The sequence below is a fragment of the Coriobacteriia bacterium genome (assembly GCA_014859305.1).
Lineage (GTDB): Bacteria > Actinomycetota > Coriobacteriia > Anaerosomatales > Kmv31 > Kmv31.
Window position 1 is genome coordinate 1 of sequence record JACUUM010000020.1, and the last position, 40,459, is coordinate 40,459.

A 40,459-nucleotide genomic window follows, 5' to 3' on the forward strand; every position below is an offset into this window, starting at 1 on the left:
TACCGTCGTGCCTCGCACGCCGCCGCGCTGACCGCGGACGGCCTCTACCGACACGCCATCCAGCCGCAAGCCGGCCACCAGCGCGCGCAGCCGCTCCAGCGGCCACCCGGCGTCGAGCAGCGCGCCGAGGAGCTTGTCGCCGGAGGCGCCGGTCGCCGCGACGTCGAGGTGGGCGATCCTCACGGGGAGAGCTCCTCGCCGCGGGCGTCCCCAGCGGGCGCCAGGTTGATGCGTGCGGCGAGCGCGGCCGCGCCGAACCCGTTGTCGATGTTGACGACCCCCACGCCTGCGGCGCAGCTGTTCAGCATGGCCAGCAGCGCGGCGAGGCCGCCGAGGCTGGCTCCGTACCCCACCGAGGTCGGCACCGCTATCACCGGCACGGGCACGAGTCCCGCGACGACCGAGGGCAGCGCGCCCTCCATCCCGGCCACGGCGACCACGACCCTCGCGGAGCGCAGCAGCTCGGCGGCCGAGAGCAGGCGGTGCACGCCGGCGACGCCGACGTCGAACAGCCGGGTGACCCGGCAGCCCATCACCTCGCAGCACGCCGCGCACTCTTCGGCCACCGGCAGGTCCGCGGTCCCGCCGGTGGCCACGACCACGTGGCCCTCCTGCATGCGCCTGGCTCGCCGATCGACGACGACGAGACGCGCCGCGTCGTCGTAGCGGACGTCCGGCGCCGCCTCGGCGACCGCCTCGGCGTGCGCCGGCTCCGCGCGGGTCCCGAGGAAGACGTCGCCGGCGGCCAGCAGCTCCTCGGCGATGGCGCGGACCTGTTCGGGCGTCTTGCCCTCGCAGTACACGACCTCCGGGAAGCCGCAGCGCAGCTCGCGGTGGTGGTCGACCTTGGCATGACCTATGTCGCCGAAGGGGAGCCGCTCGAGGCGTGCGAGCGCCTCGGCCACGGTGACCTCGCCCGCGGCGAGCGCTTCCAGCATCCGCCGGATCGGTCCGTCCACACGTCCCTCCTCGCCCCCGTTGTGCCCGTTCCGGCTGTATACTCGTCACATCCTAGCGCAGGTGCTGCTGCTGCCCTCACAAGGGGCGCCTTCCCCGATCGGGGACGGGCGGGAAGGGAGGATCGGCTTGCCGGACGATCGGATCCCGGACGATTCCATCGGCAAGGGTGCGTACATGGGGGCCCGAATCGCGCTGACCGGGCTCTTCCTCTTCATGTTCGTCGCCGGGGTGGTCCGGCCGGACCCGGGTGCGCGGGCGGCGCTGTTCTGGGTCTCGGTGTGCGTGCTCGCCGTCGCCGGCGTCGCCACCTCGGCGGCGAGCAGGCGCGGCGAGTCTCTCTATCGCAGGGTGATATGGGCTGCGTTCCCGTTCGACGTAGCCGCGCTCTCGGTGCTCGTCTACGCGCTCCACGACAAGGGGGACCCCCTCTACCCGCTCCTTCTCGGGCTCGCGCTCTTCTACGCCGCGATGGCGCCGCCGAGGTGGGGGTGGGCCGCGGTGTCGGTCACCGTCGCACTGTTCCACGTGGGGGCGCATCTCCTGGCTCCCGAGCCGGACTCGCCGTCCACGTTCGCATTACTGTTGGTCGGCTCCGGCATGATGGTCTTCTTCGCGTTCGTGGTCTCGACGAGCCTGCGGCGTCAGCTCGCGCGCGAGCACGAGGTCCGCCGCGCGCACGAGGAGGTCGAACGCCTCAACGAGCACATGGAGCGGCGCCTGACGGAACTCCATGCGGTCTCCGAGATCTCCGAGATGATCCACTCCAGCCTGGATTTCGACAGCATCGGGCCCGTCGTCATCGACATCATCCAGAAGGTCATCGACATCCCCGCCGCGTCGCTGTTCGTCATCGACAAGGCGCGGGCCGAGACGCTGTTCTCGGCGAGCGGAGCCACGCAGTCCCCGATGTACTCGCCGACCTCGGGGGTGGCGCAGATCCTCGAGGGCGAGGACGTCCACTTCAGCTGCTTGTCCGTGCTGGACCGCGACAACGTGATGGTCGTGTTCTGCGCGGCCTCCGCCGCGCTGGAGGCCATACGCCCCGAGGACAAGCTCGTCCTGCAGACGATCGCCGGGGAGCTGGTCGTAGCGGTGGAGAACTCGCGCCTCTACAAGCTGACGAAGCGGATGTCCGTGACCGACGAGCTCACAGGCCTGTACAATTACCGCTACCTGCAGCAGCGCCTCGACGAGGAGGTCGAGCGCGCGAGACGCTACGAGAAGAGCCTGTCGCTGCTGATGCTGGACGTGGACGACTTCAAGCGCTACAACGACACCCACGGCCACATCGCGGGGGACCGTGCCCTCTCGGCGCTCGGGCGGGTCGTGCACTCGTGCGTCCGCGAGGTGGACGTCGTGGCACGCTACGGCGGCGAGGAGTTCTCCGTGCTGTTGCCCGAGACCGACGAGCCGGGTGCCTACGTGGCCGCGGAGAAGGTGCGCGAGGCCATCGGCAGGTACCGGTTCATCGAAGCGGACAGCGACCCGACTCACCTCACGGTCAGCATCGGGGTCGCGAGCATGCCGGGACACGCTTCGGACAAGGAGGGGCTGTTGCAGCAGGCCGACGAGGCCCTCTACCAGGCCAAGAGCTTCGGTAAGAACCGCGTGCGAACGCCGAGGAAGGGATCCTTCCAGGACGCCGGCGAGGTGGCGGGGGAGGCCGTGTGAGCCGCTTCGCGTTCCTCGGACCGGCGGGGACCTTCACCGAAGAGGCCCTGCTCAGCCTCGGGCTCCCCGGGGTGGAGCCGGTGCCGTGCGCCTCGATCGAGGACGTCTTCGCCGCGGTGGAGTCGGGCGATGCCGCGAGAGGCATCGTGCCCATCGAGAACTCCGTCGAAGGCAGCGTGAACGCCACGCTCGACGCGCTCGCGTTCGACTCCAGCGCGATCATCCAGCAGGAGCTCGTGCTCGACATCCGTCACGCGCTGATGGCGGCCCCCGGCGTGAGGTTGAGCGACGTGACGGCCGTGGTGAGCCACCCGCAGGCCACCGCGCAGTGTCGCCGTTGGCTGGCCGACAACCTCCCCGGCCGCCCGGTAGTGGCCGCCAACTCGACGGCCGAGGCCGTGCAGCGCGCCGTCTCCGAGCCCGGTCTCGCCGCGGTCGGGACCCGGCTGGCCGCCGAGCTCTACGGCGCGGTCGTGCTGGAGCCCTCCGTCGAGGACTACGCGGGCAACCAGACGCGCTTCGTGGTCATCGGGCGGGAGGTCATGCGGCGCACCGGCGATGACAAGACGTCGCTCGCGCTGTTCATCCGCGCCGACAAGCCCGGCGCGCTGCTGATGATCCTCTCCGAGTTCGCCTACGGCGAGATCAACCTGACGAAGATCCAGTCCCGTCCGACCAAGAAGGCCCTCGGCGAGTACATGTTCTTCGTGGACCTGCAGGGCCACCTGGAGGACGAGAACGTCATCCTGGCGCTCGAGTGCCTGCGCCTGAAGCTGCGCGAGGTCAAGGTGCTGGGAAGCTACCCGAGGGCGCCCAAGCGCGCCGAGTCGGTGTAGGCGGGCCGCTCGGGAGCGCTCTCGCCGCGCGCCGGGGACGTCCCGCCGCGCAGGGGCCGTCCGCCGGGCGAGGCCGCTAGGGCGACGCCGACTCGGCCGGAGGGCGCTCGTAGACGTGACCGGCATCGAGCACGTCGGGGTCGCGGTCCAGGTCGCGGACCGCCGCTTGCGGGTCGCGCTCGCCCACGGAGAGCACGAACGTGCCGTCGCCCGTAGGCACGGCCCCCTCGAGGGGCAGGCCGTTGCGGCGCAGGACCGCCGGGAGGGCGTCGGCGTCCTCCACCACCACGCCGACGTACCGAGTCGACGAGGGCAGACCGGGCTCATCGCCTATGACGAAGCCGGCGAGCCCTCCTCCGAGCGTGCCGGCCGGACCCGCATGGAACGGCCGCATCAGCAGCGCCACGACGGCCAGCGCGACGACGGCCAGCGCGACGACGGCGAAGACCTTGGTGAGCGCGCGCTCGCGGCGCTCGTTCCCGGCCGGTCGCAAGCTGTGACGTCCCATCCCCGCTCCCCGTCCTCCCTCGCGGCGCGCACGGAGCGGCGCCCTCGGACTCGGATTGTACCGCGGGACCTTGTATCAGAAGCCGTTATTGATATCATCACTCCTAGGAATCCTACGATCCGTTCCGGGTGAGCCGGAGAGAGCACAGCGATGCCCACGCGTAGAGTCGACCTCCACAACCACACCCCGTACGTCTACGCGGACTACCACAGGCCCGAGGCCTCGGCCGAGGAGGTCGTCGCAGCGGCGGCGGACGCCGGCATCGACGTCTTCGGCGCCACGGATCATTTCTCGGTGGCGTTCTGCCGCAGGCTCATCGAGGTCGCGGCGTGGCGGGCGGCGGGGGGCGGCGGGAGGGTGCTCGTGCTGCCCGGCGCCGAGCTCAAGGTGCGCCACGGCGACGACGAGGTGCACCTCATCGCGCTCTTCCCGCCGGACGGCTCGCTCGAGAAGCGCTTCGACACCCTGACGCTGATGCTGGACCTGCCGACGCCGGTCGCGCATGTGGAGCGGCTCGCCGACGTCGTGTGCGCTCGCGACCCCGTCGAGGTCGCCCGCGCGGTCGCCACGCTCGGGGGGGTGTGCCACGTGGGCCACGCCGACAGGCGTTTCGGCGAGTACTGCCTGGTCGACAGGCCGGTCCTCGGCAGGCTCGCCGCCGAGCCGTCCGTGAGCGCGGTCGAGATGCTCGACCCGCGCCTCGCCCACGGCCGGCTGAGCTCCGCGACCATCATCCGCTCCTCGGACGCACACTCCCCCGAGGAGATCGGTCGTCGCACCGCGGAGCTGCCGATGCCCGAGCTCAGCTTCGAGGGGCTGCGCCGCGCGCTCCGGTCGGAGCGCATGAGCCTGCCCGCCTGACTCGGCTCCTGCCGCGCGCCCCCGCCGGCGAGCACCGCCGAACCCCGTGGGGGTGGCAGGGCGCCGCGCGGGGTCACTCCACGGTGAACGGCTCGTACGTTCCCGGCCACGCCGGTCCCGCATCCGGATGGAGCCGCGCCCCGAGGTAGCGGGTCGTGCCCCGCAGGTTGAGCAGCATCGGCATCAGGTCGCGCCCCTCGAACTGCCCGAGGACGCCTTCCGCGCACGCTCCCTCTCCGAAGAGCGTCACGCCGTCGGGCCGCACGCACGGGCCGAGGAGCAGCAGCGGCACGGGGTCGCCGGAGTGGATGAGCCCCGTGCCGGCGGGGGTGCCGTGGTCGGCGGTGACGACGACGAGCGTGTCGCGGGGCAGGGCAGGCGCGCCGGGCATCGGCGCCCGGTCGCGGGCCGCGGGCAGCAGAGCGGCCAGAGCCTCGTCGAGCCGGGCGATCACATCGCGCTTGCCCCGCGGGTCCTTGCGGTGCCCCGCCTCGTCGGGCGCCTTGGTGTGCACGTGCACGAAGTCCGCGCCGTCCTCGAACGCCCGCGCCGCCTCCGCGATCCGGCCCGTGAGGTCCTCGGCGGGGTCGGGGAGGTAGGGCGGCTCCCGGTGCGCGAGCCCGAGCCCGGCGGCGAGGCCGCGGAACAGGGTGCCGGTGGAGACGCTGGCGCCCCGCATGCCGGTGAGAGACTCGAAGCGCGGCAGCGGGCGGCGGCGCCCGGTCCACTTCACGAGCACGAAGTCCGCGCGGCGCTCGGGGGGAGCGCCGCGGCTGAGGGGGTGCGCCGAGAGCGCGCGGTACGCGTGGCGCAGGTAGGCGGTGACGGCCTCGGCTGTGCGCAGCGCGGCGTCCGGGTCCGGGGCGCCGGTGAGCGGGCGCACGGCCGCGACCGGCCGTCCGGGGAAGAACGGGTCGCAGTCGGTGACGTGCTGGCTCGCCGCGCCACCGCTCGCCGCCCCCGAGCCGCGCACCGTGAGGATCCCCTGCCGGTCGCGGGTGAACGTCAGCCGGAGCGACAGCCCGCCGTGCTCGAAGGCGGCTATCTCCTCGGCCAGTTCCCGGCAGACCTCGTCGGAGACGGCCGCGAAGTGCCGCGCGAGCACGAGCGAGCCGTCCTCGCGCCGCTCGGTCGTGCAGAACAGCGCGCGGAAGGCGACCTCGTCGGTGGAGAGCTCCACCCCGTCGCCGGCGGCCTCGAAGACCGAGCGCCCGGGGTAGAGCGCCTCCGGGTAGCCGAAGAGCACGAAGTGCGCGAGGTCGCTGCCCGGCGCACGCCCGCGGCCGAGCGGGTGCATGAGGCCCGTGGCCGCGGACGATGCGAGGCCGTCGAGGTTCGGGGTGCGCGCGGCCTCCAGCGGCGTCAGCCCGTCGAGCTCGGGCCAGGGCCGGTCGGCGAGGCCGTCGAGGATGACGAGCAGGACGCGTGGGAGCCCTGGCGTCCTCGCGTCCCCCGCCACCTATGTCACCCCCTCGAGCACGTCGCGCACGATCGCCTCGTAGTCGGGCCGCCGCTCCGGCGCGCTCTCGTCGCGGCCGAGGTCGTCCCACCCGAGATCCCGCCACGCCCGCACGATCGCGCGGCCCGCCGGCCGCAGGAACTCCTCGGCGTAGCGGGCGTACGCGTCCTCGTCGAAGATGACGCACCCGTCGAGCGCGACGTAGTTGCCCGACAGCACGCATCCGAGCTGCCCGGCGGCGGGGTCCCACTCGTCGCCGACGATCCGCGCGATCTCATCGCCGCTCTCGACGGCCCGGATCGGCTCGACCAGCTCGACCCCGGCGTCTGAGAGCACGTCGATCGCGACGTCGATGGCGAGCGGCGTCTGCGAGAGCTTCAGCCGCCCGCCGTGCGTGTCGCGCTCGCCGGCCACGACCGGCACGCGCCCGAGCCGCCAGGAGAGCGGCACGCGGCACAGGTGCAGGTAGAGGTGGCACGCAAGGCACGGCGAATGCATGCCGAAGAGCCGGTGGATCTCGGAGGCGAACCGCGCGTTGAGCGCCGACCACATCGCGGTGTCGCCCAGCGAGACCGGGTCGAGGACCTCGGCTTGCGAGCGGACGCGGCGGCGGAGCAGCTCGACCGCGCGGAGGGGCGCGCGTTCGTCGCCGGCCTGGGTGCCGGTGTGCGCGACCGTCGGCAGCAGCGCCTCGAACCCGCGTTCGCGAGTCGCGACGATGCCGGCCGCGACGCTGTCGCGCCCCGCGATCTCCACGATGGCGAGGCGGCGGGAGGAGGAGGCCGGATGGGGCAGGGGACGGGCGATCCCGGTGAGGGTCTCGAGCGCTTCCATACGAGGAGTGTATCGAAGACGGCGCTCGACGCCCCCGCTTCATCGCTACGCGAGAGTGCCGCTTCCGCCCCCACCCGCCCCGCTGCCTCCGCGAGACGCTCGTCCGCGGTCACCGGGGGCGGCCGCCCGCCCGGGCTACTCGCTGCGCGCGTGGCAGTAGGAGCAGAACGTGTCGCTGTGGCACTCCCAGCAACGCTCCGGTCCCTTGTCGTTCACCACCACCGGATGGCGGTCGAGCCAGCCCTCCTCGTGGTTCACGTGGCACTTGCGGCAGAAGTTGGACTCGTGGCACGCGAAGCAGCGCCGGGTGTCGTCGCGGGCGTGCTCCGAGTGCGTCGCCAGCCACTGTGCCTTGGGCGTGTGGGACGGCGGGCGGTCGGAGTGGCACTGGTCGCAGAAGGACAGACCGAACTCGTGGCACTTGAAGCAGTTGTCGCGTCCGACCTCGAGCGCCTTCGGCCCGTGCTCGGCCAGCCAGTCCTCGCGCTCGTGCTCCGGCGACCAGGGCAGCACGCGCCCGCCGTGGCAGCCCTTGCACTCGCGCGGCGCGATGATGTGGCTCAGGTAGTGCCGTTGGTGGCGGAAGGCGGACCTGCCGGAGTGGCACGTCGTGCAGTCCACCTCGAAGTCCTCGGGCACCATCGGCGAGTTCTCCTCCAGGCCCGGGAACTCCGAGTGGCAGTCCTTGCAGAACCCCACGTCGACCATCCTGACCGAGAAGGTGCTCGTGCGCTGCTTGAGGCTGATCTCCCGATGACAGTCCGGGCACCCCAGCCCCGGGAGCAGGTCGCTGGTGAGGTGGATGCGGTGCAGCGGCAGCTTGGAGGAGGTCTTGTCCCCGTGGCAGGCCACGCACCGCTCGCGCGGCACGTCCGACGCCGCGGCGTGCAGCCCCTCCAGCGCCTCGCGGTCCGCGACGGGCTGCGTGGTGTTCGCGATGCGCCAGGCTGCGGTCTTCCATGTGGCGGCCGGGCTCTCCTCGGGCGTGCTCGTCAGCAGCGAGACCACGATGAGCGCGTTGAGCACGACGGACGCCGCGAGGAAGCGCTTGACCGAACGTGTCAGGGCGGGGGACACGGGGCGCTCCTACTCCACGTACCCGAGGATGCTCAAGCCGACGATGCCGATCGTCAGCACCACGCACGCCGTGATGGCGAACAGGCGCTCCGCAGGCTTGCGCGACGGGTTGCGGTCCAGCCACGGGATGGCGATGAGGAACAGGATCCCCACCGCCGGCACGAGAGTGCCGACCAGCGGCGGGACGAAGTGCAGGAACGCGTAGAGGAACAGGAAGTACCACTCGGGCTTGGACCCCTCGGGCGTGACCGCGGGGTCGGACTTGATGTCCAGATGGGCCGGCATGAAGATCGCCAGGAACGTGTAGAGGGCCAGCAGGATCATCACCGCGGTGGCTTCCGTGATGACGTGGTACGGGAAGAAGGGCACCGTGGGCTGTCCGTCCCACTCGGGATGCCCGTCCTCCGCCGGCGCCGCGGCGGCCAAGCCCACCGGGATGCCCGGCTCGACCTGTTCCAGTCCGGCTTCCCGCGAGAGCTCGGGTATCCTGGCCATTCTCATCGACGCCTCACAGCGGTCCCGAGATGCCCTGCTTGCGGATCATCCAGAAGTGCATGACCAGCAGCACGCCGAGCGCGGCGGGCAGCAGGAAGACGTGGCCGGAGTAGAAGCGCGTGAGCGTGGGGGCGCCGATGGCCTCGCCGCCCATCACCACGCCCGCCATGGCGTTCCCGACGAGCGGCACCTGCTTGATGAGCGAGATGGTGACGGTGGAGCCCCAGTACGCCTTCTGGTCCCACGGGAGCAGGTAGCCGGTGAGCCCGAAGCCCATGGTCACAACGAACAGGAAGACGCCGGCGACCCAGTTGAACTCGCGCGGGTTCTTGTACGACGCGGTGAGGAACACGCGCAGCATGTGGATGACGATGAAGACGACCATCAGGTGCGCGCCCCACACGTGGATGGACCGGATCAGCCAGCCGTAGTGCACGTAGTGTGAGATGTAGAAGACGCTCGCGTAGGCGCGCTCGGGGGTGGGCTGGTAGTACATCGTGAGGAAGACGCCCGATAGCACCTGCAGCACGAACACGAAGAACGTCAGTCCGCCGAAGCAGTACCAGACGCGCCTCGCGTGCGCCGGCACCGGCTTGTCGAGCAGGTTGCGGTGCAGCCGGTCGGTCAGGTCGAAGCGCTGGTCGAAAGGGCGCGCGATGCTCGCGAGTATCCTGCTCATCTCTCGTCACGCCCTGTCGAAGCCCGACACGACGACCTCATCGCCGACGACCTCCAGCCTCGCCGCGTACATGTCGCGAGGCGCCGGGCCACCCAGTACCGTCCCGTCCAGCGCGAAGGAGCTCGCGTGGCACGGGCAGTCGAACTCCCGGGTGGACTGGTTGAAGTGGAGCTTGCACGCTACGTGGGGGCACGCGGCATCCAGGCCGGACACCGTGCCGTCCTCGGCGAGCACCAGGAAGAGCACGTCGTCACCGTACTCGACCAGCAAGGGCTCTCCCTGGCGCAGGTCGCTCAGGCGCGCCACGGCGAGGGGCCCCATCTTGGTCTTGCCGTCGATGCTGCGCTCGGGCGGCGTCACCGCCTTGGCGATCGTGCCGCCCGAGAGCAGCGCCGTCGCTCCCAGGGACGCGCCTGCCAGCCATCCCAGGAAGCTGCGACGGTCCACGTCTTGGGCCATCCCGGCTACCGCGTCTGCTCCACGGCGGCGGGGAGGACCGGAGCCGGGTTCTCGGGCGTGTGCTCGGCGGCGCCGGCGGCGCCGACGGTGCCGGCAGTCCCGACGGTGCTCGCGAGCAGCGACAACGCCCTGGCCGGCCCGCCGCAGATGCTCTCCATCCGGGCCGCGAGATGGAAGAGCCCTCCCGCGATCAGCATGGGGACGATGAACACGAACGCCACCAGCACCCACAGGGCGGGCTCCCACCCGGCGACCAGGCCCCAGAGGACGCCGGCGCCGGAGAGGCCGTACAGCAGCAGCGCTGCCGCACGCTCGAACCACCAGCCCAACAACAGAACGAAGACCGTCAGCGCGAAGGGGACGGCGGCGGTGCCGACCGCCTGCGCGAAGGGGACGTCTTTGAACGCGTAGGGTCCCGAGAACGCCGCGGCCACCCAGAACACCCCGCCCCCGACCACGACCCCCCGCGCCGCGATCCGCTCGAAGTTCATGCGCTCGGGGTCGCATACCGCTCCGGTGCGAACGAAGACGCTCATAGCCCCGCTCCTTCCTTCCGGCCCGCCGAGGGTAGCCGTCGGCAGGGGCGGCCTATGCCGCTCTGAAGTCAAGGTAGCCAGGGATTCGTAAGGGACGGTCAGCCGCTCGTTAGCGTTGTGTTAGCCTGCCTCGTCCACGCGGGCCTAGCCCGCGACGTCGGCCACACTCCGGCGGCTCCGGCACCCGCCGGCACAGGGCAGGGTGAAGCGGAAGACGCTGCCCGAACCCGGCCGCGATTCGACTTCGATCCCGGTGCCGTGGGCCTCCGCGATCTCCTTCACGATCGCGAGCCCGAGGCCGGCGCCCTGGCCCCCTCCGCCGTACCCCTCCACCCGGTAGAAGCGCTCGAAGAGCAGCGGGAGGGATTCCTCGGGTATCCCGGGACCGCTGTCGGCGACCTCCACCACGAGGCCGGCCCCCTCCACGCGGGCCCCCAGCACCACCTCACGGCCCGCCGAGGCGTACTTCACAGCGTTGTCGACCAGGGCGATCAGGGCCTGCATTATGCGGTCGCGGTCCGCCAGCACGCACAGCCGGCCCGGTGCGAGGTCGGTGCGCATGGCCATCCCGGCCTCCTCCATCACCGGGCGCATCAGCGCCAGCACGTCCTCGGCGATCTCGGAGAAGGCGTGTGGGCGCATGTCGACGTGCAGGCGCCCGGCGTCGGACTGCGCGAGCGTGAAGAGGCTCGCGACCAGGCGGCTCAGCCGCTCGACCTCCAGGCGCATCGTGGACAGGAAGTCCTCGCGGACGCGCTCGTCCTCCCTCGCCGGGCCCTGCAGCAGCTCGAGGAAGCCCTTCATCGCCGAGATGGGGGTTCGCATCTCGTGGCTGGCGTGCGCGATGAAGCGCCGCTGGGCCTCGTCGGCGAGGGTCTGCTCGGTGACGTCGGAGAGCAGCAGCACGACCCCCGAGGGACTGTCGTCGCCGAGGATCGGCGTCGCGTGGACGCGCAGGATACGGCGGCCCAGCTCGACCGTGTCCCAAGACGGCCGGCCGGCAAGGCCCTCATGCGCGAGGCGCAGGACGTCCTCGTGGACGATCGCCTCGTCGACGTACCTTCCGAGCAGGTCCTCGGCCTTCATGAACAGGATGGTCTCGGCCGCGGGGTTGAGGATGCGCACCGCCCCGTCCGCGTCAAGCGCCACGACCGCCTCGGCCATCGACCGGACGACAGCGGCGATCTCGCGCTCCTGCTCGCGCAGCGCCTCGAAGACCTCGCCGAGCCGCTCGGCCATCACGTTGTAGACGTCCGCGAGGTCGCGGATGTCGTCGGGCATCAGGGACTTGGGGAGACGCTGGTCGAAATCCCCCTCCGCGATCGCATGCGCCGCGCGCGTGAGCAGATGCACGCGCCGCGAGATGATCTCGGAGAAGCCGAGGCCGACCAGACCCGCGACCATCGACGCGAGCCAGAACGTGGTCCGCAGCCGCGAGCGCGCCGCCTCCAGCACGAGCCCTGCATCGCGGGTCGGGTGCGCGACGACGACGCTGCCCGCGCGGCGGCCCTCGTGGTCGAAGACCGCGCGGGAGGCGATCGCGAGCCCGTCCTCGGAGACCGTCGCTTCGGCGAACGGCGGGCTGTCGGCGAGCCCCTCGACCTGCGCGCGCCGCAGCAGCGCCTCCGGCACGGCGTCGCCGTGGCTGCCGACGATCTCGGTGCCGGTCAGGTCGTACACCCACACCTCGCCGCCGAGCAGCGAGCGGATCCGCTCGACGTCGCCGCGCAGCCGCTCGCGGCTCTCCACCGTGAGGGGGTAGGCGCGGCCCGCCGCGGCAGCGACCTCGCCGGCAGCGCGCAGCTGCTCCTCGGCGGCGGCCGTCTCGAGACGGCCCTCCAGCCCGGGGATCAGCAGCGCCCAAAGCAGGCCCATGGCCACGCCCACGACCGCGACGAACAGCGCCGTCTGCCACAGCCGCACCGAGACGCGGGGGCGGCTCCTAGTCATGGGGGCTCAGCCGGTAGCCGAGGCCGCGGGCGGTGAGCAGGCGGCGGGGCCGCGCCGGGTCGTCCTCGATCTTCTCGCGGAGGTTGTGCACGTGCACGTCCACGGCGCGCTCTCCCCCCGCCGTCTGTCCGCCCCAGAGGGCGTCCAGGATCGACGCGCGGGAGAAGACCCGCCCAGGGTGGCGGGCGAGCAGTGCGAGGATCCGCAGCTCGGATGCGGTCAGTTCCACGGGCCGGCCGTCGATGCGCGCCTCCATGGCCTCGAGGTCGAGGTGCAGGTCGCCCACGCGCAGCTCGTGGCGCTCGGAGGCCGCGTCCATGTCACGCCGCCGCAGCAGCGCCTTGACACGGCTGACGAGTTCGCGAGGGGAGAAGGGCTTGATGACGTAGTCGTCCGCGCCGAGTTCGAGGCCGAGGATGCGGTCTATCTCCTCGGCGCGGGCCGACAGCATCAGCACGGGGACGCGGCTGGCCGCGCGCAGCTCGCGCAGGAGGTCCAGCCCCGAGCCGTCGGGCAGCATGACGTCGAGCACGACCAGATCCGGCTCCCGGTCGCGCAGCGCCTGCCGGCCGCGCTCGGCATCGGGAGCCACGCGGACGGTGAAGGCGGCCTCTTCCAGCGCGTATCGGACTATCTTCGCGATCGACTCCTCGTCGTCGACGACGAGGATGCTCTTGCGCTCCATCGACGCCCCCGTGCCGGCCGGGTGTGTTCGGGCATCTCCGGCCCAGCAATCCCCGCACCGACTCGTGTCGCCGCTCCGCTATACTCCGAGCCGACGGTCGCGGGCCGGGCCCCGCCCTCAAGGAGGCAGTATGCTCGACGCGCGCTGGGTGCGCGAGAACATCGACGAGGTGAGGCGCTCGCTGGAGCAGCGGGGCTCGGATTGGGACGTCGCGGCGTTCCTTGAGTTCGACACGGAGCGGCGCGAGCTGATCGGCCGGGTCGAGGCCCGCCAGGCACGGCGCAACGAGGCCTCCAAGCTCGTCGGCGCGATGATGAAGGAAGGCCGTCGCGAGGAGGCCGAGGAGCTCAAGGCCGAGGTCCGCGAGATCAACGACGAGCTGGACGTCCTCGGCGCGCACCTCGAGGCCGTGGAGCGCGACGTGCGGGAACTGCTGCTCGTCATCCCGAACCCGCCGGACGCCTCCGTGCCGATCGGCGTCGAGGAGCACGACAACGTCGAGGTGCGCCGGTGGGGCGAGCCGCCGGCGCTCGACTTCGAGCCGGCCGCGCACTGGGACCTCGGACCCGCGCTGGGCGCGATCGACTTCGAGCGCGCCGTCAAGCTCGCCGAGTCGCGCTTCATCCTGCTGGGCGGCGCGGGCGCGCGGCTGAACCGCGCGCTCATCAACCTCATGCTCGACACCCACGGGGAGGCCGGATACAAGGAGTGGGCGCCCCCGGCTTTGGCCAACGCAGAGACGCTCACCGGTACCGGTCAGTTGCCCAAGTTCGCCGACGACCTCTACCAGACGACCGAGGGGCTCTACCTGATCCCGACCGCCGAGGTGCCGCTCGCCAACATCCACCGCGACGAGATCCTGGAGGCCGAACAGCTCCCGCTGAGCTACTGCGCGTACACGCCGTGCTTCCGCGAGGAGGCCGGGGCGGCGGGGAGGGACACGCGGGGCTTGATCCGCGTGCACCAGTTCGACAAGGTCGAGCTCGTCAAGTACACGACCCCGGAGCAGTCCGCCGAGGAGCTCGAGTCGATGCTGACGGACGCGTGCCGCATCCTGGAGATCCTCGGTCTGGCCTATCGCGTGATCGTGCTGTGCACCGGCGACATGGGCTTCGCCGCGGCCAAGACCTACGACATCGAGGTGTGGCTGCCTTCCTACGACGGCTACAAGGAGATCAGCTCCTGCTCGAACTGCACCGACTTCCAGGCGCGGCGCGCCCGGATCCGCTACCGCGACCCCGCGTTGTTCAAGGGCACCCGCCTTGTGCACACGTTGAACGGGTCGGGGCTCGCCGTCGGACGATGCCTGGCCGCCGTTCTGGAGAACTACCAGCTCGCCGACGGCAACGTCGTCGTGCCCGAGGCACTGCGACCCTACATGGGCGGCCAGGAGGTCGTCCGCCCGGGTTAGGAGTGCACGGCAGCCTCGCATCGCGCACGCTCCCGACCGTCGACCGGGTGTTTGAGCGATACCCGTCTGGGTATAAACGAGGCGTAGGTGACGGACAGGAGAGCGAGGACGCGGCGAACACCCGCGAGTCGTTCTAGGGGGTGTCTGAGATGTTGTGGACCATAATCGCCATCCTTCTCGTGTTGTGGCTCGTGGGGCTGTTGGCGAACTACACGCTCAACGGCTTCATCCACCTGCTTCTGCTGGTGGCGGCCGTGGTGCTCGTGTACCAGCTGCTGACCGGCAGGCGAGCGGTGTAGCGGGATCGAGCGCGTGCCGCCGCGCGGACCCTCCTCCCCCCTCCCGAGCGGCGGCACCAGGGAAGGCGGCCGTGCCCTTCGGGGCACGGCCGCTTCGCGTCGCTTTCGCCGGCGCGCGGTTCGGGGATAACCGGGTGTGGGATTCGGCCCGGGAGGCGGGTGGCGAGCCGCCGGACGCGGAGGCGAGGATGGACATGTGGATCCAGGTCGCCGGGGCGACGGGGAAGCCCCGACCCACGGTGCTGGTGGTGTTCGGCGCGACCGGTGACCTGATGGCGCGCAAGATCGCGCCCGCCCTGCACCACCTCTGGACCGAGGACCGGTTGCCGTCGCGCTTCGAGGTCGTGGGCTTCTCGCGGCGCGACTGGAGCGACGACCAGCTCCGCGAGCACGTCTCGGGCATCCTGCGCCAGCGCTTCCACGCGGCCGACGAGTCCTTCCTCGGGATGTTCCGCTACCACCGCGGGACCTTCGAGGACGACGCGGCGTACGGGCGACTGGCCGACGACTTGCGCCGGCGCGACGACGAGGCGGGCGAGTGCGCCAACAAGCTCTTCTACCTGGCCGTGCCCCCGGAGCACTACCGTGTGATCCTCGGGCGGCTGGCCTCCTCCGGGCTCACGCGGCCGTGCAGCGACGAGGAGGGGTGGACACGCGTGCTCGTGGAGAAGCCGTTCGGCAAGGACGTGGCCACCTCCCGGGAGCTCGACGAGCTGCTGGGCTCGCTGTTCGCCGAGGAGCAGGTCTACCGCATCGACCACTACCTCGCCAAGGAGATGCTGCAGGGCATCCTGTCCTTCCGCTTCTCGAACAACCTCTTCGAGCCGTCGTGGACGGCCGAGGCCGTGGAGCGCATCGACATCACCCTGCTCGAGGAGATCGGGGTCGAGGGTCGGGCGGGCTTCTACGACGGCGTGGGAGCGCTGCGCGACGTCGGGCAGAACCACCTGCTGCAGATGCTCGCGCTCGTCACGATGGACCGCCCGCGGGTGATGGACGCCTCCTCCATACGGGCGCGGCGCGCGGAGGCCCTGCGGCGGCTGCCGCGGCTCTCCCCGCAGCAGGCCGCCGCTTCGTCGTTCCGCGCGCAGTACGAGGGGTACCGAGGCATCGAGCGCGTGGACCCGCACTCCACGACCGAGACGTACTTCAAGCTGCGCACCACCCTGCGCGACCCGCGCTGGGACGGCGTACCGTTCACCCTGGAGTCGGGAAAGCGGCTGCCCGAGGTCCGGAAGCGCATCGACGTCACCTTCCGCCACCCGCAGCCGTGCCTGTGTCCCCCCGACGGGCGGCACGTGCGCAACCGGGTCAGCTTCACGCTGGAGCCGGAGGAGGGCATCCACATCGGGTTCTGGGCCAAGCGGCCGGGGCTGGAGCTGCGCCTGGAGGAGCGCCGCTTCGACTTCCTGCTCTACGAGCAGGGCCGCGCGCCGTACGTGGAGGAGTACGCCAAGCTGCTGCTCGACGCCGTCCTCGGTGACCAGACGCTCTTCGTCTCCACCGAGGAGGTCCGCGCGATGTGGGGGTTCATCGACCCCTTCCTGCGCGCGTGGGCCGAGGACCTCACTCCGCTCGCGAGCTACGAGCCGGGCTCCGCGGCCATCCTGGAGCAGGCCGACCGCTCGGTGGAGGGCCGCGCGCCGCTGGTGCAGGCGCAGGGGGTGCGCCGCGAGATCGCCGTGATCGGCCTCGGCAAGATGGGCTCGGGCATAGCGCGGAACCTGCTCGACCACGGGTGGCGCGTGGTGGGCTGGAACCGCACTCACGCGGTGGCCGAGGGGATGGCCGCGGAGGGCCTCGAGCCGGCCCGCACCTTCGCCGAGGCCGTGCGCGCGCTCACCCCGCCGCGCGTGGTGTGGATGATGCTGCCCGCGGGGGCGGTGACGGAGGAGGCGTTGCTGGGAGAGGCGGGCGTCGCGCGCCTGCTGGAGCCCGGGGACGTGCTGGTCGACGGAGGGAACTCCTTCCACGCGGACACCGCCGCCCGAGCGCGTGGCATCGTCGAGCTGGGGGTGGACTTCCTCGACTGCGGGACCTCCGGGGGGCCCGCGGGAGCGCGCAACGGGGCCTGCCTCATGATCGGCGGACGCCGCGAGGCCTTCGAACGGTTGCGGCCGCTGTGGGAGGATCTGACCGTCCCCGGCGGTTTCGCCTTCTTCGAGGGCCACGGCGCCGGCCATTTCGTGAAGATGGTCCACAACGGCATCGAGTACGGGATGATGCAGTCCGTGGCCGAGGGCTTCGCGATCCTGCGCGCCTCCCCCTACGGGATCGACCTGCTGAGTGCCGCCGAGGTCTACGCCCATGGCAGCGTGATCGAGTCGCGCCTGCTGGGATGGCTGCGCGGCGCGTACGAGACCTGGGGGACGGAGCTCGAGGGCGTGTCGGGCGTCGTGGGCCGCACCGGCGAGGGGGAGTGGACGGTGCGCGCCGCCGAGGAGCTCGGCGTGCCCGCGCCGGTCATCGCGCGCTCGCTTCGCTTCCGGGTGGAGAGCGAGGCGGCGCCCAGCTACGCCGGGCGGGTGCTCTCGGCGCTGCGCAGCATGTTCGGCGGCCACGCTGCCGAGCGCGAGGCGCAGGTCGAGGCGGCCGCCAGGGGGCGCACGTAGTCGCGCCGCGCGCCGCGGATCGCCTCGGACATGACAGCGAGGGTGGTGTCGAGGACGGGCATCAGCAGGCACGGGTGCTCGACGCGGGACCCGGCCGTCTCGGGGACCTGAAGCGGCGAAGGGGAGGCGCTCCTACTTCACGATCTCGCGGAAGTGCGCCTGGTACCGGCCGCCCTTGCCCGCCGCCAGCGTCTCGTAGCCGGGCACCTCGTAGGTGTGCAGCCGCGCGTCGAGGAAGTCGCTGAAGACCAGCAGCCTGCCGTCGGGCGACAGGTCGAGCGCGGTGCACTGGTTGCCGCCCACTATGGCGTCCAGCGGCTTGCCGTTCGTCGTGTCGAACAGCAGGATCGAGCCCCAGTCAGGGCCGGGCAGGTTGTAGGAGACGGGGTTGTTCCGTCCTCGGCAGGACACGAACAGCACGCGGCCGTCGGGCGAGACGTCGATGGTGTTGGGGTGGCTGTCCACGTCGGCGAACTTGCGCGTCTTCAGCGTGGCCATCTCCGTCACCCACACGACGTCCGAGCCCATGTCGCTCGTGAACAGCACGCCGCGGCGCTCGTCGGCGACCATGTGGCGCATCGCCGCGCCGCGCTTCTCGAGGAACGTCTCGCCCCTGCCGGTGGCGAGGTCGATGACCTGCAGCCGCCCCGTCGCGCTGTTCTCGCCGAAGCCGGCCACGAAGAGCCGCTCGCCGTCGGCGGTGGGGTAGAGCCCGCGGGGCGTGTCCACGGTCGGGATCCTGCGGACGAGTTCGCCGGTCGCGAGATCGATCTCGGAGACGTCGTCGCCCGACCAGTTCGCGGCGTACAGCACCTTCTCGTCGGGCGAGAGGGCCACCACCTTGGTCCACGCCGACCCGGTCTTGAGCCGCCTGAGCACCTTGAACGTCCGGGTGTCGATCTCGAAGACCGAGGCCGACTGCATCTGACTGGCATAGGCGCGCGAGCCGTCGCGGTTGAACACGACCTCCACTGCTCCGGACTCGCCCAGGTCGACGCCTCCGAGCTCCTTGCCGGTGCGCGCGTCGTACGCGACAACGGAGGGCTGGGTCACGAGCGCGGTGACCCACACCTGCCGGTTGTCGGGCGTGATGGCGAGGCCCTTGGGCGCCGGGACGCACTTGAACACGCAGACGCCGTGCAAGAGCTGACCTTCGGGGTCCAGGCGGAAAGCCAGCTTCACGGGCGCGTCGAGGAAGAACTCCCGCGTGACCTCGTTGTAGCCCTCCAGCCGAAGGGCGAGCTCGAGCGGTCCGGAGGGGAGCTCGCCCTCGTAGGGGGCGGTGCCGTTGTAGAGCTCGTCGCCGCCCGAGCTCAGCACGAGCGCCGCTCCCGCCGGCTCCACCGATACCGATACCGACTGGGGCAGCGGCTCCAGCCGCAGCGCCACCCGCGCGGTCTTGCCGCGCTCCGCCCGCACGGTCGCCTCGGCGGGCTCGAAGCCGGCCCGCTCGACCCGCACGGTGTACGAACCCGGCTCGAGGTCGCGATAGGTCACCGGCGCACCCGTGGGCTCGTCGCTCCCGAAGACGACCAGCGCGTCGGCCGGCGTGACGGAGACGGTCACGACGGCGGGCCGGCCCAGCCACCACCACCCGCTGACGGCGACCATCGCGGCGACCGTGAGCAGCGCCGCCATCGCGGGAAGCGGCGAGCGGCGCCTCCGCCGGGGAGCCCCGCGAAGGTGGCCTGCCGCCGCCGCCGGCGCCGGGGCCCGCCGCCGGGGGCGCGAGACGTCCACGTTCTCCAGGCGCCTCAGCCGCTTGCGAGGGCGCGGCCGCGTCATCGCCGTGCCTCCCAGCGGGCGGCGTCCTCGTCGAGGAAGCGTTCGACGGCGGCGAGGGCCTCTGAGGGGGAGCCCGTCTCGACGAGGCGGCGCGACCGGCGGTAGGGGTCGAACGCAGCTCCGAGATCGAAGCCGAGCGTGACGACCGGGCGGTCCGCCTTGAGCGCGAGCGCTGCCTCGGACAGCGTGCCGGCCTCCCCCGGCAGCACGACGACCACGCGGCTGGACAGCACGTTGACGACGTTCCGGGCGTCGCCCATGCCCGTGAGGATCGGGACGTCGATGTCGCGCGCGGTCCCCGCGAGATCGACGCCGGGCAGCACGCCTACGACGAGCCCGCCCGCCCGCTTGGCCCCTCGCGACGCGGCCGCCATGACACCGGCGTCGCGTCCGCCGGTCAGGACCACCCAGCCGCGCGAGGCTATCAGCTCGCCCAGGCGCTCCGCGTCCGCGGTCACGCCCTCGCTGCCGACCCCGCCGCCCATCACGCCGATGACGGTCTCGATCGCCGGGCTCCTAGCTCCCCTCGGGAACCTCCGGCCACCAGGGTACTCGAAGCCGGGGCGCGACGGCCACGTCCTCGGCGGCGGGCGCTGGAAAGGCCCCGCGCTGCGGGGCCTCCGGCCTAGGTGAGGTGGCGCGCCCTGAGGGATTCGAACCCCCGACCTTGTGATTCGTAGTCACACGCTCTATCCGGCTGAGCTAAGGGCGCGTAGCCCATCGGGGTCCCCCCCAGGGCTTGGGTATCCTGCCACCCGGCAGGTGTCGTTGTCAAATGGCGGAGAGTGAGGGATTCGAACCCTCGAAGGGGCGTTATAACCCCTTACTCGCTTAGCAGGCGAGCGCCTTCAACCGACTCGGCCAACTCTCCGCGAGTCCTCCCGAGGACCTACCCGTCCGCGCGCAAGCGCGGACACCCCTCGACAGGAGCATCATTATAGCGAGGGCCATGCCGCGCCGCGACCGCGCCGGGGGTGTCGCGGGGGCGACGCGCCGCGCCGCTCGCGGGGCGCGTCGCCCCGGCTCAGGCGCAGGGGAGCGTGATCGAGAAGACCGCTCCGCCGCCGGGCGCCGTCTCGACGGTGATCGTCCCGTCATGGAGCTCGACGATGCGCCGCGCGATGTAGAGACCGAGCCCCGCGCCCTCGTGCGGCCGAGTGGAGCTCATGTCGCCTTGCACGAACCGGTCGAAGAGGCGCTCCGCAGCGGCGGGTTCCAGGCCCGGGCCGCGGTCCGATACCTTGAACGAGACCGTCGCGCCGTCGCGGACCACCCCGACGACGACCGGTTCCTCGGGGGGCGAGAACCTGAGCGCGTTGCCGACGAGGTTCCCCAGCGCCACGGAAATCCACTTGGGGTCGCACGATACCGTGATCGGCCGATCCTCCCCGACGAGGCGAAGACGCTCGCTGTCCTCGTCGGCCAGCGTCTCGGCGAGCGCGGCCAGCATGCCCATCGCGTCGACGGGCTCGGGCTGCATACGCAAGATGCCCGAGCGCAGCCGGCCGGCCTGGAGGAGGTCCTCCACGAGCGACATCATGTCCTCGGCCCGCTGGAGCAGGCGCTCGCCGACCTGGACCCGGCGGGCGAGACGGAACGGACGTTTGGGGTCGGCGAGGAGCTGCGCGTAGCCGTGGATGGTCGTGAGCGGAGTGCGCAGCTCGTGCGAGACCAGCGAGAGGAACTCGTCCTTTGCCTGTTCGAGCTGCTTGCGCTCGGAGATGTCACGGGCGATGGCCGAGATGCCGATGAGCCTTCCGCTGCCGTCGTCGATCGGAGAGAGGGAGATGGAGACGTCCACCCCCGTCCCGTCCTTGCGGATCCGCACGGTCTCGAAGTGCTCGGCGCGGGCCGAGGCCATCACGCGGTCCCGTCGCCGGTTCGTCTCTTCCCGGAGCTCCTCGGGGATCATGTCGAGGACGGAGCGGCCCACCATCTCCTCGGCGGTGTAGCCGAAGATCGCCTGTGCGGCGGGGTTCCAGTTGAGGATCCGGCCCTCCAGGTCGGCGCTGTAGACGGCGTCCTTGGAGGACTCGACTATCGCCGTGTTCCACGCCATCACCGCCTCCGCGACGATCGCCTCGGTGATGTCGCGGGCGAGCACCTGGGCGCCGGGCTCGCCTCCGAAGTCGATCGGCACGGCCGCCACCTCCACGTCCACCGCTTCCCCGTTCAGGCGGAGGTACTTCTGCCGCATCGCGGGGACCGGGCGGCGCTCGTCGCGCAGGGTGTGCAGCCGCGCGGCGACGGCGTCGCGGAAGTCGGGGTGCACGAGTTCGAAGACGTCGCGCCCGACCAGCTCGTCCGCGTCATCGGCTCCGAACAGCCGGACCGCGGCGGGGTTGAGGTAGGCGAAGCGGCCACCGGTCTGTACGAAGAGCGCGTCGGGCGTGAGCTCCACGAGAGTGCGGTAGCGCTCCTCGCTCGCCTCCAGCTCGTTCAGCACCCGGCGGCGCTCGCGCAGGTCGAAGACGGTCGCGATGACACAGGTCCTGCCTTCGAGGTCGATGCCGCGCGTGTGCACCTCCACGTCGCGCAGTTCGCCGGTGGCGAGCAGGTGCTGCGCCTCGTCGACGCCCTCGTCGGCGCCCCTCGAGGCCGCCGTGATCCGCCGCTTCAGCTCCCGCGGGTCCAGCGGGTTGACGTCGGTCGGGCCCTTCGTGAGGAACTCCTGGCGGGACCACCCGTAGAAACGCTCCGCGGCGGGGCTCACCTCGACGTACCTCATCGTCTCGGGATCGACGAGGAGCATGATCGCGTCGCCTCCGGCCACCATCGCCGCGAAGGTGGCCCTGCGCTGCTCGTCCATGTCCGAGACGGACGACTCCGGCATCGGGTCCTCCTCACGCGGCTCGTCGCCCCGGCGGCCGCTGCGAGCGTACCACCTCCCGCCCTCGCGGGGGCGTGCGCGGACCGCGGTCACATGAGGGGCAGCTTCTGCTGCGTCGGGCCGAGGCCGGTCTCGTCGCGCTGGACGGCGAGCACCGCGAGATCGTCCGAGAGCCGCCAGCCAGTGAAGGACAGCACCTCGTCGAGCACGCTCCGGACGGCTCCGGCCGGTCCCTCGGCCCTCGTCCGCGCGAGGATGTCGAAGAGCCGGTCCTGGCCGAACATCACTCCGCTGTCGCGCGCCTCGGTCAGGCCGTCGGTGTACATGAAGAGGAGGTCCCCCTCCTCCAGACACGTCTCGGACTGCTGGAACCGCGCTCCGAGCAAGGCGCCGGCGAGCGGCGAGTTCGACCGGAGCGTCACTATCGTCCCGTCCCCGCGGACGACGGCGGCCGTGGGGTGGCCCGCGTTGCAGTACACCAGCCTCCCGTCCCGTCGGTCCAGGATGCCGAAGAACAGGGTCACGAACGTCGAGAAGCCCGATTCCCGGTACACGACCTCGTTGGCCATGCACACGATCTCCGCCGGCGTCTTCCCGCGCTCCACCGCGTGCGCGCGGAGCGTGTTCTTGACCAGTGAGGTGAGCACGGCGGCCTCCAGTCCCTTGCCCGACACGTCTCCCATGACCAGGCCGGCGTGCCCGTGGTCGAGCTCGAAGACGTCGTAGAAGTCGCCGCCCACCCTCGCGGACTCCGCGGCGGAGTGGTAGGCGTGCGCGAAGCTCATCCCCGCGAGGCGCTGCGGCAGCGCGAGCAGCGACTCCTGCAGCGTGTGCGCCACGCGCCTCTCGTTCTCGTACAGCCGCGCGTTCTCGAGCGCTAGCGAGACCGCCGTCGAGAGCCTCTCGGCGAACGTCAGGTCCTCGTCGCTGAAGGTCAGCGGTTCGCTCCACGCGAAGCCGACGATCCCCACCAGCTCGGCTTGCACGAACAGCGGCACGAGGATGTGAGCGCGGACCCCGAAGCTCTCGGGCATCTCGACCTCCGAGGCGGACTCGTGGCGCACGTCGTGGACGAGGGAAGGCTTGCCGGTGGTCGCCACCGCGGTGACGCTGGGGGCGGCCTCGCGGGAGAAGACGACGCCCTTGACCTCGGAAGGGAGGTTGTAGGCGTGCTCCATGACCCAGTCGTCCCCCCTCGGCCGGACGAGCAGCCCCTTCTCCGCGCCGATGGCCTGCGCGGCTTCCTCCACGACGCGCTGAAGCATCTCCTCGACGTCCAGCGTCGAGAGCAGCAGCCTGTTCATGGCGTTGAGCGCCTCGGCGAGCCGCAGTGCGTGGTGCTCGCGCTCCCGCAGCTCCGCGTTCCTTATGGCCAGCGCGCACCGGTCCGCGGCGAGCTCGAGGATACGAGCCTGCCGTGCGTCGAAGCGGCGTGTCCTCCGCCAGCCGACGTGGAGCACGCCGAGCACCTCGTCCCCGATCCCGAGCGGCACACCGAGGAGCGAGCGCAGCCCGTGCGACGGCAGGAACGGGCTCAGCGCGCCGTCGCCGGCGTCCAGGTCCCGGACGTAGGACGTCTCGCCCGTCGTCGCGATCCGGCCCGAGAACCCCTCGTCCACCCCGACCGAGAAGCCGGCCTCCTCTTCCGCCTCGATGCCCACGGCCACGGCGGAGACCAGCCGCTCCCCCCGGCGCAACAGCACCACCCCGGCGTCCGCCCGTGTCACCTCCACCAGTTCCTCCAGCAGCCGACGGAGGAGCTCGTCCATGTCCAGCCCGCGGATGGCGACGTCGCTCACCCGGCTTATCGCCTCCAGCTGATGGAAGAGCTCGGCTCGCTCGAGCTCGGCGGTGTGCTCCTCGGTGACGTCACGCATCGTCACCACGGCGAGCTCGGCCCGCCCGTCGCTGCCGAGGACCGGAGACCCCGAGAAGGCCCAGAAGCGCGCGTCACCCGTGCGGGCGTTACGCACCACGGCGCGCACGTCCGTGAAGCGCTCGCCGCGCGCCACCCTGGCGGCGGGGCGCTCCTCGGCCGGCATCGGGTCGCCGCGCAACGTGTAGTAGTCCAGATCCGGCGGGGCCGCCTCCGCGGAGGGCTCGTCTCGACCGAGGCCGTGCATCTCCAGCGCGTCGGCGTTCATGCCCGCCACGCCGCCCTCGGGGCCGAGGATCACGACGCCTTCGCAGACGCGCCGGGACCGCGGGTGCGCGGGGCCGAGCCCGGCTCGCTCGACCAGCGCCCGGAACCGTTCCTCACCCGAGCCGAACCCTGCTTGCCGCATTCGCCGCTCGTCGTGCCGTCGGGCGGATGATCGCGCCATGCGGTCCCCTCAGGCCTCGGTCGCGGCCCTTCGTCGGCGTCCGCTGTACGTTCGCCGCACGTTACTTACGATTCTTCCCATACGCCGTCCTCAGTCCCTGCAGCGAACGGATCGGTCCGAGACGCGATGGCGCGGGGACCTCCGGCACCGTTACCATAGGTGGCAGTGGCGTCGACCGGCCCAGAGGTGCCCCTATGACCGCAATGCGCCTCCGCTCCCTGCTGCTCGCGGCGCTCGTCGTCGCGGCGCTGGCCTCGCCCGCAGGCTGCGCGCGCGAGGACGGCACCTCCGAGCAGGCGGAACCATCGCGGCCCGTCCCCGCGGGGATCGCGGGCTACCGCGCCGTCTACTCCGTCGCCGGCAGGTCCTTCTACGCGGTCGCGCTCGGGCAGGGGGACCCGGAGGTGCTGCTCAACGCGGACGGGCCGGTTGGCGTCTCCATGTTCGTGGCCTGGGTCCCCGAACGCTCCGAGCTCCTCTTCGAGACTGCCGAGGAGGGGCGCAAGGACCTGTGGGCGTTCCGCGAGGGCGGCGAGCCGCGCCTGCTCGCCCGGGACGTGCGCGGCACCATCGGCGTGAGCGGCTCCGACGTCCTGTACGCGACGAGAGGCGCCCAGGCGGCGCTGCTCGCGCGGGACCTCGACGGCGGCGAGCCGCGCACGCTGCTGTCCGGCGAGGTCCTCGGCCAGGTCTCCTCGTCCCCGTTCGCTCCGCTGTGCTTCGCGGTCAGGACCGAGGACCCTCGGGGGCAGGCGCTCTACCTCGTCGAGCCCGGGTCCCTCGAGCCGGAGCGGATCGCCGCGGTGGGAGGGGCCCGCAGCTTCGGCCCCTCGTTCGCCAGGGAGGGCCGCGTGACCTACGTCGAGCTCGAGCCCGGCGGCGGTGCGTTCGGCAGGACCCGGTACTGGGAGCGGGGCGCCGGCGGGAGCGTGGATCTCGCCGCCGAGGGGTCCCTTCTCGACATGTCCGGCGACGGCAGCGTCCTTCTGCGCAGGAACCTGCGCGGAGGGGTCTCCGGGGTACAGCGTTCGCTCGTGAGCTACGTGCCCTCCGGCGACGCGCCGGAGCGGGTCGTCCGGCAGGAACTCGGCGCCTTCGTCGGCGCCGTGCACGCCGCTGCGTTCGTCGCCGACGACAAGGTGCTCCTCTCGCAGCGCATCGAGGGGCGGAACCGGCTCGAGCTGCACGATCTCGGGGCCCGGGAGTCACGGCTGCTCGACGAGGACCCCGCGATGCACGTGAGCGCGATCTGGCCGCTTCCCGAGGCCGACGGCGCCGTCTGCGTGCGCTCCCGGCCCGGAGCCGAGAGCGAAGGCGGCGACGGCGAGGCGCCGAGCCTGGTGACGCTCGAGGACGAGATAGTCTGGGTGCCCTTCGCTCCCGACGCAGAGCCCGTCCCGATCGCCTCCACCACGGCGGGCTCCCTGCGCTTCCTCGGCGTCTTCGCGCCGGCCGGCGCGAGCGGCGAGTAGGCGCGCAGGCCGCGGCGGGGGCTCCTCCGAGGCCGACGGCGCCTTCCGGCGCGGCGTCCGCCCCGAGGTTCATCGCATCCGACGCGGGGAACACTAACCCGTCCTTCAGAGCGGACCGAGGGGGGGTGACGGATGCACGAGGAGCGCATGGACACCGGAGAGATGGTGGAGAAGCTCGGCGACCTGATGCGTCTGGACGTGGACGCGGAGCGCGCCTACGAGGAGGCGATCGAACACGCCGACGAGGCGGACGTCCGAGGACACCTGCAGCGGTACCGCGACGACCACCGCAGGCACGCCGACGATCTGCGCGCGACGATACGCGGCCTGGGTCAGGAGCCGCCCGAGCCGAAACCGGACTTCAAGGGCTACCTCATCGAGGGGATGACGAAGCTGCGCGCCGCGGTGAGCGGGGAGCAGGCGCTCAAGGCCATGCACCAGAACGAGGAGATCACGAACCGCAGCTACCGCGACGCCGTGCAGTGGGACGTGCCCGCGGACGTGCACGACCTGCTGCAGCGAAACTACGCCGACGAGCAGCGGCACATCGCCTACATCGAGGACAAGCTGCACGTGAGGGCAGGTGAGGAACGGCGGTACTGAGCGTCTAGGTCACCCGTGCCGCTCCTGAGAGGGGGTGGCGTCGCGGCGCGCTCCCTCGGGCGGCGCGATCACAGCCCGGCTTCCAGATGCTTCTGGAACGCCAGGATGACGGAGACGTCCGGCTGAGCCAGCGCGCTTGCGGTGGCGCCCCCCATCCCGCGCCAGCTGCATCACCTCGCGGGCACCCGCGTCGACGAGCCCTCCTCCGCGACCGCCGACCCGCACCCCATCCGGCCGACCGTCGCTATCGCGTCGGTTTGCCAGCCTGCGCATCTCGCGCCGGTAGGCCTTCAGGCTCTCCATGGAGGAGTCCACACTGAAGTCCACCTCGTCGGCCCCGTGGAACCAGTTCGCGCCGACCATCCGCGGGTAGTCCCGTTCGATCGACCGGAAGGCGTCGGAGATCCACGAAGGGGAGCTCGTGAGGCAGCGTCGGCCGACACTACGGGATGGGCCGGGCCGCAGCCTGCGCTGTGCGCGAGTGGATAGCCCCGGTGAGATGTGGCGGAGGGAGAGGGATTCGAACCCCCGGGCCCTTGCGGGCCAGCGGTTTTCAAGACCGCCGCGATAAACCAGACTCTGCCATCCCTCCGCGCCCGGCACGACGGCGTCCCGAAGCGCCGATAGTGTACCACCCGCCCTGCTAGAATCCGCTGTGACGGCGATAGCGGTTCCGCCCGGCGCCACGGCAGGAGGGAGGGCGGGTGAGCCCGGACGAGACCTACATGCGCATGGCGCTGGAACAGGCGCGCAAGGCCGAGGAGATCGGCGACGTGCCCATCGGCGCCGTCGTCGTCTGCGACGGGGCGGTGGTCGCCCGCGCGTACAACCGCCGGGAGGTCGACCACGACCCCACCGCGCACGCCGAGCTGCTCGCGATGCGCGACGCCGCGCGCGACCTCGGCCGCTGGCGCCTGGCGGACTGCACCGTGTACGTCACGGTCGAACCGTGCCCGATGTGCGCCGGTGCCATGCACCAGGCACGCATCGCGCGGCTCGTCTTCGGCGCCTTCGACCCAAAGGCCGGCGCCGTCGGCTCACTCTACGACCTCAGCGACGACAAACGGCTCAACCACCGCTTCGACGTGACCTCCGGTGTGCTGGCCGAGGAGAGCGGGCAGCTGCTGCGCGAGTTCTTCGGCCGGTTGAGGGAGCGGTAGTGGGAGGCGGGCGGGCCGCAGAAGGCGGCGGGGGCGGCTCGGGGAGAACGCCGAGGTCGAAGCATCGACTTCGGCTCATCCTCGGCGACCCGCCTGCCGATTGAAGACGGAAGACCGCTCCGTGCGACGACCCTCCGTCGTTCTCCGGGGGCAGACGCCGGGGCGACGGAGGGCATACCGTGACGACCGGCAAGAGAGCGAGGGCGAGTGGGCGACGCACCCCGACTCACGCTGCTGACGATACCGATGTTGCTGCTCTCGCCGCCTCCGGCGCCGGCGGCGACGGTCTCGATGGTCCCGCGGGCGCTGGACGTCGCGGTGGGCGCGGTCGCGCTCGTGCTCGCGGCGGTCATGCTGGTCGACGTGCTCGCGCTTCGGCGGGTCGCTCCAGGCGCCGCGATCGCCGAGCACGTGACGTACGTGCTCGCTGCCGTGGCCTGTCTCGCGGCGTCGGTGCTCTCCGACTGGGTCGTGCGCTTCCTGCCCTGGCACGACGTCACGACACTGACCCGGCTCGCCTCCGACCTGCTGGTCATCGCCGCGATGGCGTTCTTCGGCCTGTACTTCTTCCGGGTCCGCCGCGCCATGGTGCGCTTCCTCGAGCGCTTCTCGGAGGAGGAGGCGTTCGTGCGTGCGCAGTGCCAGGATGCCGACGACGGCTCCGGTCGCGCCCCTGCCGGCGGCGGGGAGCGGCGTAGTCCGGAGGACGGCGTCCGGAGGGCCGCGGATGTCTAGCCGGCTCGCCGCGCGCGTCGAGGAGGTGCTGCGGCCGATCGTGGGGACCGTGCTGGCGTCGGTCTCCGTGGACGTCGAGAGCAGGCGCATCGGCAAGACGCCGAGCGAGCTCGACTACACGGACCTGCCGGTACTGGCCGACAACCTCGCGGCCGCGCTCGTGCTCGTGGTGGGCAAGGACCTCGCCGACGCCGCCGCGCGCAACGTGCGCCGTCTGGCGTAGCCACCGGGGCCGCGGTGGCCCTACTCCAATCCGAGGTCGCGCTTCACCTGCCGCGTGATCGTCTGCTCGGCGTCGAAGTAGCCTTCCCACGGGTCGCCCTTCAGGTGGGAGAGCCGCTTCCTCAGGTTGCGCACCGTCCACGCGTCGGAGCGCGTGGAGCCCGTGAGCTCCTCCCAGCGCAGCGGCACGCTCACGGTCGCGTGAGGCCGCGCGCGCGTCGAGTAGGCCGCGATCGATGTCGCGCTGCGGGCGTTGCGCACGTAGTCCACGTAGACCTTGCCGACCCGCCTGGCCTTCGACATCTTGCTGGTGTACTTGTCCGGCGCGTAGGAGACGATCCCCTCGGCGATGGCGCGCGCGGCGGCGTGCACGCCCGCCCAGTCCTCGGCCGGAGCCAGCGGGACGACCACGTGCAGGCCCTTGCCGCCCGTGGTCTTGACGAACGACTCGAGCCCGAGGCCCTTGAGCACGCCGCGCACGAGGCGCGCCGCCTGGATCAGCTCGTTCCACGGGGTCTCCTCGGAGGGGTCGAGGTCGAAGACCATCATGTCCGGGTGCTCGACGTCGTGGCCGCGGCACCCCCAGACGTGGATCTCGAGCACGCCCATCTGGACGAGCCCGGTAAGACTGGCCGGCTCGGTCGGCGCGAGGTAGACCTGAGGCCCCTCCGACTCGCGGATCGTCAGGCGCTCGAACGGCCCCGGGAAGTCCTCGCCCGGGTGCTTGTGGAAGAAGCACGGGCCGGGCTCGTCCTCGCGCACCTCGCCCCTCTGCGCGCGGATGCCCTCGGGGCACCGCACCATCGCGATCGGCCTCCCGCGGACGTGCGGCATGATCCACTCGGCGATCGAGTCGTAGAACTCGATGAGATCCATCTTGGTGATCCCGTCGACCGGATACAGCACACGTCCGGGGTTCGTGATGCGCACGCCGCCGAAGGCGGTCTCGCCGCCGATGCCGCGCGCCGAGGACCGAGCGTTCCGTACGCCTGCCCCGTCGCCGGTCGGTCCGGTGACCTCGCGGGTCGGTCTCGCCATCTCCGGTACCACCTCCTCGGGGGCCTTGTCCTCGCGCAGCCCCTTGAAGGACGGGTGACGTATCTGCCCGTCCTCGGTCCACTCCGTGAACTCGACCTCGGCGACGTGCTCCGGCCGCACCCAGTGCACCCGCTTCGGCGCCAGCTCCCTGCCGCGCGTCAACGGCGGCTCACGGGCAGGGATCTCCCGCAGCCGCTCCCCGAACCCGCGCAAGAAGCGGTCGTCGAAGCCCGTGCCCACCTTGCCCGCGTAGCGCAGCCCGCCGCTCTCCTGCACGCCGAGGAGCAGGGCGCCGAACCCGACCCGCGAGCGCGAGGGGTCGGTCCAGCCCACGATCACGAACTCCTGGCGCTGAAGGCACTTGACCTTCAGCCAGTCCTTGCCGCGGGCGCCGGGGCGGTAGCGGCTGCCGGCTCGTTTGCTGACGACGCCCTCCAGGCCGTACCCGCAGGCCTGCCGGAAGACGGCCGGGCCGTTGCCGGTGACGTCCTCGGAGTAGCGGACGCGGCTGCCCGGGCCGAGGCGCGAGACGAGGCGCCGCAGGGTCCGTTTGCGCTCCGTCAGCGGCACGCCGGTGAGGTCGTACCCGTCGAGGTGGAGCAGGTCGAAGACGAAGTACAGCAACCGGTCGCGGCGCCCCTCGCCCAAGTCACGCTGGAGCGTCTGGAAGCTGGTGGTGCCGTCGGGAAGCTGCACGACGACCTCGCCGTCGAGGACGGCGGTGCCCACCGGCAGCCCCGCGAGCTCCTCCGCGATCGAACGGAACCGCCCCGTCCAGTCGTGGTCGCGGCGGCTGTGCATCGCGACGGCCCCCTCCCGGATGCGCGCCACGGCGCGGTAGCCGTCGAACTTGATCTCGTGCACCCACGCCTCGCCCGGCGGCGGTTCGCGCACCAGGGTGGCAAGCTCCGGCTCCACGAAGCGCGGCGGTTCGGCCTGCGGTCTCGCTCCGGGGAGATCGCCGGGCTCGAGCCGTGTCTCCTCGGGGGGGCGTACCTCCGTCTGTGCCGAGGCGGGCTCCTCGGAGTGCCACACGGACTGACGGTCCTCGGCGATCTCCTCCATGGAGCGGCCGCTCGCCACCGAGCCGGCGCGCTCGCGGAGCACGGCGCCGCCGTCGCCGGCCAGGGCCTCGCGGTCGCGGTGCTTGATGAGCAGCCAGTTCTCCTTGCCCTCCTCCTCCGAGCGGCGCTTCATCCTGACCAGCACCCACTCCCCGCGCAGCTTCTCGCCGCGCAGCGCGAACTTGAGATCGCCCTCGGCGAGCCCCTCGTGCGGGTCGCGGGCGGGCTCCCAGGCGCCGCGGTCCCACAGCATCACCGTTCCCGCCCCGTACTCGCCCGCGGGGATGACGCCCTCGAAGGAGCCGTACTCGACGGGGTGGTCCTCGACGCGTACCGCGAGGTGCTTGTCGGCGGGGTCGAGGCTGGGGCCCTTGGGGATCGCCCAGGACAGCAGCACGCCGTCGAGTTCCAGGCGCAGGTCGTAGTGGAGCCGCCGCGCCGCATGCTTGTGGATGACGTACAGGCGTCCACTGTCCCGGCGCGGCGCCCCCTTGGGCTCCGGGGTCTGAGCGAAGTCGCGCTTGCGGCGGTACTCCTTCAGCGGCATGAGGTCTCCGGGGTTCGCGGGCGTGCGTGCGTTCCGCCCGGTATCTACCCCCGGCGGCAAGCGCGCGGGCCGGTAGGGTCCCGCCGGCGCCGGAGGTGCTTGACTCCTCGGCCGTCGCGACTTACGCTGAACAGCGTGCAGTAAACGAAGCATGTTCAAAGCCGAACGGAGGGACGTGCGAGAGATGACACCCGAGTCGCCGACGCGCGGCAGGCGCCAGGAACGCACGCGCCGGGCGATCCTGGACGCGGCCCGCGAGCTGATACTCGAGCGGGGACTGGAGGGATTCTCCCTGCGTGAAGTCGCCAGACGTGCCGACTACACCCCCGGCGCCCTGTACACGTACTTCTCGAGCGCCGAGGAGCTGCTGGGCGCCGTGGGCATGGAGAGCCTGGAGGTCCTCGGGGGGTACATGGGGCGCGTGTCCGGAGTCCTGCGCGCGGAGGAGCGCGTGCTCGCGCTGGCCGAGGCGTACCTTCGCTTCGCGGAGGAGCGGCCCGACGAGTACGCCATCGTGTTCGAGAGGCTCACCGTCCCGGCCGAGAGCTGGGCGCACTTCGTGCGCGTGGCCTTCCCCTTCACCGTGCTCGTAGAGGCGTTCGAGGCGGGCGCGGCGGAAGGCGCGTTCGAGCCGCGGCCGGGGTTCGGGCCCGCCGAGATGGCGTACGGGCTGTGGTGCCTGGCCCACGGTGCGGCCGCCCTGTCGCGCAAGCACCTCGCGGCGTTGCCCGACGACATGACGGCCGCACAGGCCGGCGCCGTGCGCGCCTACGTGGGCGGGCTGGGACGGCGCGCCGGGGGCGGCTCCCACCGAGGAGCCGGACGGAGCGCGGGCGGGGGTGCACGATGAGACCGCGCCGTCAGATGGTGCGCAAGGGGCTGATCCTCGGCTTCTTCCTCGCGCTGCCCTTGACGCTCAACTACTACTCGCCGGCGCTGATGACGGGTGGCACGGCGGAGCGAGTGGCCACGTTCTCGCTGTTCACCTGGACCGCGATCTTCGCGAGCTCGTTGGTGATCGGCCGGGCGTTCTGCGGCTACGGCTGTCCCTTCAACGGGCTGCAGACCGCGTGGGAGAAGGTATCCGGAAGGCCGAACCGGCGGATCCGCCGCCTGCGCTGGGTCAAGTACACGCTGTGGGCCGCCTGGGCGGGCGCCGTCGCCGCGTTCGCCGTCTCGACCGGAGGATGGCAGCGCGTGGACCTGCTCTACATGACTCCCCACGTGGTGAGCGTGGACTCACCCGCGAGCCTGCTCGTGTACTACGTGCTCGTCGCAGTGACGCTCGCGGCCGCGGCGTTGGGCAAGCGCGGCTTCTGCCACTACTTCTGCCCGTTCGGCGTGTGGGGGATCCTCGGCGCGCGCATCGGGCGGGCGGCTCGTCTTCCCATGCTGCGGCTCGCCGGCGACCCGTCCGCCTGTACCGGCTGCCGCGCGTGCGAGAAGGCGTGTCCGATGGGCCTGCCGGTCTCCGAGATGGCCTCGCGCACGGACGCGTTCCACACCGAGCGCACGCTGTGCGGCTCCTGCGTGGACGCATGCTCGGCCGGCAGCGTGCGCTATTCGTTCGCGCGCACGGGACCGGGATGGGGAACTCCCCACCGGTCCCGCTCTCGATCAGCTGCCGGAGCAGCATCGGAAGGCTGACCACGGCGAATCCCCACACCACTGCGGCTGCCCCGAGCCCGAAGGCCCACCAACCCCGCGCGTGAAGCTTCGCGCCCGGCGCGATCCCCGCAGCTACCTGCGCTTGCGTCCGCCGCCCGCGCCGGCCTTCTCGCGCTTCCCCGCGCGTCCGCCGTCGCCGCGGGTCTCCTCGGCCGCCTTCGTGCCCTCCACGCTGCGCTTCAGCAGCCCCATGATGTCGACGACCTCGGCCATCCGCTCCGGTTCCACCGGCGGCGGGGGCGCCTCCACCTGCCCGGTGCGCGCCTTCTCCTCGATCGTGGCCAGCAGCCGCTCCTCGTAGGTGTCGCGGAACCCCTCGGGCTCCCACTTCGCCGCCATGGCGCCCACGAGCTGCTCGGCCATCTTGAGCTCCCCCTCGTTGATGCCGAGCTCGTCGAGGTCCTCGGAGGGCACGTCGAACTGCGAGGCGTCACGGATCTCGTAGTGGAAGCGCATCAGGTCGCACAGCACCATCGGACCCTGCGGCACGAGCGTGCAGAGGTGCTGGCGGTTGCGTAGCACCAGCATCGCCACGGCCACGCGGCCGGTGCGCTTCAGCGTCTCGCGCAGCAGCGCGTAGGCCTTGCGGCCCGGCTTGGCTGGCTCCAGGTAGTAGGGCTGCTCGAAGTACTCGACGCCGATCTCGCCGGCCTCCACGAACGCCTTGATGTCGATCGTCTGGGTGGCCTCCACGTCGGCGGCGCGGAAGTCGTCCTCGGTGAGCACGACGTACTGGCCCTCGGCGTACTCGTAGCCCTTCACGATGCCTTCCCACGGCACCTCCTCGCCGGTGCTCTCGTTCACGCGCTTCTGCCGCACGCGGGCGAGGTCGCGCTCGTCGAGCATGTGGAACGCCAGCTTCCTCTTGCTCTCGGCGGCGAAGAGCCCCACCGGTATCGAGACCAGTCCGAAGCTGATCGTGCCCTTCCAGATGGCTCGGGCCATGGCGGAACCTCCCGAGGACGGCCGGGCGCGGCGTGCGCGCCTCAGGCGGCCGGACTGCGGCAGTGCCCGCTGTATATACCCGAGGACGCCGGTGGCGGAGGAGGCAGCTCCCGTCCCGGCCGCGGCACCAAAGGGTATCCATAGGTGAGCGATCCTGGTTCCCGGACGGGAGGTCGTCATGAGCGCGAGAGCCGCGGCGGGTCCTCGGCGCAAGGCGCACGACGAGCACCACCGCGGCCCGGAGCGCGTAGAGCCGCGCGGACCGGCGGACTACCTCGAGGTGATGGCGCGCGCGATGTTCCAGGCCGGCATCAGCTGGCGCGTGGTGGACGCGAAGTGGGAGGGGATCCGCGAGGCCTTCGCGGGCTTCGACCCCGAGCGGGTGGCGGCCATGACGCCGGCCGACGTCGAGCGCCTGATGGGCGACCCGCGCGTCATCCGCAACCGGCGCAAGGTCGAGGGGCTGATCGACAACGCCCACACCTTCCTGGCGCTCGAGCGGCAGTTCGGCGTGTTCGAGGGGTACCTGCGGTCCTTCCGCGACTACGACTCGCTCGCCGAGGACATGTCGCGGCGCTTCAAGTGGCTCGGCGAGAGCGGCGTCTACTACTTCCTGTGGGTCGTCGGCGAACCGGTCCCGCCCTACGACGAGTGGGCCGCCTCGCGCCGCGCTCACGCGCGCTGACCGGGACGCTCTCAGGCGCCGCCTCCACTTGACGCAGGCTGCGCCCGGCAGATAGATTAGCACCACTAATGGATAGCCGTCCTAACATCCCCTCCGAGGACGCCCGCCGCGCCGCCCGCTCGCTCATGCGGAGTCTGCCGCGCTTGCACGGCGCGATGAAGGCGCAGTTCCGCCTGCTGGGCCCGGGCATCCTGCCCGAGCACGTCCACGTTCTGGCGGTGCTGGCGCACGGACACAGCACGGTGAGCCGCCTCGCCGGGATGGGGCGGGTCAGCCTGCCGACCGCCTCCAGGACGGTCGACGCGCTGGAGCGCCGGGGGTGGGTCGCGCGTGGCTCCGACGCAGGCGACCGCAGGCGGGTGCCGGTCTCGCTCACCGAGGAGGGCCGTCGCGAGCTCGGCAGGGTGCGGCGTATCGGGGAGGAGCGGCTGGCCGAGCGGCTCTCGGCGCTGACCGCCGAGGAGTTGGGCGCGCTGCGTGCGGGCCTGGAGGTCATCGAGAAGGCGTTCGCGGACGAGACCGGCACGTCCGGTGAGGAGAGGTGCGGGTGAACGGACGGACTGCGACCGAACCTGTGATCCGGGTCGAGGACCTGGTGAAACGCTACAACGGGCTCACCGCGGTCGAGCGCGTGAGCTTCGAGGTGGCGCGCGGGGAGGTCTTCGGCTTCCTCGGCCCCAACGGCGCGGGCAAGACGACCACGATCAACGTGCTGTGCACGCTCCTCGGGCCCACCGAGGGCCGCGCGAGCGTGGGCGGGCACGACGTGGAGCGCGAACCGGACGCGGTGCGGCGCTCCATCGGGCTGATCTTCCAGGACCCCACCCTGGACGACATGCTCACCGGCATGCAGAACCTGCGCTTCCACGCGATGCTGTACGGGCTGCCGCGGGCGGTCTTCGCGGAGCGCTCCGCGGAGCTGCTCGACATGGTGGAGCTCGCCGACCGGGCGCGCGACAACGTGAAGTCGTACTCCGGCGGCATGCGACGGCGCCTCGAGATCGCCCGTGGGCTGCTGCACCGGCCGCGCGTGCTCTTCCTCGACGAGCCCACGATCGGGCTCGACCCGCAGACGCGCCGCCACATCTGGGACTACCTCCGGCGCGTCCGCGACTCCGAGGGGCTCACCCTGTTCCTCACGACCCACACGATGGAGGAGGCCGAGATCTGCGACCGCATAGCCATCATCGACCAGGGGCGCATCATCGCGCTGGACACGCCCGCGAGGCTCAAGTCGATGGTCGGGGGCGACGTGGTCACGCTGTCGACCTCCGACAACGAGCGCGCCGGGCGTCTGCTGGCCGAGCGGCACGGTGTCGAGGCGCGGCCCGGGCCCGAGGACACGATCGTGGTGGAGACCGAGGAGGGCGGGCGGTTCATCCCGACCGTCCTCGGCTCGCTCGGCGCCGAGGGGCTGCAGGTGCTCAGCGTCAACCTGGCGCGCCCGACGCTCGAGGACGTGTTCCTCAAGCTCACCGGCCGCACGATCCGCGAGGAGGAGGCCGGCGCCCGCGAGCAGCTGCTGATGGCGGGCCGGATGTGGCGGAAGGGGAGGCAGTAGTGCTGGCGCGCGTGAAGTGCGAGCTCAACGGCGTGTACACCATCTGGTACCGCGATGTCCTGCGCTTCTTCGCCAACAAGTCGCGCATCGTGGCGTCGTTCGGCCAGCCGATGCTGTTCCTGTTCGTCTTCGGATCCGGGCTGGCCTCGGCGATGTCCGGGCTCGGAGGAGGCGCGGTGGACTTCCGGGTCTTCATGTTCCCGGGCGTGCTGGGCATGAACGTGCTGTTCGCCGGCGTGTTCTCCGGGATCTCGGTCGTGTGGGACCGCGAGTTCGGCTTCCTGCGCGAGGTGATGGTCGCGCCGGTCTCTCGCACGGCGGTGGCGCTGGGCAAGGTCGCCGGCGGCAGCACGGTGGCGATGATGCAGGGCGCGATCCTGCTGCTGCTCGCGCCGCTCATCGGCGTGGAGATCGGGCTCGTGCAGGCACTCGAGGTCTTCGGGCTGTTGCTGCTGCTCGCCGCCGTGATGACCAGCTTCGGCCTCATGGTCGCCGCGCGGCAGAAGTCGGTCGAGGGGCATCAGGTCGTGATGCAGTTCCTGCTGATGCCGATGCTGTTCCTCTCCGGCGCGTTCTTCCCGCTGGAGGGAGCGCCGGCGTGGCTCGGCGCGGTCGCGCGCGCGAACCCGGTCACCTACGGCGTCGACCCGCTGCGGAGGGTGATGCTCGCCGATACCGTGCCGCCGCAGGCGCTGGATGCGCTCACGCTCTACACCGTCCCGGTCAGCCTTGCGGTGCTCGCCGCGTTCGGCGCCGTGTTCCTGACCGCGGCCGTGGCGCTGTTCGGCAAGCGGGACTAGATCAGGCGCGGTCCTCCAGGCGGGGCAGCGGCCGTTGCAGCACGTCGAGTATGGGCCGCGCGGCGTAGAGGCGCCCCCACCCGCGTCCGGTGACTTCTACGAGGAGCCCGCGCTCCTCCATGAAGCGGATCGCGGAACGTGCCGTGGGGTCGGTCACGCCGAGGAGCCTCGTCGCGGCTGCCGCGTCCATGTACGGATGGCGGAAGAGCTCGTCGAGGAGCATGAGCGGCTTGCCCTTCCCCGCAAGCTCGGACCGGAACCGCTCACGTACGCGCACCAACTCGTTGGCCTGCTGCGCCGCCCATCGCGAGACGAGATCGACGCCACGAAGGAAGTAGAGCAGCCAGGTGCGCCAGTCGCCTTCGGTCCGCACGCCCTGGAGAGCGTCGTAGTAATCGGCCCGGCCGGCCTCGAAGTACGCCGACAGGTACAGGAGCGGGCGGGTGAGTCTGCCTCGGCTGCACAGGAACAGCGTGATCAGGAGGCGGCCGATCCTGCCGTTGCCGTCAAGGAAGGGGTGGATCGCCTCGAACTGCTCGTGCATCAAGGCGCACTGCACCAGATCCGGCAGGTCACTCTCGGTGTTGAGGAAGCGCTCCCAGTCCCTCAGCGCCTCGGTCATCTCCTCGGGCGGAGGGGGGACGTACTCCGCCGTCTCGATCGTGCTCCCCGGGCGGCCGATCCAGTTCTGCGACCGCCTGAACTCGCCCGGGGTGGCGTGACGTCCCCGGACCCCCTCCGTCAGGACCGCATGTGTCTCGCGTACCAGCCGCAGCGACACAGGGAGTTCACCCAGCCTCGCGATCCCGTGTTCCATCGCTCGGACGTAGTTGCGGACCTCGTGGACATCACCCCTCTCCGAAGGTTCCGGACGGATCTCATCGATGAGGAGGTCGGACAGAGACGCCTGCGTGCCCTCTATCCGGGACGACAGGACGGCTTCCTGTCGCAGGTACGGCGCGATGAGAAGGTGTGGGTTCGGCAGCTGGCTTCCGATCCCGGACAGTTCGCTGAGGGCGGCGTCCGCACGGGACAGGGCAAGGACCAGGTCTCGGTCCCATTCGATCTCGGGCGGCAGCGGCGCGGGGACGAAGGCGAGGTAGCCTCCCTCGGCTGGCACCAACCTGCCTGCCGACGGCGCCCTGAACTCCTCAGGATCCACGTCTTCCGAAGCCGCCTTTCGAAGTCGCCGGAGCTTTCTAAGAATCCGACGATATTCTTTCAAAGCTCGGCGAGGACCGCAAGCGGCCCTATGGAAGCTGCGGCCGCGCCAGCATCCGGGAGCGCCCTCCGCCCCCTCGGGGAATGAACCCTGCGGGCGGAGAGGGGGGAGCCGAGTGCAGCCGCTCGAGATCATCTGGTTGCTCGTGCTGCTGGCGTTCCTGTTCCCGGCGCTGCAGCGGCGGCTCCTGGCGCTGCGGCGGCTGCGGAGGATCCAGGCGATCGAGAAGGCCAACGGCTCGCGGCTCATCACGCTCATCCACCGCCAGGAGAGCCTGTCGTTCCTGGGCGTGCCGCTGTTCCGCTTCATCGACATCGAGGACTCCGAGAGAGTGCTGCGCGCCATCCACCTCACCGCCCGCGACGTGCCTATCCAGATGGTGCTGCACACGCCCGGCGGCCTCGTGCTCGCGTCGCGGCAGATCGCCCAGGCGCTCGCCGACCATCCGGGCAAGGTCCAGGTGGTCGTGCCTTACCTGGCCATGAGCGGCGGCACGCTCATCGCCCTGGGCGCCGACGAGATCGTGATGGACCCGAACGCCGTGCTCGGGCCCGTCGACCCGCAGGTCCGTTCGGGCTACGCGCAGTACTCGGCGGCCTCCGTGCTCCGGGCCCTGGAGACGCCCAACCCCAACCGCGAGGACGCCACGCTGATCCTCGGCGACGTCGCGGGCAAGGCCGTCGAGCAGCTGCGCGAGTTCACGCGCCGGATGCTGTCCCGCACTCTGCCCGAGGACCGCGCACAGCGGACGGCGGGGCTGCTGGCCGACGGGCGCTGGACGCATGACTTCCCGCTAGGCGTGGCGGAGGCGCGCGAGCTGGGGCTGCCGGTGAACGACCGGTTCCCCGACGAGTTCCACGAGCTGATGGCGCTCTACCCGCAGCCGGGCCGGCGGCCGGCCGTCGAGTTCATCCCCGAGCCCTACGACAAGCGGCCCGAGCGCGAGGGCGAGTGAGGGGGGCGCGCGGATGATCGTCGGAGCGCCGCGCGAGATCAAGCAGAACGAGTACCGCGTCGCCGTCACGCCCGGCGGCGTGCGCGAGTTCGTGGCGCGCGGGCATCGAGTGCTGATCGAGCAGGGCGCCGGCGCGGGCTCGTCCTTCCCCGACGGGGAGTACGCCGGGGCCGGCGCGGAGGTCGTCGGCTCCGCCGAGGAGGTCTTCGAGCGCGCACAGCTCGTGCTGAAGGTCAAGGAGCCGCAGCCCGGCGAGATCGCGATGCTGCGACCCGGGCAGGTCGTCTTCGCGTTCCTCCACCTCGCGCCCGACCGGCCGCAGACCGAGGGCCTCGTCGCGTCCGGCGCCGTGTGCCTCGCCTACGAGACCGTCGAGCTCGCCACCGGGGAGCTGCCGCTGCTGGCGCCGATGTCCGAGGTCGCGGGCAGGATGGCGGCGCAGGTCGGCGCGGAGCACCTGCAGCGCCCCAAGGGAGGGCGGGGGGTGCTGATGGGAGGCGTGCCCGGCGTGCTGCCGGCGACGGTGGCGGTGCTGGGGGCGGGCGTGGTGGGCGCGAACGCAGCGCACGTCGCGATGGGCATGGGCGCGCACGTGGTCGTGCTCGACATCGACATCGACAAGCTGCGCCGTCTCGACGAGATGTGGGGCAGCCGCGTCCGCACCCTGTACTCCAAACGGCACACGGTCGAGCAGGCGGTGCTGAGCGCCGACCTCGTCATCGGGGCGGTGCTGGTGCCCGGCGCCAGGGCGCCCACGCTCGTGACCCGCGACATGCTGCCGCGCATGAAGCCGGGAGCCGTCGTGGTGGACGTGGCGATCGACCAGGGCGGCTGCGTGGAGACGAGCCGGCCCACCACCCACGCGGAACCGACGTTCCTGCTGGAGGGCATCGTGCACTACGCGGTCTCGAACATGCCCGGGGCGATGCCGAACACCTCCACCCTCGCGCTGACCAACGCCACGCTGCGATATGCGCTCGCCATCGCGGACAAGGGGTGGCGCCGGGCGCTCGCCGAGGACCCCGCGCTCGCGAAGGGCGCGAACGTCCTCGGAGGCAAGGTCGTCTCCCGGCCGGTCGCGGAGGCGCACGGGATGGGGTACGTGCCGCTGGAGCGCGCGCTCGCCGAAGAGGCCGGGTAGGGCTGCTGGACGAAGCGCGGGACGGGCGCGCTTCCGTTGCCGCACGGTGCGGACCTTGCTATATTCGCGGTTGCGCTTTCGGCCGGGGGAGAGCCGCGGTCGGGGGCGTACGCGGAGAGTTGCCCGAGTGGTTTAAGGGGCACGACTGGAAATCGTGTGTGCCGGCTTGAACCGGTACCCAGGGTTCGAATCCCTGACTCTCCGCCAGGCCGACTTCGAACACGGCGGCCGGCGACTCACCGAGGAGGGAGCGCAGCCTCGCCGATCCACCTCGCGGAGAGGTGGCAGAGTGGTTGAATGCGGCGGTCTCGAAAACCGTTAGGCCGGTTACCCCGGTCTCGGGGGTTCGAATCCCCCCCTCTCCGCCATA

Annotated in this window: 38 protein-coding genes and 5 tRNA genes; 21 read left to right on the forward strand and 22 right to left on the reverse strand. The window is 71.6% G+C overall.

What is annotated here, in order from left to right; translation table 11 throughout:
* Together IBX62_04875 and larB are read right to left on the reverse strand one after the other, a co-directional pair.
* On the reverse strand, window positions 1-183 hold a 183-nt coding region (locus IBX62_04875; protein MBE0476417.1), incomplete at its 3' end, for a DUF111 family protein.
* A complete protein-coding gene (larB, locus tag IBX62_04880; GenBank protein ID MBE0476418.1) occupies window positions 180-938 on the reverse strand; it encodes a nickel pincer cofactor biosynthesis protein LarB in 759 nt (252 codons plus the stop codon). The genes larB and IBX62_04875, both read right to left, overlap by 4 nt.
* Window positions 939-1,086: 148 nt before the next feature.
* Between larB and IBX62_04885 the strand changes: the two genes are divergently transcribed.
* Together IBX62_04885 and pheA are read left to right on the forward strand one after the other, a co-directional pair.
* Window positions 1,087-2,631: a GGDEF domain-containing protein gene (locus IBX62_04885; GenBank protein ID MBE0476419.1), complete on the forward strand. Its 1,545-nt coding sequence runs from the start codon at window positions 1,087-1,089 to the stop codon at window positions 2,629-2,631.
* Entirely contained in the window at window positions 2,628-3,467 is an 840-nt protein-coding gene (gene pheA, locus IBX62_04890; protein ID MBE0476420.1) for a prephenate dehydratase, read from the forward strand. Before IBX62_04885 ends, pheA begins: the two co-directional genes overlap by 4 nt.
* A gap of 76 nt (window positions 3,468-3,543) precedes the next feature.
* Here pheA and IBX62_04895 read toward each other — a convergent pair whose 3' ends face one another.
* Window positions 3,544-3,975, reverse strand: a complete 432-nt coding sequence (locus IBX62_04895) for a hypothetical protein (GenBank protein ID MBE0476421.1) — start codon at window positions 3,973-3,975, stop codon at window positions 3,544-3,546.
* Between the two features lie 150 nt (window positions 3,976-4,125).
* Between IBX62_04895 and IBX62_04900 the strand changes: the two genes are divergently transcribed.
* Window positions 4,126-4,836 (forward strand): hypothetical protein, encoded by a 711-nt coding sequence (locus IBX62_04900; GenBank protein MBE0476422.1) that lies wholly within the window; start codon window positions 4,126-4,128, stop codon window positions 4,834-4,836.
* Between the two features lie 73 nt (window positions 4,837-4,909).
* Here the strand turns inward: IBX62_04900 and apgM are convergent, their stop codons facing one another.
* The 9 genes from apgM to IBX62_04945 all read right to left on the reverse strand — a co-directional run bounded on the left by apgM (window position 4,910) and on the right by IBX62_04945 (window position 13,010).
* Complete coding sequence (gene apgM, locus IBX62_04905; protein ID MBE0476423.1) at window positions 4,910-6,295, reverse strand: 2,3-bisphosphoglycerate-independent phosphoglycerate mutase; 1,386 nt, start codon at window positions 6,293-6,295, stop codon at window positions 4,910-4,912.
* Complete coding sequence (locus IBX62_04910; GenBank protein ID MBE0476424.1) at window positions 6,296-7,129, reverse strand: hypothetical protein; 834 nt, start codon at window positions 7,127-7,129, stop codon at window positions 6,296-6,298.
* A gap of 135 nt (window positions 7,130-7,264) precedes the next feature.
* Window positions 7,265-8,206 (reverse strand): hypothetical protein, encoded by a 942-nt coding sequence (locus IBX62_04915; GenBank protein ID MBE0476425.1) that lies wholly within the window; start codon window positions 8,204-8,206, stop codon window positions 7,265-7,267.
* Between the two features lie 9 nt (window positions 8,207-8,215).
* Window positions 8,216-8,701: a hypothetical protein gene (locus IBX62_04920; protein ID MBE0476426.1), complete on the reverse strand. Its 486-nt coding sequence runs from the start codon at window positions 8,699-8,701 to the stop codon at window positions 8,216-8,218.
* Window positions 8,702-8,714: 13 nt separating this feature from the next.
* Window positions 8,715-9,380 carry a cytochrome b N-terminal domain-containing protein gene (locus IBX62_04925; protein MBE0476427.1) on the reverse strand — a complete coding sequence of 222 codons (666 nt, stop codon included), beginning with the start codon at window positions 9,378-9,380 and terminating at the stop codon, window positions 8,715-8,717.
* Window positions 9,381-9,386: 6 nt separating this feature from the next.
* Window positions 9,387-9,839 carry a Rieske 2Fe-2S domain-containing protein gene (locus IBX62_04930; protein ID MBE0476428.1) on the reverse strand — a complete coding sequence of 151 codons (453 nt, stop codon included), beginning with the start codon at window positions 9,837-9,839 and terminating at the stop codon, window positions 9,387-9,389.
* A 5-nt stretch (window positions 9,840-9,844) separates the two neighbouring features.
* Window positions 9,845-10,375, reverse strand: a complete 531-nt coding sequence (locus IBX62_04935) for a hypothetical protein (GenBank protein ID MBE0476429.1) — start codon at window positions 10,373-10,375, stop codon at window positions 9,845-9,847.
* A gap of 144 nt (window positions 10,376-10,519) precedes the next feature.
* Window positions 10,520-12,325, reverse strand: a complete 1,806-nt coding sequence (locus tag IBX62_04940) for a HAMP domain-containing protein (GenBank protein MBE0476430.1) — start codon at window positions 12,323-12,325, stop codon at window positions 10,520-10,522.
* Window positions 12,318-13,010: a response regulator transcription factor gene (locus IBX62_04945; GenBank protein MBE0476431.1), complete on the reverse strand. Its 693-nt coding sequence runs from the start codon at window positions 13,008-13,010 to the stop codon at window positions 12,318-12,320. Before IBX62_04945 ends, IBX62_04940 begins: the two co-directional genes overlap by 8 nt.
* Before the next feature lie 130 nt (window positions 13,011-13,140).
* Here IBX62_04945 and serS point away from each other — a divergent pair, with 130 nt between their 5' ends.
* The 3 genes from serS to zwf all read left to right on the forward strand — a co-directional run bounded on the left by serS (window position 13,141) and on the right by zwf (window position 17,332).
* On the forward strand, window positions 13,141-14,421 hold the full coding sequence (serS, locus tag IBX62_04950; protein MBE0476432.1) for a serine--tRNA ligase: 1,281 nt from the start codon (window positions 13,141-13,143) through the stop codon (window positions 14,419-14,421).
* Window positions 14,422-14,570: 149 nt separating this feature from the next.
* Window positions 14,571-14,720 carry a lmo0937 family membrane protein gene (locus IBX62_04955; protein MBE0476433.1) on the forward strand — a complete coding sequence of 50 codons (150 nt, stop codon included), beginning with the start codon at window positions 14,571-14,573 and terminating at the stop codon, window positions 14,718-14,720.
* Between the two features lie 188 nt (window positions 14,721-14,908).
* Window positions 14,909-17,332: a glucose-6-phosphate dehydrogenase gene (gene zwf, locus IBX62_04960; GenBank protein ID MBE0476434.1), complete on the forward strand. Its 2,424-nt coding sequence runs from the start codon at window positions 14,909-14,911 to the stop codon at window positions 17,330-17,332.
* Between the two features lie 132 nt (window positions 17,333-17,464).
* On the opposite strand, the gene IBX62_04965 is transcribed toward zwf, so the two are convergent.
* The 6 genes from IBX62_04965 to IBX62_04990 all read right to left on the reverse strand — a co-directional run bounded on the left by IBX62_04965 (window position 17,465) and on the right by IBX62_04990 (window position 24,232).
* Window positions 17,465-19,117, reverse strand: a complete 1,653-nt coding sequence (locus IBX62_04965; protein MBE0476435.1) for a PEGA domain-containing protein — start codon at window positions 19,115-19,117, stop codon at window positions 17,465-17,467.
* A complete protein-coding gene (locus tag IBX62_04970; protein MBE0476436.1) occupies window positions 19,114-19,602 on the reverse strand; it encodes a DNA-binding protein in 489 nt (162 codons plus the stop codon). The genes IBX62_04965 and IBX62_04970 overlap by 4 nt, the downstream gene beginning before the upstream one ends.
* Window positions 19,603-19,752: 150 nt before the next feature.
* Window positions 19,753-19,829, reverse strand: a tRNA-Arg gene (locus IBX62_04975).
* A gap of 64 nt (window positions 19,830-19,893) precedes the next feature.
* Window positions 19,894-19,988: transfer RNA gene (locus IBX62_04980), tRNA-Ser, on the reverse strand.
* Window positions 19,989-20,141: 153 nt separating this feature from the next.
* Window positions 20,142-21,950: a PAS domain S-box protein gene (locus tag IBX62_04985; GenBank protein MBE0476437.1), complete on the reverse strand. Its 1,809-nt coding sequence runs from the start codon at window positions 21,948-21,950 to the stop codon at window positions 20,142-20,144.
* A gap of 86 nt (window positions 21,951-22,036) precedes the next feature.
* Entirely contained in the window at window positions 22,037-24,232 is a 2,196-nt protein-coding gene (locus IBX62_04990) for a SpoIIE family protein phosphatase (protein ID MBE0476438.1), read from the reverse strand.
* Window positions 24,233-24,465: 233 nt separating this feature from the next.
* Between IBX62_04990 and IBX62_04995 the strand changes: the two genes are divergently transcribed.
* Both IBX62_04995 and IBX62_05000 read left to right on the forward strand, forming a co-directional pair.
* Window positions 24,466-25,743, forward strand: coding sequence for a hypothetical protein (locus tag IBX62_04995; protein MBE0476439.1), 1,278 nt, complete (start codon window positions 24,466-24,468; stop codon window positions 25,741-25,743).
* A 147-nt stretch (window positions 25,744-25,890) separates the two neighbouring features.
* On the forward strand, window positions 25,891-26,346 hold the full coding sequence (locus IBX62_05000; protein ID MBE0476440.1) for a DUF2383 domain-containing protein: 456 nt from the start codon (window positions 25,891-25,893) through the stop codon (window positions 26,344-26,346).
* Between the two features lie 502 nt (window positions 26,347-26,848).
* Here IBX62_05000 and IBX62_05005 read toward each other — a convergent pair.
* Window positions 26,849-26,938, reverse strand: a tRNA-Ser gene (locus IBX62_05005).
* A 133-nt stretch (window positions 26,939-27,071) separates the two neighbouring features.
* On the opposite strand from IBX62_05005, the gene IBX62_05010 reads away from it, so the two are divergent.
* The 3 genes from IBX62_05010 to IBX62_05020 all read left to right on the forward strand — a co-directional run bounded on the left by IBX62_05010 (window position 27,072) and on the right by IBX62_05020 (window position 28,464).
* Window positions 27,072-27,506, forward strand: coding sequence for a nucleoside deaminase (locus tag IBX62_05010; GenBank protein ID MBE0476441.1), 435 nt, complete (start codon window positions 27,072-27,074; stop codon window positions 27,504-27,506).
* 207 nt (window positions 27,507-27,713) lie between these two features.
* Window positions 27,714-28,241: a hypothetical protein gene (locus IBX62_05015; GenBank protein MBE0476442.1), complete on the forward strand. Its 528-nt coding sequence runs from the start codon at window positions 27,714-27,716 to the stop codon at window positions 28,239-28,241.
* Window positions 28,234-28,464 (forward strand): hypothetical protein, encoded by a 231-nt coding sequence (locus IBX62_05020; GenBank protein ID MBE0476443.1) that lies wholly within the window; start codon window positions 28,234-28,236, stop codon window positions 28,462-28,464. Before IBX62_05015 ends, IBX62_05020 begins: the two co-directional genes overlap by 8 nt.
* 20 nt (window positions 28,465-28,484) lie before the next feature.
* Here IBX62_05020 and ligD read toward each other — a convergent pair whose 3' ends face one another.
* On the reverse strand, window positions 28,485-31,112 hold the full coding sequence (ligD, locus tag IBX62_05025; GenBank protein ID MBE0476444.1) for a DNA ligase D: 2,628 nt from the start codon (window positions 31,110-31,112) through the stop codon (window positions 28,485-28,487).
* A gap of 151 nt (window positions 31,113-31,263) precedes the next feature.
* On the opposite strand from ligD, the gene IBX62_05030 reads away from it, so the two are divergent.
* Window positions 31,264-31,962 (forward strand): TetR/AcrR family transcriptional regulator, encoded by a 699-nt coding sequence (locus IBX62_05030; protein ID MBE0476445.1) that lies wholly within the window; start codon window positions 31,264-31,266, stop codon window positions 31,960-31,962.
* The gene (locus IBX62_05035) at window positions 31,959-32,759 is read left to right on the forward strand and encodes a 4Fe-4S binding protein (protein MBE0476446.1); all 801 of its coding nucleotides are present in this window, start codon (window positions 31,959-31,961) and stop codon (window positions 32,757-32,759) included. The genes IBX62_05030 and IBX62_05035 overlap by 4 nt, the downstream gene beginning before the upstream one ends.
* Before the next feature lie 93 nt (window positions 32,760-32,852).
* On the opposite strand, the gene IBX62_05040 is transcribed toward IBX62_05035, so the two are convergent.
* On the reverse strand, window positions 32,853-33,725 hold the full coding sequence (locus IBX62_05040) for a Ku protein (protein ID MBE0476447.1): 873 nt from the start codon (window positions 33,723-33,725) through the stop codon (window positions 32,853-32,855).
* A gap of 178 nt (window positions 33,726-33,903) precedes the next feature.
* On the opposite strand from IBX62_05040, the gene IBX62_05045 reads away from it, so the two are divergent.
* From IBX62_05045 to IBX62_05060, 4 genes are all read left to right on the forward strand, one after another.
* Window positions 33,904-34,410 carry a DNA-3-methyladenine glycosylase I gene (locus tag IBX62_05045; protein ID MBE0476448.1) on the forward strand — a complete coding sequence of 169 codons (507 nt, stop codon included), beginning with the start codon at window positions 33,904-33,906 and terminating at the stop codon, window positions 34,408-34,410.
* Between the two features lie 68 nt (window positions 34,411-34,478).
* A complete protein-coding gene (locus IBX62_05050; GenBank protein MBE0476449.1) occupies window positions 34,479-34,961 on the forward strand; it encodes a MarR family transcriptional regulator in 483 nt (160 codons plus the stop codon).
* A 23-nt stretch (window positions 34,962-34,984) separates the two neighbouring features.
* The gene (locus IBX62_05055; GenBank protein ID MBE0476450.1) at window positions 34,985-35,971 is read left to right on the forward strand and encodes an ATP-binding cassette domain-containing protein; all 987 of its coding nucleotides are present in this window, start codon (window positions 34,985-34,987) and stop codon (window positions 35,969-35,971) included.
* Window positions 35,971-36,771 (forward strand): ABC transporter permease, encoded by an 801-nt coding sequence (locus IBX62_05060; GenBank protein ID MBE0476451.1) that lies wholly within the window; start codon window positions 35,971-35,973, stop codon window positions 36,769-36,771. Before IBX62_05055 ends, IBX62_05060 begins: the two co-directional genes overlap by 1 nt.
* Window position 36,772: 1 nt before the next feature.
* On the opposite strand, the gene IBX62_05065 is transcribed toward IBX62_05060, so the two are convergent.
* Entirely contained in the window at window positions 36,773-37,933 is a 1,161-nt protein-coding gene (locus IBX62_05065; GenBank protein MBE0476452.1) for a Fic family protein, read from the reverse strand.
* 175 nt (window positions 37,934-38,108) lie between these two features.
* Between IBX62_05065 and IBX62_05070 the strand changes: the two genes are divergently transcribed.
* From IBX62_05070 to IBX62_05085, 4 genes are all read left to right on the forward strand, one after another.
* Entirely contained in the window at window positions 38,109-38,948 is an 840-nt protein-coding gene (locus IBX62_05070) for an ATP-dependent Clp protease proteolytic subunit (GenBank protein ID MBE0476453.1), read from the forward strand.
* A 13-nt stretch (window positions 38,949-38,961) separates the two neighbouring features.
* On the forward strand, window positions 38,962-40,089 hold the full coding sequence (gene ald / locus IBX62_05075) for an alanine dehydrogenase (protein ID MBE0476454.1): 1,128 nt from the start codon (window positions 38,962-38,964) through the stop codon (window positions 40,087-40,089).
* Window positions 40,090-40,202: 113 nt separating this feature from the next.
* Window positions 40,203-40,296, forward strand: a tRNA-Ser gene (locus IBX62_05080).
* A 68-nt stretch (window positions 40,297-40,364) separates the two neighbouring features.
* A tRNA-Ser gene (locus IBX62_05085) sits at window positions 40,365-40,457 on the forward strand.
* Window positions 40,458-40,459: the final 2 nt, after the last annotated feature.

Bases quoted from the DNA above. Each gene is read 5' to 3' on its own strand.
- IBX62_04985 (MBE0476437.1), bottom strand. From the start codon at position 21,950: ATGCCGGAGTCGTCCGTCTCGGACATGGACGAGCAGCGCAGGGCCACC.
- zwf (MBE0476434.1), top strand. From the start codon at position 14,909: ATGGACATGTGGATCCAGGTCGCCGGGGCGACGGGGAAGCCCCGACCC.
- larB (MBE0476418.1), bottom strand. From the start codon at position 938: ATGCTGGAAGCGCTCGCCGCGGGCGAGGTCACCGTGGCCGAGGCGCTC.
- IBX62_04910 (MBE0476424.1), bottom strand. From the start codon at position 7,129: ATGGAAGCGCTCGAGACCCTCACCGGGATCGCCCGTCCCCTGCCCCAT.
- IBX62_05020 (MBE0476443.1), top strand. From the start codon at position 28,234: ATGTCTAGCCGGCTCGCCGCGCGCGTCGAGGAGGTGCTGCGGCCGATC.
- IBX62_04955 (MBE0476433.1), top strand. From the start codon at position 14,571: ATGTTGTGGACCATAATCGCCATCCTTCTCGTGTTGTGGCTCGTGGGG.
- IBX62_05030 (MBE0476445.1), top strand. From the start codon at position 31,264: ATGTTCAAAGCCGAACGGAGGGACGTGCGAGAGATGACACCCGAGTCG.
- IBX62_04930 (MBE0476428.1), bottom strand. From the start codon at position 9,839: ATGGCCCAAGACGTGGACCGTCGCAGCTTCCTGGGATGGCTGGCAGGC.
- IBX62_04940 (MBE0476430.1), bottom strand. From the start codon at position 12,325: ATGACTAGGAGCCGCCCCCGCGTCTCGGTGCGGCTGTGGCAGACGGCG.
- IBX62_05000 (MBE0476440.1), top strand. From the start codon at position 25,891: ATGGACACCGGAGAGATGGTGGAGAAGCTCGGCGACCTGATGCGTCTG.
- IBX62_04925 (MBE0476427.1), bottom strand. From the start codon at position 9,380: ATGAGCAGGATACTCGCGAGCATCGCGCGCCCTTTCGACCAGCGCTTC.
- IBX62_05035 (MBE0476446.1), top strand. From the start codon at position 31,959: ATGAGACCGCGCCGTCAGATGGTGCGCAAGGGGCTGATCCTCGGCTTC.
- IBX62_05040 (MBE0476447.1), bottom strand. From the start codon at position 33,725: ATGGCCCGAGCCATCTGGAAGGGCACGATCAGCTTCGGACTGGTCTCG.
- IBX62_04935 (MBE0476429.1), bottom strand. From the start codon at position 10,375: ATGAGCGTCTTCGTTCGCACCGGAGCGGTATGCGACCCCGAGCGCATG.
- IBX62_04900 (MBE0476422.1), top strand. From the start codon at position 4,126: ATGCCCACGCGTAGAGTCGACCTCCACAACCACACCCCGTACGTCTAC.
- IBX62_04970 (MBE0476436.1), bottom strand. From the start codon at position 19,602: ATGGGCGGCGGGGTCGGCAGCGAGGGCGTGACCGCGGACGCGGAGCGC.
- IBX62_04920 (MBE0476426.1), bottom strand. From the start codon at position 8,701: ATGGCCAGGATACCCGAGCTCTCGCGGGAAGCCGGACTGGAACAGGTC.
- IBX62_05045 (MBE0476448.1), top strand. From the start codon at position 33,904: ATGAGCGCGAGAGCCGCGGCGGGTCCTCGGCGCAAGGCGCACGACGAG.
- IBX62_04995 (MBE0476439.1), top strand. From the start codon at position 24,466: ATGACCGCAATGCGCCTCCGCTCCCTGCTGCTCGCGGCGCTCGTCGTC.
- IBX62_04990 (MBE0476438.1), bottom strand. From the start codon at position 24,232: ATGCGGCAAGCAGGGTTCGGCTCGGGTGAGGAACGGTTCCGGGCGCTG.
- ald (MBE0476454.1), top strand. From the start codon at position 38,962: ATGATCGTCGGAGCGCCGCGCGAGATCAAGCAGAACGAGTACCGCGTC.
- IBX62_04965 (MBE0476435.1), bottom strand. From the start codon at position 19,117: ATGACGCGGCCGCGCCCTCGCAAGCGGCTGAGGCGCCTGGAGAACGTG.
- IBX62_05010 (MBE0476441.1), top strand. From the start codon at position 27,072: ATGCGCATGGCGCTGGAACAGGCGCGCAAGGCCGAGGAGATCGGCGAC.
- IBX62_05050 (MBE0476449.1), top strand. From the start codon at position 34,479: ATGGATAGCCGTCCTAACATCCCCTCCGAGGACGCCCGCCGCGCCGCC.
- IBX62_04945 (MBE0476431.1), bottom strand. From the start codon at position 13,010: ATGGAGCGCAAGAGCATCCTCGTCGTCGACGACGAGGAGTCGATCGCG.
- serS (MBE0476432.1), top strand. From the start codon at position 13,141: ATGCTCGACGCGCGCTGGGTGCGCGAGAACATCGACGAGGTGAGGCGC.
- IBX62_04895 (MBE0476421.1), bottom strand. From the start codon at position 3,975: ATGGGACGTCACAGCTTGCGACCGGCCGGGAACGAGCGCCGCGAGCGC.
- ligD (MBE0476444.1), bottom strand. From the start codon at position 31,112: ATGCCGCTGAAGGAGTACCGCCGCAAGCGCGACTTCGCTCAGACCCCG.